This window comes from Alkalihalobacterium alkalinitrilicum (assembly GCF_002019605.1).
Taxonomy (GTDB): domain Bacteria; phylum Bacillota; class Bacilli; order Bacillales; family Bacillaceae_F; genus Alkalihalobacterium; species Alkalihalobacterium alkalinitrilicum.
Map to the genome: position 1 here is coordinate 1316282 of NZ_KV917368.1, position 57671 is coordinate 1373952.

60 protein-coding genes and 5 pseudogenes (1 of these 65 cut by a window edge) are annotated in these 57671 nt (G+C 35.1%); 15 read left to right on the forward strand and 50 right to left on the reverse strand.

The features are described 5' to 3' along the window. The 3 genes in view from brxC to BK574_RS06210 are tightly spaced (at most 18 nt apart) and all read right to left on the reverse strand, a layout consistent with a single transcriptional unit that may run on beyond the window. Positions 1-2192, reverse strand: partial view of a BREX system P-loop protein BrxC gene (gene brxC, locus BK574_RS06200; RefSeq protein ID WP_078427952.1) — the 5' portion only. It extends 1378 nt beyond the left edge of the window; 2192 of the gene's 3570 nt are visible here — the first part of the coding sequence; its start codon is at positions 2190-2192; the stop codon falls past the left edge of the window. Between the two features lie 18 nt (positions 2193-2210). Beyond that, the gene (locus BK574_RS06205; protein WP_078427953.1) at positions 2211-2792 is read right to left on the reverse strand and encodes a DUF1788 domain-containing protein; all 582 of its coding nucleotides are present in this window, start codon (positions 2790-2792) and stop codon (positions 2211-2213) included. After that, on the reverse strand, positions 2792-3394 hold the full coding sequence (locus tag BK574_RS06210) for a DUF1819 family protein (RefSeq protein ID WP_078427954.1): 603 nt from the start codon (positions 3392-3394) through the stop codon (positions 2792-2794). Before BK574_RS06210 ends, BK574_RS06205 begins: the two co-directional genes overlap by 1 nt. 228 nt (positions 3395-3622) lie before the next feature. Here BK574_RS06210 and BK574_RS06215 point away from each other — a divergent pair, with 228 nt between their 5' ends. The 3 genes from BK574_RS06215 to BK574_RS06225 all read left to right on the forward strand — a co-directional run bounded on the left by BK574_RS06215 (position 3623) and on the right by BK574_RS06225 (position 4924). Further along, the gene (locus tag BK574_RS06215) at positions 3623-4039 is read left to right on the forward strand and encodes an MEDS domain-containing protein (RefSeq protein ID WP_078427955.1); all 417 of its coding nucleotides are present in this window, start codon (positions 3623-3625) and stop codon (positions 4037-4039) included. A gap of 19 nt (positions 4040-4058) precedes the next feature. After that, complete coding sequence (locus BK574_RS06220; RefSeq protein ID WP_078427956.1) at positions 4059-4346, forward strand: hypothetical protein; 288 nt, start codon at positions 4059-4061, stop codon at positions 4344-4346. Between the two features lie 104 nt (positions 4347-4450). Further along, positions 4451-4924 carry a sensor histidine kinase gene (locus BK574_RS06225; protein WP_078427957.1) on the forward strand — a complete coding sequence of 158 codons (474 nt, stop codon included), beginning with the start codon at positions 4451-4453 and terminating at the stop codon, positions 4922-4924. Positions 4925-5138: 214 nt separating this feature from the next. On the opposite strand, the gene BK574_RS06230 is transcribed toward BK574_RS06225, so the two are convergent. The 3 genes from BK574_RS06230 to BK574_RS06240 all read right to left on the reverse strand — a co-directional run bounded on the left by BK574_RS06230 (position 5139) and on the right by BK574_RS06240 (position 8027). After that, a complete protein-coding gene (locus BK574_RS06230; RefSeq protein WP_078427958.1) occupies positions 5139-6545 on the reverse strand; it encodes an MATE family efflux transporter in 1407 nt (468 codons plus the stop codon). A 30-nt stretch (positions 6546-6575) separates the two neighbouring features. Next, the gene (locus BK574_RS06235) at positions 6576-7004 is read right to left on the reverse strand and encodes a MarR family winged helix-turn-helix transcriptional regulator (protein ID WP_238457966.1); all 429 of its coding nucleotides are present in this window, start codon (positions 7002-7004) and stop codon (positions 6576-6578) included. A 276-nt stretch (positions 7005-7280) separates the two neighbouring features. Then, positions 7281-8027 carry a Cof-type HAD-IIB family hydrolase gene (locus BK574_RS06240; RefSeq protein ID WP_078427959.1) on the reverse strand — a complete coding sequence of 249 codons (747 nt, stop codon included), beginning with the start codon at positions 8025-8027 and terminating at the stop codon, positions 7281-7283. A gap of 177 nt (positions 8028-8204) precedes the next feature. Between BK574_RS06240 and BK574_RS06245 the strand changes: the two genes are divergently transcribed. Further along, positions 8205-8885, forward strand: coding sequence for a hypothetical protein (locus BK574_RS06245; protein WP_078427960.1), 681 nt, complete (start codon positions 8205-8207; stop codon positions 8883-8885). A gap of 210 nt (positions 8886-9095) precedes the next feature. Next, positions 9096-9974 carry a radical SAM/SPASM domain-containing protein gene (locus tag BK574_RS06250; protein WP_078427961.1) on the forward strand — a complete coding sequence of 293 codons (879 nt, stop codon included), beginning with the start codon at positions 9096-9098 and terminating at the stop codon, positions 9972-9974. A 312-nt stretch (positions 9975-10286) separates the two neighbouring features. Here BK574_RS06250 and BK574_RS06255 read toward each other — a convergent pair whose 3' ends face one another. Beyond that, the gene (locus tag BK574_RS06255; protein WP_078427962.1) at positions 10287-10658 is read right to left on the reverse strand and encodes a PilZ domain-containing protein; all 372 of its coding nucleotides are present in this window, start codon (positions 10656-10658) and stop codon (positions 10287-10289) included. A 340-nt stretch (positions 10659-10998) separates the two neighbouring features. Here BK574_RS06255 and BK574_RS06260 point away from each other — a divergent pair, with 340 nt between their 5' ends. Further along, a complete protein-coding gene (locus BK574_RS06260; RefSeq protein ID WP_158211552.1) occupies positions 10999-12459 on the forward strand; it encodes an ATP-binding protein in 1461 nt (486 codons plus the stop codon). A gap of 119 nt (positions 12460-12578) precedes the next feature. On the opposite strand, the gene BK574_RS06265 is transcribed toward BK574_RS06260, so the two are convergent. The 11 genes and pseudogenes from BK574_RS06265 to BK574_RS06310 form a co-directional block, all read right to left on the reverse strand. Further along, the gene (locus BK574_RS06265; RefSeq protein ID WP_075389179.1) at positions 12579-12809 is read right to left on the reverse strand and encodes a sulfurtransferase TusA family protein; all 231 of its coding nucleotides are present in this window, start codon (positions 12807-12809) and stop codon (positions 12579-12581) included. Between the two features lie 93 nt (positions 12810-12902). Further along, positions 12903-14030 (reverse strand): MBL fold metallo-hydrolase, encoded by a 1128-nt coding sequence (locus BK574_RS06270; RefSeq protein ID WP_078427964.1) that lies wholly within the window; start codon positions 14028-14030, stop codon positions 12903-12905. Between the two features lie 51 nt (positions 14031-14081). Beyond that, positions 14082-14200: pseudogene (locus tag BK574_RS06275) on the reverse strand (DsrE/DsrF/DrsH-like family protein); the annotation flags it as partial. 28 nt (positions 14201-14228) lie between these two features. Continuing rightward, positions 14229-14525 carry a rhodanese-like domain-containing protein gene (locus BK574_RS06280; protein WP_078427965.1) on the reverse strand — a complete coding sequence of 99 codons (297 nt, stop codon included), beginning with the start codon at positions 14523-14525 and terminating at the stop codon, positions 14229-14231. 25 nt (positions 14526-14550) lie between these two features. Continuing rightward, on the reverse strand, positions 14551-14910 hold the full coding sequence (locus BK574_RS06285) for a rhodanese-like domain-containing protein (RefSeq protein ID WP_075389163.1): 360 nt from the start codon (positions 14908-14910) through the stop codon (positions 14551-14553). Positions 14911-14969: 59 nt separating this feature from the next. Continuing rightward, positions 14970-15230 carry a metal-sensitive transcriptional regulator gene (locus BK574_RS06290; protein WP_078427966.1) on the reverse strand — a complete coding sequence of 87 codons (261 nt, stop codon included), beginning with the start codon at positions 15228-15230 and terminating at the stop codon, positions 14970-14972. 125 nt (positions 15231-15355) lie between these two features. Further along, entirely contained in the window at positions 15356-15718 is a 363-nt protein-coding gene (locus BK574_RS06295) for a YidH family protein (protein WP_078427967.1), read from the reverse strand. Positions 15719-15787: 69 nt separating this feature from the next. Beyond that, on the reverse strand, positions 15788-16171 hold the full coding sequence (locus BK574_RS06300) for a DUF302 domain-containing protein (RefSeq protein WP_078427968.1): 384 nt from the start codon (positions 16169-16171) through the stop codon (positions 15788-15790). A gap of 30 nt (positions 16172-16201) precedes the next feature. Next, positions 16202-16771 (reverse strand): class I SAM-dependent methyltransferase, encoded by a 570-nt coding sequence (locus BK574_RS06305; RefSeq protein WP_078427969.1) that lies wholly within the window; start codon positions 16769-16771, stop codon positions 16202-16204. 136 nt (positions 16772-16907) lie between these two features. Then, a complete protein-coding gene (locus tag BK574_RS28765; protein ID WP_274379406.1) occupies positions 16908-17039 on the reverse strand; it encodes a hypothetical protein in 132 nt (43 codons plus the stop codon). A 96-nt stretch (positions 17040-17135) separates the two neighbouring features. Further along, positions 17136-17906: pseudogene (locus BK574_RS06310) on the reverse strand (MBL fold metallo-hydrolase); the annotation flags it as partial. Positions 17907-18300: 394 nt separating this feature from the next. On the opposite strand from BK574_RS06310, the gene BK574_RS06315 reads away from it, so the two are divergent. Beyond that, the gene (locus tag BK574_RS06315; protein WP_078427970.1) at positions 18301-19662 is read left to right on the forward strand and encodes an IS4 family transposase; all 1362 of its coding nucleotides are present in this window, start codon (positions 18301-18303) and stop codon (positions 19660-19662) included. 93 nt (positions 19663-19755) lie between these two features. On the opposite strand, the gene BK574_RS06320 is transcribed toward BK574_RS06315, so the two are convergent. Genes BK574_RS06320 through BK574_RS06330 form a run of 3 tightly spaced genes read right to left on the reverse strand, consistent with a single transcriptional unit; the run spans position 19756 to position 22147 of the window. Continuing rightward, positions 19756-20256 (reverse strand): acyl-CoA dehydrogenase family protein, encoded by a 501-nt coding sequence (locus BK574_RS06320; RefSeq protein WP_078427971.1) that lies wholly within the window; start codon positions 20254-20256, stop codon positions 19756-19758. Between the two features lie 41 nt (positions 20257-20297). Then, positions 20298-20909, reverse strand: coding sequence for an acyl-CoA dehydrogenase family protein (locus tag BK574_RS06325; RefSeq protein WP_078427972.1), 612 nt, complete (start codon positions 20907-20909; stop codon positions 20298-20300). Between the two features lie 38 nt (positions 20910-20947). After that, positions 20948-22147, reverse strand: a complete 1200-nt coding sequence (locus BK574_RS06330) for an acyl-CoA dehydrogenase family protein (protein ID WP_078427973.1) — start codon at positions 22145-22147, stop codon at positions 20948-20950. Between the two features lie 258 nt (positions 22148-22405). On the opposite strand from BK574_RS06330, the gene BK574_RS06335 reads away from it, so the two are divergent. Next, positions 22406-23116: a DUF421 domain-containing protein gene (locus tag BK574_RS06335; protein WP_075389148.1), complete on the forward strand. Its 711-nt coding sequence runs from the start codon at positions 22406-22408 to the stop codon at positions 23114-23116. Positions 23117-23427: 311 nt separating this feature from the next. Here BK574_RS06335 and BK574_RS06340 read toward each other — a convergent pair whose 3' ends face one another. After that, on the reverse strand, positions 23428-24324 hold the full coding sequence (locus BK574_RS06340; RefSeq protein WP_078427974.1) for a hypothetical protein: 897 nt from the start codon (positions 24322-24324) through the stop codon (positions 23428-23430). A gap of 146 nt (positions 24325-24470) precedes the next feature. Further along, positions 24471-24668 (reverse strand): cysteine-rich CWC family protein, encoded by a 198-nt coding sequence (locus BK574_RS06345; protein WP_078427975.1) that lies wholly within the window; start codon positions 24666-24668, stop codon positions 24471-24473. Between the two features lie 142 nt (positions 24669-24810). Here BK574_RS06345 and BK574_RS28770 point away from each other — a divergent pair, with 142 nt between their 5' ends. Continuing rightward, positions 24811-24942 (forward strand): hypothetical protein, encoded by a 132-nt coding sequence (locus tag BK574_RS28770; protein ID WP_274379407.1) that lies wholly within the window; start codon positions 24811-24813, stop codon positions 24940-24942. 35 nt (positions 24943-24977) lie between these two features. Beyond that, positions 24978-25154, forward strand: a complete 177-nt coding sequence (locus tag BK574_RS06350) for a YfhD family protein (RefSeq protein ID WP_078427976.1) — start codon at positions 24978-24980, stop codon at positions 25152-25154. A 143-nt stretch (positions 25155-25297) separates the two neighbouring features. Here the strand turns inward: BK574_RS06350 and BK574_RS06355 are convergent, their stop codons facing one another. The 10 genes from BK574_RS06355 to BK574_RS06395 form a co-directional block, all read right to left on the reverse strand. Beyond that, positions 25298-26245: an MBL fold metallo-hydrolase gene (locus BK574_RS06355; RefSeq protein ID WP_078427977.1), complete on the reverse strand. Its 948-nt coding sequence runs from the start codon at positions 26243-26245 to the stop codon at positions 25298-25300. An 870-nt stretch (positions 26246-27115) separates the two neighbouring features. Further along, positions 27116-29299, reverse strand: coding sequence for a hypothetical protein (locus BK574_RS06360; RefSeq protein WP_078427978.1), 2184 nt, complete (start codon positions 29297-29299; stop codon positions 27116-27118). A gap of 265 nt (positions 29300-29564) precedes the next feature. Then, the gene (locus BK574_RS06365; RefSeq protein ID WP_078427979.1) at positions 29565-30683 is read right to left on the reverse strand and encodes an NAD(P)/FAD-dependent oxidoreductase; all 1119 of its coding nucleotides are present in this window, start codon (positions 30681-30683) and stop codon (positions 29565-29567) included. Positions 30684-31012: 329 nt separating this feature from the next. Continuing rightward, on the reverse strand, positions 31013-31165 hold the full coding sequence (locus BK574_RS27830; protein WP_169917337.1) for a hypothetical protein: 153 nt from the start codon (positions 31163-31165) through the stop codon (positions 31013-31015). Positions 31166-31323: 158 nt separating this feature from the next. Beyond that, a complete protein-coding gene (locus BK574_RS06370) occupies positions 31324-31599 on the reverse strand; it encodes a hypothetical protein (protein WP_078427980.1) in 276 nt (91 codons plus the stop codon). A gap of 158 nt (positions 31600-31757) precedes the next feature. Further along, on the reverse strand, positions 31758-32177 hold the full coding sequence (locus tag BK574_RS06375; RefSeq protein WP_078427981.1) for a universal stress protein: 420 nt from the start codon (positions 32175-32177) through the stop codon (positions 31758-31760). 245 nt (positions 32178-32422) lie between these two features. Further along, positions 32423-33382 carry a 6-phosphofructokinase gene (gene pfkA / locus BK574_RS06380; RefSeq protein ID WP_078427982.1) on the reverse strand — a complete coding sequence of 320 codons (960 nt, stop codon included), beginning with the start codon at positions 33380-33382 and terminating at the stop codon, positions 32423-32425. 404 nt (positions 33383-33786) lie between these two features. Further along, positions 33787-33996, reverse strand: coding sequence for a hypothetical protein (locus BK574_RS06385; RefSeq protein WP_075388669.1), 210 nt, complete (start codon positions 33994-33996; stop codon positions 33787-33789). Positions 33997-34351: 355 nt separating this feature from the next. After that, positions 34352-35467 (reverse strand): IS4 family transposase, encoded by a 1116-nt coding sequence (locus tag BK574_RS06390; RefSeq protein ID WP_078427739.1) that lies wholly within the window; start codon positions 35465-35467, stop codon positions 34352-34354. Positions 35468-35722: 255 nt separating this feature from the next. Further along, the gene (locus BK574_RS06395; RefSeq protein WP_075388668.1) at positions 35723-36142 is read right to left on the reverse strand and encodes a universal stress protein; all 420 of its coding nucleotides are present in this window, start codon (positions 36140-36142) and stop codon (positions 35723-35725) included. Positions 36143-36411: 269 nt separating this feature from the next. Between BK574_RS06395 and BK574_RS06400 the strand changes: the two genes are divergently transcribed. After that, entirely contained in the window at positions 36412-36702 is a 291-nt protein-coding gene (locus BK574_RS06400; protein ID WP_078427983.1) for an SAV0927 family protein, read from the forward strand. A 415-nt stretch (positions 36703-37117) separates the two neighbouring features. Here BK574_RS06400 and BK574_RS27365 read toward each other — a convergent pair whose 3' ends face one another. The 9 genes and pseudogenes from BK574_RS27365 to BK574_RS06440 all read right to left on the reverse strand — a co-directional run bounded on the left by BK574_RS27365 (position 37118) and on the right by BK574_RS06440 (position 46759). Further along, the gene (locus tag BK574_RS27365; RefSeq protein ID WP_158211553.1) at positions 37118-37267 is read right to left on the reverse strand and encodes a hypothetical protein; all 150 of its coding nucleotides are present in this window, start codon (positions 37265-37267) and stop codon (positions 37118-37120) included. A 260-nt stretch (positions 37268-37527) separates the two neighbouring features. Beyond that, positions 37528-38970 carry a carbon starvation CstA family protein gene (locus BK574_RS06405; protein WP_078427984.1) on the reverse strand — a complete coding sequence of 481 codons (1443 nt, stop codon included), beginning with the start codon at positions 38968-38970 and terminating at the stop codon, positions 37528-37530. Positions 38971-39109: 139 nt separating this feature from the next. Next, complete coding sequence (locus BK574_RS06410; protein WP_078427985.1) at positions 39110-39838, reverse strand: LytR/AlgR family response regulator transcription factor; 729 nt, start codon at positions 39836-39838, stop codon at positions 39110-39112. Positions 39839-39845: 7 nt separating this feature from the next. Continuing rightward, complete coding sequence (locus BK574_RS06415) at positions 39846-41591, reverse strand: LytS/YhcK type 5TM receptor domain-containing protein (RefSeq protein WP_078427986.1); 1746 nt, start codon at positions 41589-41591, stop codon at positions 39846-39848. A gap of 543 nt (positions 41592-42134) precedes the next feature. Beyond that, a pseudogene (locus tag BK574_RS06420) lies at positions 42135-42725 on the reverse strand (group II intron maturase-specific domain-containing protein); the annotation flags it as partial. Positions 42726-42782: 57 nt separating this feature from the next. Next, positions 42783-44045 carry a group II intron reverse transcriptase/maturase gene (gene ltrA, locus BK574_RS06425; protein WP_078427988.1) on the reverse strand — a complete coding sequence of 421 codons (1263 nt, stop codon included), beginning with the start codon at positions 44043-44045 and terminating at the stop codon, positions 42783-42785. A 543-nt stretch (positions 44046-44588) separates the two neighbouring features. Continuing rightward, positions 44589-45257 (reverse strand): annotated as a pseudogene (gene ltrA / locus BK574_RS06430) (group II intron reverse transcriptase/maturase); the annotation flags it as partial. Between the two features lie 600 nt (positions 45258-45857). Then, positions 45858-46235: a spore coat protein gene (locus tag BK574_RS06435; RefSeq protein ID WP_075388664.1), complete on the reverse strand. Its 378-nt coding sequence runs from the start codon at positions 46233-46235 to the stop codon at positions 45858-45860. Positions 46236-46366: 131 nt separating this feature from the next. Further along, entirely contained in the window at positions 46367-46759 is a 393-nt protein-coding gene (locus BK574_RS06440; RefSeq protein ID WP_078427990.1) for a thiol-disulfide oxidoreductase DCC family protein, read from the reverse strand. A gap of 230 nt (positions 46760-46989) precedes the next feature. On the opposite strand from BK574_RS06440, the gene BK574_RS28775 reads away from it, so the two are divergent. Continuing rightward, the gene (locus BK574_RS28775; protein ID WP_274379408.1) at positions 46990-47118 is read left to right on the forward strand and encodes a hypothetical protein; all 129 of its coding nucleotides are present in this window, start codon (positions 46990-46992) and stop codon (positions 47116-47118) included. Positions 47119-47265: 147 nt separating this feature from the next. On the opposite strand, the gene BK574_RS06450 is transcribed toward BK574_RS28775, so the two are convergent. The 3 genes from BK574_RS06450 to BK574_RS06460 form a co-directional block, all read right to left on the reverse strand. After that, positions 47266-48114 carry an MBL fold metallo-hydrolase gene (locus tag BK574_RS06450; protein WP_420796989.1) on the reverse strand — a complete coding sequence of 283 codons (849 nt, stop codon included), beginning with the start codon at positions 48112-48114 and terminating at the stop codon, positions 47266-47268. A 605-nt stretch (positions 48115-48719) separates the two neighbouring features. Continuing rightward, positions 48720-50129 (reverse strand): IS110 family RNA-guided transposase, encoded by a 1410-nt coding sequence (locus tag BK574_RS06455; protein ID WP_078427547.1) that lies wholly within the window; start codon positions 50127-50129, stop codon positions 48720-48722. Between the two features lie 152 nt (positions 50130-50281). After that, the gene (locus BK574_RS06460; RefSeq protein WP_158211554.1) at positions 50282-51010 is read right to left on the reverse strand and encodes an alpha/beta fold hydrolase; all 729 of its coding nucleotides are present in this window, start codon (positions 51008-51010) and stop codon (positions 50282-50284) included. Between the two features lie 436 nt (positions 51011-51446). Here BK574_RS06460 and BK574_RS06465 point away from each other — a divergent pair, with 436 nt between their 5' ends. From BK574_RS06465 to BK574_RS06475, 3 genes are all read left to right on the forward strand, one after another. Next, positions 51447-51884, forward strand: coding sequence for a MarR family winged helix-turn-helix transcriptional regulator (locus BK574_RS06465; protein ID WP_078427994.1), 438 nt, complete (start codon positions 51447-51449; stop codon positions 51882-51884). A 103-nt stretch (positions 51885-51987) separates the two neighbouring features. Continuing rightward, the gene (locus BK574_RS06470; RefSeq protein ID WP_078427995.1) at positions 51988-52614 is read left to right on the forward strand and encodes an FMN-dependent NADH-azoreductase; all 627 of its coding nucleotides are present in this window, start codon (positions 51988-51990) and stop codon (positions 52612-52614) included. Between the two features lie 85 nt (positions 52615-52699). Then, positions 52700-53266 (forward strand): FAD-dependent oxidoreductase, encoded by a 567-nt coding sequence (locus tag BK574_RS06475; protein ID WP_078427996.1) that lies wholly within the window; start codon positions 52700-52702, stop codon positions 53264-53266. Positions 53267-53570: 304 nt separating this feature from the next. Here the strand turns inward: BK574_RS06475 and BK574_RS06480 are convergent. The 5 genes and pseudogenes from BK574_RS06480 to BK574_RS06500 all read right to left on the reverse strand — a co-directional run bounded on the left by BK574_RS06480 (position 53571) and on the right by BK574_RS06500 (position 57606). Next, positions 53571-54724 (reverse strand): IS3 family transposase gene (locus BK574_RS06480; RefSeq protein ID WP_274379410.1). Its coding sequence is split into 2 segments (ribosomal slippage): positions 53571-54469 and positions 54469-54724, totalling 1155 coding nucleotides; the frame shifts between segments, so codons are not numbered across the junction. A gap of 349 nt (positions 54725-55073) precedes the next feature. Next, a complete protein-coding gene (locus tag BK574_RS06485) occupies positions 55074-55772 on the reverse strand; it encodes a sporulation protein (RefSeq protein ID WP_075388658.1) in 699 nt (232 codons plus the stop codon). 180 nt (positions 55773-55952) lie between these two features. Beyond that, positions 55953-56408, reverse strand: a complete 456-nt coding sequence (locus BK574_RS06490; RefSeq protein WP_078427997.1) for a hypothetical protein — start codon at positions 56406-56408, stop codon at positions 55953-55955. Positions 56409-56518: 110 nt separating this feature from the next. Then, a pseudogene (locus BK574_RS29175) lies at positions 56519-57126 on the reverse strand (polysaccharide deacetylase family protein). A gap of 27 nt (positions 57127-57153) precedes the next feature. Beyond that, positions 57154-57606 carry a hypothetical protein gene (locus tag BK574_RS06500; protein WP_075388655.1) on the reverse strand — a complete coding sequence of 151 codons (453 nt, stop codon included), beginning with the start codon at positions 57604-57606 and terminating at the stop codon, positions 57154-57156. Positions 57607-57671: the final 65 nt, after the last annotated feature.

The window sequence follows — 57671 nt, forward strand, 5'->3', positions numbered from 1 at the left end:
AGAGATTCAATAAGGCTTTTGAAAGCTTCATTTAATCTTTCTTCTGGATGTTTAGATTTTACTTTTAAAGCTTGATTGTTTACATAAATATCAGCTTCTATTAATGCGTCTATTAAGAGTGTTTTTACTCGTTTCTTGCGTTCAGTCGATTCTCTTCTTTTTCTTAACTTAATTTCATCAATGGTTGAAGTTGTTGAGGTACCTCCAGCTTTTCTAAGGTATGCATCGATTTTTTTTGCTTGTTCCATTTCTTCAATAATAGCTGTATCAGATGGTAGCTTTATAATTAAATTATTCTCTCGAAGTGACATCGATTTTAGTTCTGCCTCATTACTATCGTTCAGACCTTCAAAGTATGGAGTGATAACTTTTACGCCGAATTGATGTCCTTGTTGTCGTAAAGCGAGTTCATCAATGTATGTGTTAAATGGAAAATGATATCGAGTTGAATATCGGAATTTCTTTTCATTATAAATATCTTCAAAAATCAAAATACCAATTTCTCGGATGGTTTCAGATGAATCGATATGAATACTATTAATTTCTCGATTCACATCTTGTTCATCATTTGTTAGAAAAATATATTCTTCGCCGTTTTTTAAAATTAATGTTTCACGGATAAGTCTCTGCAATGAACTTTGAATAATTTTCGTTTGCTCTACTTTGTCTTCATCAATTTCATGAACGAGTAATGTAGCTAAATTTTCGATATTTGCTGGCATTTCCTTTACGTACTTAACTAAAAATAATAATTTTAAAACTTCGATATCTTTTTCATTTAATCGACTATTTTGCTTAGCTTGAATAATAACAGATCGAACACTAGCATCTAGAAATGCTTCAATCGTTTCATAAAAAGCAGAAAACGGCACAAATGTACCTATTTCTTTGGAAGCATAGGCAATCGCCGATTCCTGAAAAGCACTTAATAGAGAACGTTCTCCTTCTGATAAACTTTTTCCAGCAGCCCCGTGAACTCGGACACCTGTGAAGACTTTTTGTAGCAACTGAAATTGGTAAGGAACGAATGGGTATACATCGATAAAATCTTCTTCATCCGCAAACGATTTCATCTCAGGCGTATCTTTGAACGTGATCAAATTATTAATTATTGACCGTTTATTTGGATATAACAGTTGTAAAGTTTCTTTTGCTGTATCGTTTTTTTCTAAAATACGTTTACGAATTACTTCATCAACATTGGCGCTTGATAAACTTAATCTTGTGTTAAATCGACCTTGAATTTTAGAAAAATCATCACCTTTTACTTTTGTAATTGAATCGATTTCTTGTTGACTCGTGACCATAACCCAACATTTTCCACCACAATAAATACCTAATTGTTCGACAACAGTTTGTAAATTCAGCATCAGATGCGTATCGTCTCCGATGTATTGTCCCATTTCATCAACGAGAAATAATACATGGTGGTTTTCATCTTTACTATCGATATATTCGTTAATTCTTTGAGCGAATTTTTCAATACTTAAGCTATAATTGTCCTCTGCTTTGTTGTACCAATTCCTTGCAGCTTTTTCACTCATTTTTGATGTTTCAGCTAGTGCTTCAACGATTGAATCTTCTTCATAATAAAAATCCTCACGTGAATCTTCCCAAGTAGAACCTGAAACCTTTTGAAAAGCTTCTTTAAATGAATTATAAACTCCCTCTTTAGCTAATTGTCGTTCTAAATCAGCTACCCAAGGGATTGAACCACAAAAGCCTTGCATTTCGTTAAAAGCTTTGTTAAATACTCGTAAGATTGAGTCTTTATGTAATTTAGAGTCAGAATCAGACTTTGCATCTATATTAAAAAGAATAACATCGGTCGTAACGTTAGCCGCTTTTTTCATATTTTCTAAAATTGTTCGATCGTTAATTTTATCTTCAAAAAAACCAACAGCTCTTTTACCTTTTACTTCTTTATTTGCAAGAATGTAAGATAAAATTTTAAGGAAATGCGACTTACCTGAACCAAAGAAACCTGAAATCCACACTCCCATTTTATCAGTATGTGCGAGAACGCCTTTTTGATAAGATTCAAAAAAGTCATGAAAATGTTCGGTTAGTTCATTTGTGACTACGTATTCATCCAACTCTTGATAAATATTTGTTTCATCATCTTGACCAACTTTAATTACACCTTTTATATCACGATCAATTGGCTTTTGAAACATTTCTTTTATATTCATGGGAATCCCCCTGTATCCTTAGTTTTCTATTAATTGAAACGCACGATAATAGTTATCATCTTTAATTTCGTTAAACAAAACTAGCTCTAAACCGTCATAAGAACCTGGAAAAAACATGACAACAGGAACGTGATCAATGACACCATGTAAATTATTGAGAATTGAATGTGAACGAATGACCGGATAGGCTTTGCCGATTCCCGTTAGAAATACAATATCATGTTCTTGCACTCGATCAGAAATGTACTGAACGACCATGTCATTATTTAATGTAAGCCGTAGCGCTTTTTTTGTAGCATTTATAACAAATTCACTTCCTTTTTTTGCTTCTAATGCAAAGTTTTTTTGCAAATATCCTTTTTCTGATAAAATTTCTAATATAACTTCATAAAGGTCAAACTCTCGGATGTGTATACCAGTGTTATTATTATTGATCCGTTTTTTTATAAACGTAATATGCTCCCTAACTAGAAGTTCATATTTAGGGTTGTAGTCAAAAATATGAAATCCAATTTCATTTCCTAATCCTTTGTTTTGTAAAAAAGTAGGATCAGTGATTTTCGGAATAATCATGTCAAGTCGTTCGTGAATTGTCGGCATTACTTTACCCCCATCGCTTGTAAATAAATCGTATCCCCTTTATTTTCGATATGACTTTTGATTTCTGGGTCAAGGATCGGAAGGAGGATTTCACGATCTCCTTTTTTATTTTTCAACAAACCTGCTTCAAATAGTATTCGAATATATACTTGTTGTAGTTTATAAAATGTATAATCTTTCCATTTCGCAATCACTTCACTTTGTTTCGCTTTCGTTTCAAAAAAGAGGTTAAAGTCTTTATCCATTAACACCATATCTCCAAACAGTACTTTGTCTTTAAACACTTCGTTCATAAATTCAAAAAATAAGCGGTCAGTTTTTATAACCGTATACAAGGCAATAACTTTACTTGACTCGAGATCTGAATCGATCATCGCCTCCATTAAATAAGGATCTAATAAATGAATTCTTTGAATTACTGTTGCGGCAATTTCCTTTTTTCGGCTCTCTGAGTTTACTTGAAATAAATTTTCTTTTGTTGCTCGTTCTTTTAGCTCAACTTCGCTAATCCCACTTATATAAAGTGATACAGCCTTTTTTAAATATAAATACATATAATCTCTAGATTTAATTGTTGTACTATATTTTAATCCATTTACCATATATAACCAATCCTTCGGGCCAAAATTTTGTGTAGTTTCATTCTACACTTAAACATAAATATGGTAAACGTCAAAGGCGAATTTTGTCGGTAAAACTTACAACATAGAATGAGTATAGCGATATTGATAGGACAAATTATGTCCATCTCATATTACTATTATTAAATAACTGAAAAATAATTCTGAATAGTATATAATTACCTTGATTAGTTAATAAAGGAGGACGCTATGACAGTTTCCGCAAAAACGATAGCATTAACAGAAAAAGTTAAGGTGAATGAGGGTTCACACATTTTGTATTTTTATCAGTCTGAGGAACGCTATTTAGAGAATCTTTCTTCATTTATAATCACGGCGACCATACTAAATCAACATGCTATTGTCATTGAAACACCGGCCCGTTACAAAGCAGTTAAACAAAAATTATTAGAGCATATAACTGAAAGTGAGATAGAAAATTTCGTTCATTATGTTAATAACTATGAATTTTATCGGCAATATGAAGATTTTAGGTTTAATCGTGTACTTGAAAACTTTAAACATACAGTTCAGCCTTTTGTAGACGGTGATCTGTGTGTTCGTGTTTGGGGTCTTGTTGATTGGCAAGATCAACCGAATATAATGGAAAAATTACATAACATATGAATGTGAATGTGATCTTACAGTGAGTGAAATTGGTTTTGTTACCGTCTGTTGTTATAACGGAAATAAAGTTCCCGCGTATATCTTTACAGAAATGATGAGAAGTCACCCTTATTTGATGACAGATAAGGAACTTGTAAAGTCAGTTCTTTATAACCAAACCGAAGAAACGGTGTTCCCTTCTTTAGCTACGCAACGAAAAATAGAATCAGATCTGGATTTCTATAAACAAAAACTAGAATTTATTCATGTAGTAGCCCATGAAGTGCGTAATCCATTAACGTCATCAAATCTTTTGCCACCATATTAAAATCAGAATCTACGGAACCCGACGTTCAAGCAAGGTTAAGTTTAATAGAAGACTATTCTACAGCGATTGATCATGAAATTCACCATATTATCCAAACTGAACAAATGTTAACTATAGATACGTTTTGGAAGAAAAAACTAATTAAAGTGGTGCCTTTACTAGAAGAAGTATATACAGTGATGACTGTTAAAGCTAGAACACAAAATATCATTCTGAAATCAGATATACGTGTTCCTAGTAACACAATAATTAATGGAAACAAAATGGGATTCAAGTTAATTATTTCGAATTTATTGAGCAACGCGATCAAATATAGCACTGAAAATAAACCTGTGTTTCTAAATAGTTATATACAAGGAAAAAAGCTTATTATTGATATTATTGACCAAGGTATTGGGATGTCACCTGAAGAGGTGGAAAAGCTCTTTCAAAAATATCAGAAATTAAATGATGAAATAGCACGACAAGGTATTGGGCTGTTTAGGGTTTATAAGCTTGTAAAGCATTTTGACGGAGAAATTCACGTAGAAAGTGAATTAGGCGTAGGAACGACTGTTAGAGTTATTTTCCCATTGTAGGAATATGGTCAAATTAGATAAATTTCCTATTAATTTTGTGATTGCAAAATTAATAAAGTGAAACTTCCATCAGTGAGGTTTTTTCTCTTCCACTTATCTGCTTTGATTCCTCGAAGTTTTGAAGTGGGGGGTATTACTGCCAGTTTTCGCGTGATAAATTGAAAGCGCATAAATTCCGTATAGGAGTTCAATGCGCTTTTATCGTGATTCGTATTTACATACTCGAGTGAGTTGGTTCTTTATAATCAATAGACTTACTTTTACTTTCATCAGTCTCACCTTTTAGGAACGTTTTTCGATGACGATACAACAAATAGAATGCTAATACAAAAGAAAAGAAATCGGCAATTGGAAAGGCTAACCAAACCCCTGTCGTCCCAAAAAAGTGCGGTAAAATTAATACGAGCGGAATTAAGAAAATAAACTGACGTGATAATGATAAAATTAACGCAAGTTTAGCTTTCCCTAATGCTTGATATAAACCGCTACTAATAATTTGAATTCCTATCAAAAAGACGGCAGCAAACATGACTCTCATTGAGTCTGCCCCTGCTTCAATAACAGCAGCATCTGATGTGAAAATAGACATTAAAAATGCTGGGAACATCATAACGATAAGAAAAACACCGAACGAGATCACAGTAACAATTTTCAGGCTTAGCAATACGGTTTGGCGAAGTCGTGCGAAATTGTTAGCCCCGTAATTATAACCAACAATCGGTTGCATCCCTTGCATCACTCCAGCCATTGGCATAAACGACATCATAATAATTCGCTGAATAATTCCGAATACACCAACATAAAACTCCCCACCATAGCGGATGAGCATCACGTTTATAGCAATCATCATGACACTACCAGCTGCTTGTTGAACAAACGCGGGAAGTCCGACTAATATTATCTCTTTTACTAGTTTTAATTTTAATTTAAAATCAGCAATCTTTAATGATAATGTGCTGTTACCTGAAATAAAATATTGAATGACCATTGCACTAGCAATAGCTTGTGAAATGACTGTGGCATATGCAGCCCCTTTAACACCCATATTTAAACCAAAAATAAAAACCGCGTCAAGGATGATGTTAAGTACAGATGGTATAATCATAGCCATCATCGCAAACCGAGCATTTCCCTCTGATCGAATGATACTATTGGTTGCAAACGAAAACGTAAAAAAGAGCGTTGCTAATAAGATGGGAAACATATAATCGATTGCATATGGTAAAATATCAGGCGTTGCACCAAATAGAATTAACACAGGTTCTAAAAAAGTAAAAGCTCCAATTACCCCGACCACACTTAATAGAATGATGATGGTAAGGACATTACCAAACACTTGGTTCGCTTCTTTTTCATTTTTCTCCCCTAGTCTTCGTGAAATAACAGAAGCTCCACCAATACCCATTGCTGCTGATATGGCCATCATAATCATCATTAAGGGGAATGAAATCGTAACTCCAGCAACCGCTGAAATCCCAACCCCGTACGAAATAAAAATTGTATCTATGACATTGTATAGAGCCATTACGACCATTCCAATGATCGCTGGAATAGATAAACTTCTTAATAACTTTGGTATCGGTTCTGTTCCAAGGCGTTCACTTTGAAATTTTTGCTTCATGTTGTTGTACCTTCTTTCTATTAAACTCTATTATTGCTTTAAATTATCGGCTATTTTCTTTAACCATAGAATAAGGATTTGCTGTTCTTCTTTTGAGAGGCCTATTAAGAGTTTTTCTTCCACTTGACCAATACCGTTCCATAATTCTTTTTCTAGCAACCTACCTTTTTCAGTTAATAGGATGGTTTTGCTCCGTCGATCGTTTTGATTATCTTCTTTTTCAATGAGTCCTTTTTTTAACATCGAGTCTATTATGCCATTCATCGTTGGCGCTTTAATGAAGAGACTTTTTTGAAGTTCTGCTTGGAGTTGCTCTCCCTTAGCATGTAATAAATGGATTACTTTAGCTTGGGCGACTGTTAATCCAAATTCACTTAATTTTTCATTATATAAATTTTGCATTAGGTGACCAACAATTCCAATATGATAACCGACTCTTTCCTCCAAATTGTGTTCCACTTCATTAGCCCCCTAACTAATACTATTACGCTATTTTATAAGATAATTAAGGGTTTCACAATACATATCGATTGATTTCCAGAAAAATAGTTAGTATCCTAACTTTTCGATTTGTAAAATAGTTACGTTAATACTGCTTTATTTGACGTAAATTTGAATAAAAAAGTTTCTTTTTTAAAATGGGGTTTAAATCAACAAAACAGCCTTACCACTGACAAAAGGTAAGGCTGTCTACTTTTTATAAAATTCATATTAATTTGATTTTCGGTCACTACTTTACAGTGCCCATTTTCGAATAGCGACAGCTACACCGTGTTCTACATTTGAGGTTGTAACCCAATCAGCAGCATTTTTTACAGATGGTTGAGCATTTCCCATGGCCACACCTATTCCAGCTTCTTTAATCATTGCCAAGTCATTAAGACTATCGCCCATCGAAAGTACATGGTCCATTGTTATACCTAACCGTTTACATACTTTTTCAATCGCTCTTGCTTTGTTTACCCCTGCAGCATTAATTTCAATGTTCGTTAAGCTAGAATTACTTACTTCAAGTTCTTTAATTTGTAGTAATTCATCTAAAATTACCTTTCTGATATTATCATCTTTTACATCAAAGCCAAACTTCATCCATTCGTGTTCCGTAAATTCTTCAGGAAACTTTTCTTTCCAAACGTTACCTACTGATGCTGCCCAACAAAACGTATTATGTTGTTGCTTTAATTGCCACATATGCTTAATGTGTTCCACATCCAATATTTGTCTATCGATAAGCTTTCCGTTCTCATCCCATATTTCACTTCCATTTACTGTTATGAGATATGAGCTGAGGGATAGAGACTTAACTAACTCTTCACACGCCATGATTGTCCTTCCTGTACTTATAACAACGTGAATACCTTGAGCTTCAGCTTGTTTTATTGCTTTGCGATTTTCCATTGAAATTTCATGTTGATGATTTAACAACGTGCCATCCAAATCAATAGCTATTAATTTTATGTTTTTTTTCTTTACAATTTCCATATTCACTATCCTCTCCCATGGACTAAGAATTACTTTTATTCTAACAGATTTTTTGGAATAATTTACTTTGATCGTCTTATAGGGGCATTTTAGAATCTTGGGTAAGATAATAAAAAGACGGCAGTTTACTCATTCAAAAGTTATGATTTGCTGTGTTTTCATTTAGGAGGATTAATGATGAGAAGGATATTGCCAGGCTCAATATTATCTTATAGTCAGTATGGTCATGTGAAAATTCCTAAAGAGGTGAAATGCAAATGTCCAGAATGTAGTAAAACCGCACGTTTTTCACTGAAGGCGGATTACCAAGCAAACCGTACGGGATTTTTCTCAAAAGGGAATTGCACTGAATGTAAGTCATTATCTTCTTTCGTAATTATGCTTACAGACTATATTGAAAAATCGAATCAAGAAGTTGAAATATTTATATATGATTCAAAAACACCGTTTACTCAAATTGAAAACCATTCGAACATACCAGAAGACCTTATCCGTGCTTATCGTTCAGCGTTGAATGTTCACCAGTCTAAAGATCCATCCGCTACCGCTGTTCTATCAAAACGGGTCCTTGAAAGTGTTGTAAAAAGCTTTCTAGGTGAGAAGGTTAAAGGACAATCACTTCCTGAACAATTAGAGCATCTTCCAAAACACCTTGATTTAAATAAACCGATTACATCGTTATCTAGCCTCATTCATCCTGAAAGTCATTTTCATCAAATTTTGGAATTAGAACGAGAACTTGATGATGACATGGCTAAATTATTAATTGAATTATTAGAAGGCCTAATTGAATATTTATATATCCTCCCATCAAAAATCGAAACTACACACGATCGAATTCAACAACAACTTCATTAAACATCCTTCCTACCCATATAATTAAAAATCTACATATAGAAGCTGACTTTAAGAGTCAGCTTCTTACCTATCTAAATAGTATGAAATTCCATTACTAAACAATACGCGTCTTTTGCGTTGTTTTGCTATAATAAGAAAGTCCTTATAACTATTTTGAGGAAAATTGAATTCTACAATGACTAACTAGTTATAGAAAAGAGGAATACCCGATTGAAAAAGTTTAAAAAATTTTATTTGGAAATTACCAGTGTTTGTAATCTTGCTTGCAGCTTCTGTCCTCCTACTGAAAGACAAAAGCAATTTATTTCAGTAGAAGATTTTTCAAAACGCTTGGATCAAATTAAGCCTCATACAGATTATATATATTTGCATGTCAAAGGTGAACCGTTACTACATCCTAAAATAGATCAATTATTAGACATTAGTTACGAAAAAGGATTTAAAGTCAATATTACTACAAACGGGACGTTACTTCGTAAAGCTAAGAATAAAATTATCAATAAACCAGCATTACGACAAATGAACTTTTCACTTCACAGTTTTGATGGCCATGAAGGATCTACTGATAAAGAAGGATATGTAGGAAGTATTTTACAGTTCATTAAGGAAGCTACAAGTCAATCTGAGTTAATCGTCTCCCTCAGGCTTTGGAACTTAACCGAGGACAACTTGACTAATGTTCAAAAAAAACGAAATCGGGAAGTCCTTGAAATTATTGAAAATGAATTTAATCTCGATTATAAAATTGAGGAAAAAGTCGTACCAGGGACTGGTGTGAAAATTGCAGAACGTATTTACTTGAACCAAGACATTGAATTTAAATGGTCAAGTTTACATGAAGAAGAAGATGAAGGAAAAGGGTTTTGTCACGGTCTAAGAAACCAAGCAGGAATATTAGCAAATGGCACTGTCATTCCATGTTGTCTTGATGGAGAAGGTATTATTAGTTTAGGTAATATTAACGAAACGCCCTTCTCAGAAATAATCGAAGGTAAACGAGCCAACAATTTATATAATGGGTTTTCACGCCGAGAAGCGGTTGAAGAATTATGTAGGAAATGTGGGTATCGAAAACGATTTGGTGCTTAATTTTAAGAAAAACGGGCGGAATTGAAAAACCACCCGTTTTTCATTTGGTTAACATAAAGTGAAACTTCCATTAGTGAGGTTTTCCTTTTCCCCCACTAATGGTTAATTGAGGCCCACACTATGTGGGTCACACAGACGTTGCCACAGGACATGGCAACGTCTGTGTTCATTTAATTTTTTAATGATACGTTTTACAAAAAAAGTAAGGTATTTAATTAAGAGAACACCAAAAAAAAGCAAAGAAAAATTAAGGGAGAATGTCTTCCCTCGTTCTTCCTTGCTTATTTATGGAGCACATGCTCATAAAGTCTATTATTTTAGTTGTTCTTTAGCATACTTTTTTAATTCATCAATGATTGCCTGTTCCATCCCTGTAGTTAGAAACTGGATACCATACAGATTTCCATGAAATTCATTTTTTTTCCAAACGACTTCTCCAACCAATATGAAAGTATCTGAGGTTAAGGTGAACGTTATTTCTAATTGATCACCTATTTTTATGTCAGTTGAATTTGCTCCATCACCTAGTTGTAACCCTTTTGGACTTATATTTATAACTTTTCCTGCAGTTCGATCATGTTTGGTCATGCTTTCGTTTGCAGATTTTGTTAGTTTAAATTCACAATCTAAAGAAATTCCAAAATCATACCTAAATGCTTCATTTCTTTTAAACCTTTTCCCCATTTTGAATCCCCTTTTTATAGTATCATCGTAAAGTCCTTAACTTATTAAAATATTCCCCATCTCTATTTCCCTAAACTTATTTTCTCTAGTTTTTTTTAGAATATTTATATGTTACATATTATCAGAACAATTATACCTTCGTTTTAATCATGGTAAAAAAAGAAAATTAAACAAATTTGTTAACTTTCATGTGTGATTTGATCATATGAAATAGAATGTTTTCTATCATCTCAATACTATTAATGATAAAATAGAATAAAATAATCAACGCGAAATAAAGGGGAAAATTACTTTGTTGAACTGGTTCAGCAAGTCAAAGAAGAATATACTCTTATATTTGATGATTACATTGATACCAGCCATCATTATAAGCCATGCACTTGCATTACATAAAATAGAAGATTACGAAAACAAATATCTAAACCTAGCCCAAAACTATGCTCATCTTCATGCTAGCCATATTGAAAGGTTTATTAGGGAAACAGTGAGTAGACTTGATATGTTAGCAACTTTAATTGATGTTAATTCTGGTGATTTGAGTACTGTGGAAGAAATTTTGACGAGGACTCATGAGAAAGATGTTAGGTTTTCAGGTTTTTATTGGTCTAATCCACAAGGTGACTTATTAATTGGAACGAATGAACTAACTCAACCTATAAATATTTTAGATCGTGAATATTTTCAAAATGCAATCAATACTGGGCAATACACAATTTCTCCAGCTCATATTGGCCGGGTTACAAACCGGTTTATTATTACTATTGCTACTCCCGTCATAAGTGGTAGTGAAGTGAACGGTGTTTTATTAGGTAGTTTGAGAATTGATAAAATCGAAGAGTCACTATTAGGACAGCTAAATAATGAGAAGGTTTTTGTCACAGATGATATCGGGCAAGCCGTCATACATTCCTCGACTCCATATGATGAGCCCATAAGCTTTGAAATTCAAATGGAGAGCGTACCTTGGACGGTTCAGGCTCAGGTTGAACCTGTCGAAAAGATTTCTTACGTCCAGATTTTATTACAATACTTTGGTTTGTTACTAATCTTTACCCATATTTTATTTTTGTTAGTTCAATATTTCTTACTAAAAAAACAAGTCAAACTAGAAAAGAAACAAAATGAAATGCAAAAACTAGAATTAGTTGAAAATTTAGCTGCAAGTACAGCTCATGAAATAAGAAATCCTTTAACAGGGATTAAAGGTCTTATTCAACTATTAAGTGAGAAATATAAAGATGAAAAAGACCAACTTTATTTTACGATCATTCAATCCGAAGTCAATCGTATTAATTCAATCGTAAGTGAATTATTACTCCTTGGTAAACCAACTGCTCAAACGTTAAATACGTATTATGTAAATGACATCATTAAAGAAATAGAGCCCATAATTAGCTCAGAAGCCAATTATAAAAGTGTACACCTATCAATCATTTATTCCAATGAACCTCTGCCGATTTCTTGTGTCAAAGATCATGTAAAACAAGTGATTTTAAACTTAGTAAAAAATGCATTGGAAGCAATTGGTGATGGTAGAGGTAAAGTTATCATTTCTTTAGAAAAGCATCAAAATCAGTCGATTATCAAAGTCATCGATAATGGATCGGGTATGCCTGAAGAAGTATTAAATCAAGTTTTCAATCCTTTTTTTACAATGAAAGATGATGGATCAGGCTTAGGTCTAGTAGTTTGTAAACGAATTATTGAAACTTATGGTGGACAAATTAATATTCGTAGTACAATGGATAAGGGTACTGTGGTCGAACTCAGAATACCACTCACATCGGAAGATAACGATTGAAAATAACCATTAAAAAAATAACCCTTCACTACAGTCGAGCTACTGTGTGGCGGGTTTTATATTTTAGTTTTTTGAATTAAAAGTAAAAGAGAACCATTTAGGGTTCTCTTTTACAGCTATTATTCTCCTTTTTTTATCCAGAACGTTAACACACCAGCTTCTTCTGCATCACTCAATAACTCATGCCCGCCTGTTTTGGCCCAAGCCGCTAAATCATTTTTGGCCCCTTTATCCGTTGCATGTATTTCTAATACTTGCCCCGAATTTAATTCATCCATTGCTTTTTTCGTACGAACGATTGGCATCGGGCACGCAAGTCCTTTTGCATCTAATACTTTATCTGCTTTCATTGTCATAATATCCACTCCTAGTTAGATGTTTTTAAGCTTAGTGAATCAGCTATAAAGTTCTCACTTTTTCAATTCTTTTCATTTAATTTGAAGTTAACGCACTGCACAACGGTTTGGACCAATTTCCATTTCACGTTGTTTTTCAACGTCTGGATTCATTTTTCCCATATTCGTTTCACGGATTTCTTGATACGCATTGGGTTGAGGAGGTAAATTTTCGGTCACCATTTTTCTAAACTCTTTTTCATCTTCTATATTTAAGCCGTGGTTATTTGCAAATAATGTTCCGAGTTTCTCAGCAACACTTCCGTCATCATTTAATTCGTCGATAATCATGAAGTGTGCTGGCAATACAACTAATTCCTCAGATAGTTCACGATAACGGGTGTAAAGCGATTCTCTTAAGTCAGCAACCCAATCTTCAGCTTTTCCAGCTAAATCTGGTCTCCCAATCGAGTCAATAAAAAGAATATCACCTGATAATAGGAATTTCTCATCAACAACAAACGATGTTGACCCAATTGTATGACCTGGTGAATATAGGGCATGAATATTAATCGTTGTATTTCCAATTTTCACATTGGTATCTTCCTCTAATTTTGCGTATTCGAATGTTACTTCCGTTGCATCTTTTGGTGGTAACCAGTACGTTCCTCCAGTTTGTTCTGCGATTCTACGTCCACCAGAAATATGATCTGCATGAAGATGTGTATCAAATACATGTGTAATCTTCGCGCCAATTTCAGAGGCAAAATCCGTATAAACTCCAGTCATACGAGTTGCATCAATAATCGCTGCCTCCCCATTGGAAACGACCATGTAAGATAAACAACCTTTTCCAACACGAACAAATTGATAAAGTTCGCCACCCATTCTTAAATCCCCAACTTTTACAGGCTCTAAATGCTCACTCCATGCTTTCATACCACCTTGTAAATAAGAGACTTCTAAACCTTGTTCCGCAAGCATTTCTGCAACCATAATGGAAGAACCTTCTTTAGCACAGACGACTAAGATGTCCTTATTGGTTGGAATTTTATCGAGAGTTCCTTCAATACCATCTAGTAAATCAAAATATGGGACATTTAAATAATCGAACTTTTCCCCTTCAATCTTCCAATCTGTAAAGTCCGTTTCATTTCGCACATCTAATATAAATAATTCTTCTTTATTGAAAACTTTCTTTGTTACATCTTTTGCTAACATTGCTTTTACAGTCACCTCACATACCGCCACTAGTATATTTTAATTAAAAAAAATATAGATTTCTATTTAGAACGTTAACGAAACATTTGCAACTTTGGCAAATTTAAAAATGTAATCGCACCACCCACATCGATACCATTAACAAATTGATCTTTTTCTAATCCCATAACATCCATTGTCTGTTGCTAAGACTCCCACTGACTGTAAATTACTTTATGCGACTTCACCCAACCAAGCATTCATTCCACTGATAAGGTTGGTGACATTATAGCCGTAATTATCAAGGAAATTAACTGCTGTTGCGCTTCTAGCACCTGACCGACATACGATAATATAGTCCTTTGTCTTATCTAATTCATGCATTCGAAATTCCAACAATCCCAAAGGTATATTTATTGATCCAAGTATTTTGCCTGCTGCGACTTCCGCTACTTCACGGACATCTATGATGATTACTTCATTCTCACTTTTTAATAATTCAAGGACTTCGTTTGCTGTCATTTCTTTCATAGTTGCTAACCTCCAATTTTATTATTTAATTCCAAGCACTCATGCCACCTTTTACATTGGCTATTTTTTTAAATCCTAATTTTTTTAACAGTTTTGTCGCTTTATTACTTCTCATCCCACTTTGGCAAATTACTACGATCTCTTTCTCCTTGGATAGTTGACTTACTTTGTTTGAAAGGTCTTGGAGTGGGATGTTTTTAAATTTTTTAATATGGTTGGATTTGTACTCTCCAGTTGTTCTCACATCAATAAATTGAACTTCTTTCTTTATGAGTTCCTGCTTTAACTCAACTGTTGTCATTTGTCTAACACCTTTTGTTGGCAATATCTTTTGTAATAGAAATAAGAATAGAAGTGCTGGGATAATGAAATTTAAGTATTCCATAGTTAAAATTCCTCCGCTTTATACCCAGTTAGGTATTTGAATGTTCAAAAATTTTTTTGTTATCTGCTTTTGACTAACATATTAACAGCTTCTTGTATTAGAGCTTCTGTATCTTCACCTTTATTGATCTGCTCTCGTACACATTGTTCTAGGTTTGCACTAACAACGACAGCTAAAGTTCGATCTAATGCATTACGCGCTGCTGATAGTTGTATAACTAGTTCTTTACAATCTTTTTGTTCTTCCATCATTCTTACTATTGCTCTAATTTGGCCTTCCACTCTTTTTAATCTATTTTTCATTTGAACATTATAATTCATGGCGGTACCCCTCCCGTACTAATGGATTGTAATAATGATATGTGTTCTTTCAGTCTGTTTTTATATAAAAATGTGACGTGTTGATATTTAATACAATATACCTATACAGGTATATTGTCAACCCTTTATAAACCAAAATAATATATGGTAAACAATAATAAAATACAGCATATAACAACCGTGATAAAAATGATAATCTTATATGAAGATTGAAAGGTTTGTGTATTTATATTTTTTCTATTTCTAAAATAAATAAATGTAGCAAATAAAATCGTTATAAGGCCTAGGATTAACGAAAAAAGACTAATAAACATGGCCAAAGTATTATCTAAGTAGTCAACAAGAGGAGTATTGAAATGTAAAGTAGTTGCTAAAAATCCGATCCCAATCATTGCAATAGCAGTCCTAATCCATGCAAGATATGTTCTTTCGTTTGCCAAATGTTGTTGAATGTATTTCGAATCTTCCGTTTCTTCTTTTTTATTCATTTATAGCACCTCCCATGTATTCAGAAAACCTCTTGTAAAGTAGAAACTTCAACAAGAGGTAAGTACCGGTTAAATACTTTTATTAATAGAAGCAATGAGGCGTTTTTCAATATCATTTGCGATTGCATTTAACTCTTCGTCATCTACTGACTGAATTAATGCTGTCGGTTTTGGCATACCAATTTTTGTTTTGCCCTCGTCGCTATAAACGACGATTTTACAAGGTAAGAAATAACCGACTAAAATATTCTTATCTAATACACGTTTAGCTTCATGTGGATTACATACTTCTAATACTGTAAAAGGTTGCGAAAATTCTAAGCCCGTTTGATTTAATTTTTGCTGTACATCAAATTCCCAAAGAACACCAAACTTATCTTTTTTTAAATTTGCTTCTAGTGTTTTAATTATTTCTTCAGTCGATTGATCTGTTTCCACAGTATAATGAAACATCATGATACCCCCCTAGTATTATGCGTCTTACTAAATTGGTTTTGCGATCATTCCATAAATAACTGGAGCGAGTTCTACAATTTCTACTTTAAAGTCATTTTTTTCTAAAATTTTTTTCATGGCATTTGAAGAAATTCTTTCATTTAACGGTGGTCCCATTTTAGAATCGACAGCTTCCCATTCGATAATTAGAAGTTGACCATCTGTTTTTAGTATTCGTTTCACTGCAGCTAATACTAGTTTGAGGTCTGAAACCTCATGGAGAACGAGAGAAATAAGTGCATGATTGACGGAGTGATCTTCAATTTTGATATCTTGCAAATCACTTGTAACATAAACGATTTCGTCAAGATTTGCTTTCTTAGCACGTTCCTCCAGTAAAGTTAACATTTGTGGCTCAATATCAACTGCATATACTTTTGTTTTTGTTTTTTCAGCTATCGGAATCGTAAAAAAACCATTTCCTGCGCCTAAATCGGCTACGATGTCCCCTTGTTTTATACCGAATCGTTCAATCGTTTTTTCAGGTGTGATCAGTTCATATCGTTTCGGATTAATAAGTTTATCAGCTTTCCTTGGATCAAAACGTACACCAGCCATATTTTTGCCCTCCTCATATACCTATATGGGTATAATACTTGATCATACAAAAGTTGTCAAACAGTTAATAATCCCTTTTTATAACGTTACTCTTTCTAATTCTCCTGATTCAACATGAAATATACAGCCAATGATGTCAACACCCTTGGTTGATAAAGTGAAACTTCCACATCGCCATAACTTGAGGAATTAACATAATCGCAACAATTAACCATGTCCGATCGTTTATACTTTGGTAGCATTCTAAATTATTTTTTAAAATACTCATGGGTTATCTCCTTTTGCTACTAATACTATGTAAAAAGGGTGCTCTTAACAGCACCCTTTACTATTAAGGTTTAACCAGATAAAATGAATTTACTTCTTAACGAACGGCACAACGATTTGGTCCTATTTCCATCTCTCTTTGTTTTTCTGCATCTGGTGTTATTTTACCCATATTTGTTTCGCGAATTTCTTGATATGCATTTGGTTGTGGTGGAAGATTTTCTGTAACCATTTTTCTAAATTCATCCTCTGCCTGAACATTTAAGCCATGATTTTTTTGATAAAGAGTACCAAGTGAATCTGAGATGCTTCCATCATCATTCATTTCGTTGATTCCCATATAATGAGCAGGTAATACAATTAAATGATCTGCTAACCCCTTATACCTTTTATAAAGGGTTTCTCGTAAATCTCCAACCCAGTCCTCTGCTTTACCAGCCAAATCTGGTCGACCAATGGAATCAATAAATAAAATATCCCCAGTTAAAAGGTACATATCATCAACAATCAATGAGGTACTTCCGATTGTATGACCTGGTGAATATACGGCTTTTATCATAGTATTACCAACTGTTATTTCATTTCCGTCTTCTAAAGGTGTGTAATTGAATTCGACTTCTTCTGCATCTTTAGGTGGTAAATGATACGTTGCTCCATATTTTTCGGATAATGTTCTTGCACCTGAAATATGGTCAGCGTGCAGATGGGTATCAATAACATGCTGTAACTTTAAGTTATGTTCATTCATGAATTGTTCAAAAGGCTCCACAATACGAACGGTATCAATAATTGCAGCTTCACCGTTTGACTCAATGATATAAGATAAACACCCTTTACCAATGCGAATGAATTGATAAATAGCACCACCTGTAATAATGCATGAAGTGAGCATTTAGAACCGATAAAAATATCTATTCTTCTTAAGCGTGCTGCAGCTGTTGCTCCTCCAGCGACTCCACCGACAATAACTATTTATTTACTCATCATATTAGCCTTCATTGGTCCCTTAATTACCACTTAAGGTATATACCCTATAATGTATATTACACTATGATTTCTTTATAGAATGTGACAAAAATCACACATTTTATTTACTCAACTTTCGCACCAATAAAAGTTCATTAAGCTCAACCAACAGTAGTTGCTGACGTCATTGAAATACTTTCATTGACACGAAAAATTTGCATAAAAAAACACCCATCCGTTTGGTATAGTTGATTTGTCGAGAATCAAACATTCCATACAGAAGAGGTGTCCTCTATATGATAGCGAATAATGACCAAACTAAGCAACTACCAAATGAATTAAAATCTACCTTTAAAGAACTAAAAGTGTTAAAACATCTTAGAAAAGCTGGAATTACCAAGTCTTTTGGCTTTACCTGTGCTTATTTATTTCAGCTCATTTTCTGTTTGATCTTTGAAAACAAAAACTGGTTTCGAACACTCGAAAGTAGGAAATCTACGGATATTCCAGCTAAAGACGCGGTCTATCGTTTCTTAAACCATTCCACTTATTCATGGAGAAGGTTTCTACTCTTATTAAGCACACACTCGATTGAAAAAGTAAGTAACCTTACGAATCATGAGCGTATCAAAGTGCTGATTGTTGACGATTCTTCTTATGATAAAAATCGAAGTAAATCAGTTGAACTTCTTGCGCGTTGTTTTGACCACGCTTCTCAAAAAATGCGCTTTTACAAAGGCTTTCGTATGCTTACATTGGGTTGGTCTGACGGTACAACGTTTATGCCTGTAGACTTTTCCTTATTGAGCTCTAAAAACAGTGTCATCAATGGAATATCAGATAAAATTGATAAACGCAGTTCTGGTTATAAGCGACGTGTCGAAGCATTACAATCTTCACCTGAACAAATTCCATCGATGGTTCAGCGTGCCATGAACTCGGGAATTGAAGCCTCTTATGTGCTGATGAATACTTGGTTTACACATCAGCCGCTTATTAAAGAGATCAAGGATCAAGGTCTTGATGTCATTGGCATGGTGAAAAACTTAAAGCAACGTTATCTTATCCAAGGAAAGAAGTTCGGTCTAAAAGAACTGTATCACTTAGCCACTCCTATCCAGGGTAAGAAGGGAATTCTTCGTTCGATTCATACCACACAAGCGAATGGGATTCCTGTCAAAATTGTCTTTGTCCGCAATCGTAATAAAAAGAGCAAATGGTTGGCAATTTTAAGTACAGATTGTTGTTTAAGTGAACAAGAAATCATTCGTATCTATGGAATTCGCTGGGACATTGAAGTCTTTTTTAAAACAACAAAGTCATTATTAAAGCTACAAAAGGAGTTTCAAGGTCGTTCTTATGACTCCTTGATTTGTCATACCACGATTGTGTTTACTAGATACATTGTACTCTCTTGGCAGAACCGTTGTAGCACAGACCAAAGAACATTAGGCGGTCTATTCTATGAATTATGTGATGAAATCAGTGATCTTGATTGGGCTGTTGCACTTGGGCAGCTAATCGAGCTTCTTCAAGATATTCTAAAAGAAAGTAACAAAAAGATTCAAAAATTAATTCAATGTCAACTACAACACTGGATTGCAGGCTTACCTAACTACATCAAGGTCTACCTGCCTATTTCAGTGTGCGAAAGTTGAGTTATTTATTAATGTCGACTAGAAAAAAAGTAGTGCACATCAATGTTATCGTGTGCACTACTAGATAAAATTCTTTTATTTGTTATTCATATATTAAAGCATCTTTTCTATATACCTTTCTGCCAAATCATTATTGATGACTTCTGAATTCAAGAATTCCAAACGGGCAAATCGTAATTCTTTATATAAACGTTCGAAAGGCAAATCCTTTGTATAACCTGCTCCCCCATGGAGTTGTAAAACATCATCTATTATTTTAAAAGCGACATCTGTCGCATACCTTTTTGCCATTTTAGCAAAATATGGGCCATTCTCATGATTATTCGTTACATGTTTCGCTGACTCTTTTACTAATAAGCTTCCTGCTTCTATTTCAGTAATAGATGTTGCTATCATCGTACGCACTGCAGGGAATCGTGTTAATGGTTGTCCCCTAGTTATTCTCATTTGGCCATAGTCGATTGCTTGATTTAATGCGAATTTAGCAATACCTAAACAACGACTAGCCAATAATACCTGAGATTCTGTTATCCAAGACTGAAGAAGACGATCACCCTCACCGACTTCGCCAATGATACGATCTTGCTCTAACATTAAATGATTAAATGTTATATCTGTTAGTGTTCTAACATCTTTCAGTTTGTTTTTTTCTTTTTTAGTAATATCTTCGTTATTGATAATAAATAAGGTTGGTTTTTTTTTCCATTCTTAATAACATGTACTAAAACGATACCAAAATAAGCTTGTTCTATGTTAGCTACATACTTTTTTTCCCCATTGAGCAACCAGCCATTATTCGATCGTGTAGCATGTGCTTCTAGTTGCTCGAGATCACTTCCTTCATGTTTTTCCCACATTGCAACATAACATCCTCGCCCTGATTCGATAGATGGTACAACATATTTGTCTATTTGTTCTTGTGTACAATGATCTAAAAAACTAGGAAGGTCACTGCCGAAGGCGCCGCAACCAGGGTCGAAAAGTCCGCGATGATGTTGAGAGGCTACAATATTTAAAAGGACCTGATCATAGATGGATAATTCTGATCCGCCCCATTCATTTTTCCCGTTTAAGAACCATAGACCCATCTCTTTTGTTTTTTTCTGTAATTGCATAACCACCTCTTCTGGCAGTTTCTCCAAGCTAGGCATGACCTTTTGTTCTTCAGGTATTACATATTTATGAAGAAAAGAAGCAATATTTTTTTGTAATAATTGTGAATCTTCTTCAACTAACATTTTTTTCATTTCTAGTCCCCCTCAAAATGTACATCTGGTCATTCCTTTTAAGAAAGAATCAGTGAATGGTCTTTTTTATAATCTTTAATAGCCTGTTTCGCAATAACCATTTGGTGGATTTCATCAGGTCCGTCATAAATTCTTGCTGCACGTGCTTCACGATACAATGCTTCTAGAGGTGTATCTTTGGTTAAACCGTACAAGCCAAGCACTTGAATCGCCCGATCTACAACGTGATTTACCATATGCGCTCCATATAATTTAATGAGCGACACTTCTTGTCTAGCTTCATCACCTTGATCCATTTTCCAAGCAGCTTGTAAAGTTAAAAGTCGAGCAGCTTGAATTTCTGTTACAGAATCAGCAATGAAATTTTGAATGGTTTGATCTTCACTCAATGATTTCCCGTTTTTCTCAGTCTTCGTAACATAATCAATTAATATCTCTAGACTGCGTTCGGCCACACCCAACCAGCGCATCGCATGAGTAATTCTACCAGGACCAAGACGTAATTGAGCTAATTTAAAGCCATCACCACGATTACCTAACATGTTTTCTTTTGGGATTCTACAATTTGTAAAAAGAACTTCACAGTGTCCACCAACCATATGTTCACCCATAACATCAACTTCCCTAACAATTTCACAACCAGGTGTATCAGCATCAACAAGGAATAAACTCATTCTTTTATGAGGGGGGGCTTCAGAATCTGTTACAACCATTACGATAGAAAATGCTGCACCCACAGCCCCTGTTGAAAACCATTTATATGCATTAATCACCCATTCTTCTCCATCTAAATGAGCTATCCCTCGAAGCATACGCGGGTCTGAACCTGAAACTTCTGGCTCCGTCATAGCAAAGTAAGATCGAATTTCTCCATTTACAAGTGGTTTAAAATATTTTACTTTCTGTTCTGGTGTCGCGGCATGCCATAATATTTCTGAATTCCCTGAGTCTGGTGCCATTGATCCAAAAATGTACGGTGCAATGGGGCTTCTACCAATGACTTCAGAAAGTAGACCCAAGGATACAAAACCCATACCAGTTCCACCTGCTTCTTTCGGAAGATGAGCTGCCCACATTCCTAAACTTTTTACTTTTTCTTGTAATGGTTTTAATAAGTCATCAGGTAATCCCCGGTGAGATATCATATACTTTTCATTTACATAAACATATTCATCCATAAACTCTGTTGCTTTTTTTAGTAAGTCTTTTTGCTCTTTCGATGGATTAAAATGATACAATTTGATTCACTCCCTCAAAATTAATGAATAACAACAAAGAAACAGCCTTCTTTTTTTCCATAAGTCCCCCTATCTTAATTTAACTAAAATTTTATAAAAATTCTGTGATTTTAATCATAATTCAATAAGTTGATACAATTGCATGTAGTTTCGCTCACGATTCGGAAAAAACAGTTGCTTTTAGAATATTTCATTTTTCATAGTAGAAAATAATGCTGTATAAGTTGAGAAAAAACAACAATTTTCAGGAGTTTTAGTATGGCGGAGCATATTGAAGTAATCATTCGGTCGATTATGGCATTTACCATTTTATTAATAGGTGCGCGTTTATTAGGTAAACAACTCATTTCACAGATGAATACAATGGATTTTATTGCAGCAATTTCGTTAGGTTCAATCACTGCGAATTTAGCTTTTAATACAACGATTGCCATTCATCATTTTCTGCTTGCCTTTTTCATATTTATTTTTGTTAGCCTCGTAACAGCTTTTATCTCTATGAAAAATAGAAAGGCGAGAAAGTTTTTTGCTGGGGATCCAACCATTCTCATACAGAACGGCAGAGTATTAGAGGCAAATATGCGAAAGATGCGTTATACATTTGATTATTTAAATCAACAGCTTCGAGAACGGGATGTTTTTAATATTGAAGAGGTATTGTTTGCAATTATTGAACCGAACGGGACGTTAACGGTGTTAAAAAAGCCACAATATCGTACGGTTACAAAACAGGACTTAAACTTACCTGCACCTCCTGAAACGAAATTACCAATTGAATTAATTATGGATGGAGAGATTTTGGAAAAGAATTTACAAGAAAACGATCTTAGTCATTGTTGGTTAGCGAGCGAGGTAAAGAAGCGGAATTATTCCCTTAATGATGTGGCTTATGCGGTGCTCTCACCAAATGGAAATGTCTACATTGATACATATCGGGATCACATAGTATCTCCTATTGATAAAGAATAAAGTGAAACTACCATAAGTGGGGGTTTCCTCTTTCCGACTGATGGTTAGTTGAGGCCCACACGATGTGGATCACACAGACGTTGCCACAGGACGTGGCGCATTTAATCTGTGTTCATTTAGTTGTTACTAGCAGTTTATCCCCCACTAATCCTTCTGGGATCCTCGAAGTCTTGAAGTGGGGGTATTACTGCCAGTTTCTCTGGGCTAAATGAAAACATAAAAAAGACACTGCGCACTGATGTACATTGTCTTTTCTTGTGTAAGTTTAAATCATTCTAAATTAGGTTTAATCATTCTAGAGTTTTACGTAATTAAAAATAAATGACATGAGGATATGTTCTTACTTTCACATCAACATCAAACCGACTTTTTCCGATCGTCATTCTTCCACTGTCCATCTGCGTCAAACTAGCCATATGAACAAAACTTGGCACATGTTCATCTTGATAAAAAGCAACATTTTCTTTAATTAATTGGATGCGGTCCCAATCTGTAAGTTCGACCATTTCTTTTGTTTCGTCTTGCTTTATGTAATCTGTTGCTCTCTGAACTAAAGGTGTTTGTGTAGGTTTTTTCAATTTTTGATAAGGATTAGAAAAGATTGTCGTTTCAAAGATCCGAGCTAGTCTAAATTTATCTAAAATACGATAAACCGCTTGTTCCGCACCGTTACCGAAGTTTCCGGGAGTAATACAAAGATCAGCCTTCAAGTCTTCAATTTGTTTAACCCCTGCTAATAATGTATACATGTCAGAACAAATGACAAATAATATTGTTTTCTTTTCACCATTGATGTCAATTTCGACTTTGTTTAAATAGTCGTAGTCCCCTACATTAATAGCAGGAAATTTCTCGTCATATTGTTTGCGCTCAAATGATTGTGGAGTTATTTTAGCTTGGGGTGTATGTACTTTTCCTTTTTTTGTGAAAATCGTTAAGGTGTTGTAGTTTTTTCCTGCTTCTGCTTCAGGTAAATCTACAGGAATGATATTAAGCGTAGTGATTATATTTATTTTTCGTTCTTTACTTACTTCTTTTAATTTTGAGAAAGCGATTTCAGAAAACTCCACTGTATTTCCTACATATTCAGGTAATACCGCAATTCCACCTACTGGAACGTCCTGCAATTGTTGCAGACAGTCTTCTAAAATGGTTGTTTCTTTACTAAGTGCATAACTTAAGACATACCAAGGATGGCTTGAATTCATTTATTCTCCCCCTAAAACTTTAAATACTATTTGTTTTAATATTCTAACACTTATTTCCTTGGCTGGATAGTTCACATAGTAAGAGTTTTCCATGTAAAAGTGTTATTGGCAGTAAAAAAGAAGAACAACACGGCGTTAACAGGTGATTAAATTCTGATCTGTTGATTATATCTTTCTAAACACTCTTTACAAATACACGCTTTGTTACGTTTTTCATCAGATATTAATTTGAAAATTTCATCAGGGAAAGACTCCATACTACACCAGCATGATGGTTGATTTTGTTCATTTCCACAACGATTATCTTTATTACAAATAGGACATTTCTTAGCATCAATTGTCATCCTTCATTCTCTCCTTTCATATTTCAATTTTTTACTACCAATATTTAATTACCTGAAATGGACACGAAACACTCCTTATCGATAATCAAATCAACCAATATAGCACATATTATAAGAAGAACAACGGAAAGGGGGGAATACAATGAAGAAACAAGGAAAACAATTACGAAAAGATAAACGACAAGAACCGCTACAAAACATCGGCGACACTTCAAATAAAGCAAACAAACAGCCTGTCCCCCAACCTAAAGATTATGAAGACATTGAATATTAAGAAATACAATTAACATTCTAAGGAGACGATGATTAATGGGACGAGCTAGAAAACAAAAAGCACGTGACAAAAATAAAGCGGGCTTACCACAAACACCTAAAAAAGACATTAAAACAGATGATCAAGATTTAGAGCTTGCAAAAGAACTCGATGATCGTTATGAATTAAAAGCAAGGCCAGGCTATTCTCCAACTGAAGTTGAACGTAAATAAAAGGCATTAAAGTATAGGTATTATAAGCTATACAAACAGTGGAAAATAGTTTCCACTGTTTGTATAAAAACTAGTAATTAATATTGCAATTTTAGTAACCACTTAGCTGCTTTACCTCGTTTTGATAACGCTCACAAAATAGATTATTTCACCTGATAATACCATTGTCCTTCCCGAAGTTCTTTCGTACATTCCTTTTGATGGTATAAGTACTCCAAATGAGCAACCGTCTCTCCTAGCGCAAAACGGACATCATGAATGGTAAATTCTTTTTGAAATAGTTTTTTACAAGCTTCGATTACATTAATTCCTTGACCAATAATATCATATGTCTCTTCTATACGTTCTTTATGATGATGAATGATTTCATCAATCCGTTGATTGGCATTATAAAATGGTTTTCCGTGAGATGGTATTACAAAGTTTGCTTCTAATTCCCTTGTTTTCTCTAATGATTGTAAATAAGTAGCTAACGGGTTTTGTAAACTGTAAACATGGTACGAAATATTCGGTGTAATTTTCGGAAGGATATGGTCTGTAGAAAATAAGATACTTTTCTCTCTATTAAAAAAACAGACTAAGCCTCCTGAATGACCTGGTGTAAAGATGACTTCATATTCGTATTTGCCAATGTTTACTTTCATTCCTTCATCAAAATGATGGTTAATTGTAGGGTGTGGGGTTACTTTCCCTATAAATCCTCTAGTATCTTCTGAAAGTTTATTGATCATCTCAGCTGGTAAGCCACATTGGTAATAGAAAGACTGGTACGCGCGTGTTGTATCGGGTTCCCAAGCTATTTTTGCCACTTTGGCATCTTCTCGTGACATCCATACTTTGGCTTCAGTATATTCTTGAAGTTGTCCTGCATATCCGTAATGATCGGGATGATAATGGGTTAGAAAAAGGTTGGAAACTTTTTTCCCTCGAAGTGTATTTAACCACATTTCCTTTGAAGTACTATTATTTAAGCCTGTATCGATAACTGTAACGGTCCCATCCTCACTCTCAGCTACAAAACAATTAACATGGTTCAATCTAAAAGGTAAATCGATCGTTACCATCTTGACCCCTAACTCATTTAAATTCATTTTATTAATACCTCCATCTCTACTGGTTACAGATCCCTTAATTTTTTTCGGAATTTACTTTCATCTTCATGAGATTATAGTGAACCTAACCTTAAATTTACTTTTTGAATTTTCATTCTATTTATTGATTATACACTTTACCGATCGTGTAATCACTCATTTTGCTTTGATTCGGTCTTGTAGATCAATATCGGGTAAGTTTTCTTGAAAATAAAGGACGTGATGTTCTTCAAAATAGTATAGGAATACATCTCTGTAGATGTATTTGTCTGGAAAATGAAATACTCTCCCTGTCAATAGGGAGAGTTACATGAAACTTGAACTTTAACCTCATTAGGAATATCACCTTGTTGTAGTTGTTGATCTAAATGATTTAAGAACTGTTCAATGTTGAAGATCGATACTCCTGACTCATTTCCCAAAAAAATTTGATATCTGCCTATTACGCCCATTGACTTTTACAGTGAGATTAGATTTCTCACCTAGTGTACGAGCCTGCCCTTCAATAGATCTAAAAGGATTTCCGCTTTCTTTTTTGGGCTGTTTTTCCTCGACGGGTTTACGTTCGTCTTCAAATATTAATCGCTCTTTATTCCTTTCTCGTTTGAATAACTTTTTACCTAATAAACTAATTGGTGCTCGAATGATCGTCCTAGTTAACCCTGGAAAGCAGCAATAATTTCCCTAACTGCCTTTAAAAAAAATAAAAATAAGTAATCTTTATACTTTGAATGAATGATGGCATACCGTATAGAAAAGTTAACATATTGCTATCAGATATATAGCGAAATGATATCAGTTGATAAACCTTATAAGATCAACCATCTTTTCCATTTGTTTCTTACTAGTTTAATGAAATCATTTTATAAATTAATAAGGTATTTTGAGAGAAAGTGTATACAAAATTTTACTTTGGTCTTCTTCGGACAGCGAATGTAGATTTTCGATTGTTGGTTTAAATTGTTCGAAATACGAATTCAGTTGTTCCGGGAGACCTTCTTTCATAAATTCATCATATTGCTTACAGGCAATTTGGAGTGCCTTTTTTGCCTCATGTGAATATTTTTTTCCTGCTATTTGCAATACAGACGTTTTTTCAAATAATATACCTAGACCGATGGAACGAAGTGTATAACGATTTACTGAATGATTACAAATTTTATAGGCTTGATCATACTTTTCAATTGCTGCTTTCAAACGATTTGTTTTTCCTAAATAATACGCATGTTTCCATAGGATAATTTCATAAGGATGTTCTTTCACATCTATACTAAACAATGTTTGTTCAATTTTACTTTTTACCCATTGTTCGTACATTCGTTCTGCTAAATCGAATTCGTTACATTCATACGCGCTGACCAAAGCTCTTGAATAATGCATCGCTCCAAAGATTTGGTCTATATACCTTGCTTCGTGAATTTTTTTCATAAGTGTCTGTAGATCATTTGTTGATTTATAGGTAGTTTGAAATGCCTTCCCTAACCATTTAAGTGCTTCAATCGGTTCTTTTGCTTCACACTCAATTTGACAACGATATTGATATTGCCGGTTTAAATCGCTTTGAGTTGAAAACTCTTCAATTGCATCATCTGAATCTTTTCGTGCAAGTACTATTTGCTCTCGATCTTCGCGAATTAAAAAGCTTCTCGCTTGTAGACGGGTCCCTAGAACTTTTCCTTTTAAATTTGACTTCATATCTTCAGAAAAAAGGGATAAATCTTCTAATAAACTGATGGACAGTAACTCAAAAGATGTATCAATAAATTTTTGAACTTTATTCATTCCATCAATGGTTCCTTGAAAATCGTAGGTGTTCATACGATGAACCCCTTCCAATATCATATAACCAATTACATCGTCTATAGTTTCCCATCTACCAGCAAGTTGGTCTAATAACGAACGGCTAATTTCGATTTGCTCAGATCCAAGAATGACATTTCCTCGATGGTTCGCAATCTTTAATAAGTTAATATAAACTTTAAAGAAAAACCGTTTCTCTTTTACCCCAGCTTTAGCAAGAGCTGGAGCTACTTCATGTTTAATTAATTCTAGCATTCTTGTAGCTTTATCAAAATTACGATCGATCGAAATGAGCGTTTCAACATGATTTTCTACGATCGAAAGCTGTGTAGCTTGTGCAAATTCTGGTATCTGGGTTAATTTCGTTGCAATTAACTGAAGATAATAGCTGTAATCCAAATCTTCTTCAATTGTAGTTGCTATCTCAGTACTTACATAAGAAGGCTTTACTGATGTTGCAGTTTTCGCATCCAACCATTCAAATAATGCCTCACCGATAGTTCCTGCCATTAACGAACGTCGGATCGCCGCTTCTGTTGCATGTTCAAATACTGAAAATACGAAAGCAGGCTTATAGAGGTTTCGGAGTAATTCTCTTGTTACATCAGTGAATTTTCTGCCGTCCTGAACAAACCACGAATGACATACAACATCTGCGAGCATTAAACGTGGGTTCGATTTTGCTGAATCTAATTGAAATGACCAGTTCCAGTTACTGCCGTTCATAAGATTTCTTCTCGCCATACTCAAAGCAATTTTTTCTGCTAGGCGCTCTTTATATTCATAGTCTTTAATTAATATCGTTTCTTGTCTATCTTGCATTCCATCTACTTTTACTCGGTTAGCTGCAAGAATGGATAGTTTAATCTCTTCGTGTTCAGCTGCTAGAGTTTGTAGTAATTGAATGATCCCTTCAGCCAGAATATTTAAGTAGGTCATATCACTGTTAACAATATCAATTCTTTCTTCATTTTCAAAAATGATAAGTCGAGCGTCCTCGTCAATACACTTTTGTAAAAGTTCAACTGCCATCTCGCCATATTTGTTTCCATGTAATTCCGTACCATGTATGTATCTTTCTTTTATATTGTATTTCTCTCTTGTTTGCGTAACTAATGCAGAAGCCCATTGATCATTGTTCTTTTTTACTGGAACGAGCATTCCACCTACAATGGAAGGGGCACCAGTTTTCTTTTGTTCATCAATAAAATTTCCGCTTTCATCTAACCATAATTCAAAATTTGCAACAGACATGAAAAGTTCCCCCAAGGTTTGTATATTTGCTAGGTCTATTATATCACTTCAAAAATTAGGATGATGCTTTTTTAAAAGAATATGCTTCTATTCGTTTTAGAAATTAGTTATCTATCTATGATAAACTAGTAAAAAGAAATTGTTTTGTAGATATATTCTCTACTGGTATCAGTTCTGGATAGATAATGTGACAAAGAATATAAGACCAGAAATATTATTCGATTTATATTGAATAATATTTCTGGTCTTTATGGGAAGCATTCAATTAGTTTTGTATTGCTCCAGCTACATCATAGTGACAAATATCGATTTCTGTATCATCTCCTAAGACTAGTTTCGCAAGTTCAGCTCCTAGATAAGGTCCTGCAGTTAATCCCGATGCCCCTAACCCATTAGCAATAAATACCCCTTCAACATTAGGTAATGCCCCGATGACAGGAAGAAATCCTGGGGTGAATGGTCGGAACCCGACTCTCGTTTCAACGAAAGTACTATTCGCCAAACCTGGCGCTACTCCAAGTGCTTTATCGAAAATTTTATGAATTCCACCAGGTGTAACTCGAGTATCAAAGCCCATTTCATCTTCATGGGTAGCCCCCACAATAACTCTCCCGTGATCAAATGCAAGCAAGTACTGATTGTTTGGTGGCATCACGACGGGCCACGCACTCGTTTGGGTATTTGGTAATTCTAAATGGACGATTTGTGCTTTTTGTGGTGTAACTAAGAAGTTGATATCAAGTGGATGAAGTAAATCCTTTGCCCAAGCTCCTGCTGTAACGATCACTTGGTCAGCTTTAAGCTTTTCGTTATCGATAGTAATTCCGATTACGCGATGATTAACGAAATCTAATGATGCATTACCTATGATTACATTTGCACCTTTCTTTTTCGCTGCATTAACTAATGCATCACGTAGTGCTCTTCCATTTACGCGTGCACCTCCGCTAATATGAACGGCACTATATTCTTCAGAAAGTGGTGGAAATAATAATTTTGTTTCAGCTGGAGATAAGCGTTTAATTTCACCGATTTCTGGTGCACCCTCTTTTCGTTGGTGTGCACGTTCCATCATTTGTTCAAGTTTTTGATCATCCGTATGTAAACTGATTGCGCCAACTCTTGTGTAGCCAGTGTTCTTTTCGTCAATCAATTCTAACTCTCGAATTAGAGTTGGATAATATTTCGCTCCTCCTTTGACAAGTTGGTACCAAGCTTTATTTCTCCGTTGCGTTAGCCATGGACAAACGATCCCAGCCGCTGCATCAGTCGCCTGTCCAATGTCTTGACGGTCTACTAATATAACGTTTACACCTGTTTTAGCAAGGTGATAAGCTGTTGATGCCCCGAGAATTCCTGCTCCGATTACAATATATGTATTCATTAAAACACCTTTTCTGTTTCGTAATATGTTCTTTAAAACATTTTACAAAACAATTTAAAATCGAACAAATGATTTTAAAGTAATACGGTGTGAGACAGACACTTTAAACCTTCAATTTTTTATATTACTGTTTCTATTTAAATTAAAGTAAAAAGTTGATGTAAAAAGGTTATAAAGTGAACTTCCATCAGTGGGAGTTTTCCTTTTCCCCACTGATGGTTAATTGAGACCCACACGATGTGGCTCACAAAGAGGTTACTAAAGGACATGGCGCATATAGCCTGTGTTCATTTAGTTGTTGCGGGATAAATTTTCAAACTATATTAGAGTTATTCTGGGAGACGATTTTTAAATGCTTCTTTTGTGACTAAGTAACCATCATCTCCTGATGATTCAATTTTCGGTTGTTTCTGTTCACTATTTTTAGGGAACTCACCTGGGTGACTCTTTTTCTTGTGATTCAAGCTTTTACCACGTGCCATCTCATATCCCTCCTTCGATGTTGTACACATTCAGTTTTTTCAAAAAATGGTGTACTTATGTATGGAGACTATATTAAAGTTTAGATGAAAAGGGTTGGAAGAAAACACTAGAAAGGTGATATATAGGTATGGCTTATACTACATATCACCTTCATTAATTATTGTTGTTGATTTTGTTGTTGTTGTAATTGTTGAAGTTGCTGTGAAGCTTGTTGAAGTTCTTGTTGCACTTGTTGGAATTGTTGCTGTTGAGCAGGTTGAGAACTATTTTGCGCTTGCTGTAGCTGTTGTTGTGCTTGTTGCAATTGCTGTTGAGCTTGTTGAAGATCTTGAGGACTTGCTTGTTGTGTAGCTTGCTGAACGGCTTGCTGTGCTTGTTGGATAGCTTGTTGTGCCTGCTGTGCTGCTTGTTGTGTTTGTTGGTTTTGTTGCACCGTAAAATCCCCCTATATGAGTAAGTGATTTTTGTTACTCGTTTATAATTCCTAAATTCAAATTTAATATACTGATTATAAAAATTCCTCTTTTCGAAAAATGGAATAAAAAGGGGATACAACAATTCAATAAAAATTGTTGTATCCCCTTATATCTGTCATTTTACAATCATTACTGGACTTTTTACACGTTTTGCAACTTTATGACTAACACTTCCAAGGACCATGCTTTGTAGTCGGTTTAATCCTCTACTTCCTAATAGCACACAATCAAAGTCATGTTCATTTGCATAGTTAACAACTGTTGGTCCAGGTTCACCATGAAGCGTTTTAATTTCATATTGGACTTTAGCTAATTCCAACTGTTCGACGATACCTTTAAGTCTTTCTTTTCTTTTATTCGCGATCTCAAATGAACCTCTATTATGAAGGACATCCGCTTTCGATGTTGCCCCATCTACCACATAGACAGTTTCAATAACAGCTTCCTCGTTTCCCTGAACAAGTGCAATTGCTTTTTCAGCTGCTCTCAAAGAGTGTTCTGAGCCATCTGCTGCTACAAGAATTCGTTGAAACATTTCATCACTACTCCCAAAAAAACCAATTTTTATCTTTATATAAATAATAATATAACGAAAAGCTTTATCAAACAAGATATGCTTTTTGCTATCGATTTAAATATAGAAGCTTGAGATAATAATAAATTTTATCCTTAACTGAAAACGGAAAAGGAGGGCACTCGTTCGTCATCTGACCAAGCCATTGCCAATTAAGGAGAAAATTTTAGTTTCATTAGTCCTCTCCTCCAATTTCAATTCATATGTTAAATCGATAAATGATGAGACAGCTGATACATTGTCTCGTCAATCGTATGTTTTCTTTTTAATACTTCACTTATTGAATAATAAACCAATTGATTACTCTCTATTCCAACTGAAAGCCCTTTCTTGCCACTTAATAATAACTCTACTGCAAATGCGCCAAGTCTGCTTGCTAGTACTCGATCAAAAGCTGAAGGTTGCCCACCACGTTGAAGGTGTCCGAGCACTGTAACTCTTGGTTCAAGACTTGTCTTACTCTTTATTTCTTCCCCAATTTTAATCGCACTGCCAACTCCTTCTGCTACTACTATGATACTATGTTTCTTTTCTCGCCTCGTTCCGCGCTCTAACCGTTCGATTACTTCTTCAATTTTATAAGGCACTTCAGGTATCAATATCGTTTCTGCACCAGCAGCTAAACTACTCCAAAGAGCTAAATCACCAGCATGTCTACCCATCACTTCTATTAAAAATGTGCGTTCGTGTGATGTTGCAGTATCTCTTATTTTATCTATGGCTTGAATAATGGTGTTAAGTGCTGTATCAAACCCAATAGTAAAATCGGTACCTGGAATGTCATTATCAATCGTTCCCGGTACACCTATTGTTGCTATTCCGTGTTCAACTAATTTATCTGCTCCACGGTATGAACCATCTCCACCAATTACGACCAAACCATCAATGTCCCGGTCTTGAAGTTGCTTTACAGCTTTTAGTTGTCCCTCAGTTGTTTTAAATTCTTCACTTCTTGCAGAATGTAATATCGTTCCACCACGATGAATAATATCCCCAACTGATCCTAAATGAAATGGTTTCAAATCACCTTCTATTAAACCTGTATATCCTCGATAAACGCCAAATACCTCTATGTCGTGATATAGTGCTTTCCGTACTACGGCTCGTACTGCGGCATTCATGCCTGGTGAGTCACCACCACTCGTTAAAACGGCTATTTTCTTCATAACATTAACTCCTTCCATTATGGATAAAGGATTATGTATATTTTTAATTAAATTATAGTAAAACGCTAGTTCTATTTTCAGTGGTTTTTTTTACCACGATACAAAAAGTAGTATTTTCTCTTTAGAGAATAAAAATGCATTACTCGTCATCGTCATAAAAAGGGTATTTTAAAACAAATATCGAAGATGAGATAATGGTTTTAACGTGTTGTTTTTATCACTTTTATAAAATAAAAGTGTAATTTATAAATTTCATAAGCCAAACTCTTTAACATTCAAAATTCAAATGTAAAATTAAACTAGTTTCATGTGCAGATTCCTTGTAGGAAGGGAATCGAAAAGGCTGACCAATTGATGATCAGCCTTTTTATCTTTCATCAATACTTTTGTCAGGTACATAATTCTTACTCAACAGCTTTCCCCTGTTTTTCCAAGATACGAAGTCTCGCCCGTTCTTTAATTACTGTTATTTCTGTAATACACCTTTTAATTTCTTCTTCTGTTGCATTCTTTACCATACGTTCGGTCAATTCCTCTACTTTCCTCAGTTCTTCCGAATTTAAATAATCTTCATTATTCATCATATCTACCTTTCTATATTTTAATTCTTTCAAAAAATAATACTCATTTTCACTTTAGAACAATGATCTCTCGACTCCTTATCCTTAAGATTAACGTGAAGATAAATTTTGTCTTTTAGTTAGGGATATTTGGTTGGGTTATCAATTGAGGGTTATGAGGTATGTATAATTGTACTATAACACAAAATTGTCACAAATTAAATTGATTATCATTTATTTATAATTATACACTAGTGTTGCATAAAACTGCATTCTATAAGTTAGAATATTCTGTATTTTGTACTTCGTGGCAAATGAGCTAAAAAGACAACACCAAGCGAAAGGTGGTACTGTCCATTTGGTAAAATTATACATTTAGTTCTTAAGTGACGGTCAGCTAGTAAAGTTCTTACGGAATCCCTTTGGGACTAATATAACTGAACCATACATGGACTGGCCGCCATAAAGTTCTCTTCAACCATCGAGTGATCTGTAAAAGTGTTTGCTTACTTTTGATTTCTAGTTGGATAAGTACACTAAGGCAGTACGTAATCAGTCCTAAAAACAGTTGATTGTGAACTGCTTCTTCACTATAACCAAAAAAAGTTTTAATTTTTACGTGCTGTTTTAACCATTTGAAAAAGAGCTCAATTGCCCACCTTGAACGGTATAGATCTCCAATTTCTTCAGCTGTTAAATCGAAGCGATTGGTAATCAAGCGTAGTAATTGTCCTTTTGAATCAACGGTTTCAATAATACGAAACACATTTTCACATCGCTTTTGTGTTGTGCCGATATAGGCCATTTTGTCTGATGTTACTGGGCTACCTTCTGGAATGTTAAACGTTTCAATCTCTCGAATAACTGCGTTTTTCTTTAGTCTGGATAGGAAAAAGATACCATCATCTGTATAACGATCAAATCGTTCATAATCAACATACCCGCGGTCAAACACGTACATGGCGTCTTTATCATCAACGAGTATTTCAAGTTGGTTTCGGTCGTGTTCCGAAGCATCTGTGATAATGGCTTTTTCTGGGTATGCCAATTCCTGATCCACGTAAACTAACCTAAGGTGAAGTTTTACGCCAGCTTTAGTCTTTCGAAATTTGGCCCACTGACAACGAGTAAGATTGAGTGGCATCGTACTAGAGTCAATGATTTTAATCGGTCGGATGGCTTTTCGTTTTTCTGTCTTGAGGTGAATCAGACGTACAAGTTCAAGAAAGATAGTTGATAAAAACTCAGGGTCTATCGCTCTATTCTTACGAGAAAGCTGAGAGACACTGATTGATTTAAATCCAAGTTCTTTCTGTAACTTCTCATCAGCCAGTGCTGTATTAAGATCATGGAGACTTTCCATTTGATTTAAGTGAGCATAAAGAAAAAGCTTAGTAAAAGAGAGTGTTTTTAGCTTCTTTGTGTACTTATCAAGTTGATACTTTTCAACTTGTTCATCAAAAAGTTTTATATTTATGGGCGCAACCCATTTACCAAATGAAGATAATCGTGTATTCTTGTCCATAGCTGATATCCTTTACTTTTGGATTTGGACAGGAACCACCTGTACTTCCATTGTAAAGGATTTTTTTGTATCCAAATCAATCAATAATTGAAGATTTATAGTATTTTAAATATTTCGTTTCTTTTAATGCAACACTAGTGATAATTATATATATTTGAAAAGCCTGTATCGAGTATCCACAGGCTTTTTCAATTTTTATCTCGTAATCATTCTTAAATGGTAGATAGTTCCGAAATGTAAACGTTTTCAATTTTATTATTTAACAATCATTACTGGACACCTTACTCGTTTTGCCACTTTGTGACTTACACTTCCTAATACCATACTTTGAAGAGCATTCAGTCCTCTACTTCCTATGACAAGACAATCAAAATTTTTACCATTCGCATACTCAACGACAGTTGGACCTGGCTCACCTCGGACAATATTTACTTGGTATTTAATTCCTTCAGTTGTGAAAATATTTAAAATTTCTTTTAATTTTTCTCTCCGTGTTTTCTCAATTTGATTTGAGTCCAAATTACGAAGTACATCTGCTTTAGATGTTGACCCGTTAATGACATAGATGACTTCAACAAAACCATTGGCTTTGTTCTTGATTAAATGAACAGCTTTTTCGGCAGCGCGTATGGAATGTTTAGAACCATCAGCAGCTAAAAGTATTTGTTGAAACATCTCATCCCTACTTTCTCACTTTATTTATATTATAGATAGTTTATTGACAGAATGTTCTAATAATATTTTATCATACATTTATTATCCTTTTCAAAATGTTCGTTTTGTTTTATTAAAAAATTTTTAATTCACGAAACTATCATTACAGTCAAATGAATTCTAAGTAAACCTAATTATTTTCCTTCACCCTTTTTTCTCATTATTTTACAATCCTTTTCTTATATTTTCTTCTTTTTAACAAATACTACTTTGTAAAGGAGTGATGTTAATTGTTTGAATCAATCTATACTATGGATGAATTTCCCCTTGTACAACACATCGGTTATGCAACCGAAGAAAGAAGTTATGATTTTACACTTGTTTTTTCAGGTAACTTTTTTGGTAAAACTTTAGTTAGTTGTCTTCAAAGTGGAAATTCCACATTATTGGACTACGAAGATGTCGGTGATCTATCTGTTATAAAACAAGCATTTAAAATCATCGAAGATGCCCCAGCTCAAGATATTTCCACGCTTTTACTTACTAAAATCCCGATTTCAGCAAATTACGAACAGTATTAAAGTTGATTATTTAATTACGAAGCCTTTGTTCTTTTACTATTTATATTAATCATAGCTTATTGAATATAAAACAAACGAATTAAAAAGCAAAAAAACCTACTTGAATGATAAAAAGTAGGTTCTTTTACTTTTAGTTTTATTTAAAATCATAAGGAAAAGCATATCTTCTCCACGTTAAATTAATATTAAATAACTTGAGGGTTATGGTGAAAAGACATCACTTCTCCTCTTAGTATTAGCCCCGCCTTCGCATAATACTATGGTAGCCACAGTTGCTACCCTACCTAAATTCATTATAATTGGAAGCGCTTACATTGTCAATTGTTTTTTAGTTTCTTTTCCTAAAGAACACTTTTTAGTTATATAGTACGCTGTTCATTTTTTTGAAAGCTCTTGAATCTTAGAAATAGGTTTTCTATAGGTCCGACGAATCATCATAATCGTATCGAAAACCATCATTTTGTGTTGTTTTTCCGCCAGATCGTTCTGTTCGATTTGCTTTATTTTGAACCTCGTTATTTTCTTCGTTCCTTCCAGTGTTTTGGTCTTTTTTAGATGAACTCATTTTTGTCCTCCTAACAGATTTTTATCTTACCATCTCTAAACTATGATTTGTAAACTGACGAAGATATATTCCTTTACAAGGTACATTTAACGTAACCAGAATTAATCTATCATAAAAGTTGATTTTTTAAGCGACTTTAATAAGTTATACGGTCTTTGCTATTGTGTAAGAAGAAGAAGCACCTATACGTTTTTTTGTATAAGTGCTTCTTCTAATATATTGAGTAAGTGACGTTGAACATTTTATGATTCGTGTTCGATTTACGCTACTTTCTTCTCTTCATCATCAATTTTAAAGTTCGCTTCTTGTCGGTTTAACTTTACTTTATAACCAAACAATCCAAGAATAACGATGGTTCCAGTTGCTCCTAAGATATAAGAAGTGGTCATGGGTAGACCAAACCCGATCGGTGCATTAAAAATGAAAGTGAGAGCAACCATTGTCATGAATGTCGCAGGGATTGTTGCGACCCAATGTACCTTGTGTTGAATAGCTAGATACATTGCTCCAACGAATAAGGCAATCGCACTAATGGCGGCATTTGTCACCCCAAAGTATCTCCAGAGTAATGTGAAATCCATGTTAGTCAAAACAAACGAAATTACAAATAACGGTAAAGCAATCCATAAACGACTTAATAACTTTAGTTGCGGAAGATTAATGTATTCAGCGATAATCATTCGAGCTGAACGGAACGCTGTATCACCTGATGTAATTGGCAATACGATTACACCTAATACCGCTAAAGTCCCACCAATGGCCCCTAATAATGTAAAGGCTACTTCACTAACAACAAGTCCAGCTCCACCAGTGGCAATGAGTTCATTTAAATCGGTACCATAGAAAAGGCTCATAGCAGCTGCGGCCCAAATCATGGCAATAATACCTTCAACAATCATCATTCCATAAAAAACTTTACGGCCATTTCTTTCATTCTGTAATGTTCTCGAAATAATTGGTGACTGTGTCGCGTGGAAACCAGAAATTGCACCACATGCAATTGTAATCATTAATAATGGAAAAATAGCTACTCCTGCCGGGTGCATGTTTTGTAGTGTTAATTCAGGAATTGGTGCTCCTGTTATAACAAGCATTCCACCTACCCCAATTGCACTAATGACTAAAAGAGCTCCTAAGATTGGATAAATTCGTCCAATAATTTTATCTACAGGTAATAAAGTTGCAATAATATAATAAACAAAAATGGCTCCTGTAATAATACCTAACGCAATAACACCATCCATTAAGCTAAATAAAAGTCCAGCTGGTGCAGTCACGAAAACGGTACCAACTAAAAGTAATAAAAGTACTGCGACTGCATTAACTATGTGCTTCATACTATTTCCTAGAAATTTTCCTGCTAATTGAGGCAAGTGCGCCCCTTTATTCCGAATAGAAATCATTCCTGTTAAATAATCATGAACAGCCCCAGCAAAAATACTACCAACGACGATCCAGATAAAGGCGACTGGACCATAGAGCGCACCCATAATTGGACCGAAAATAGGCCCAACTCCCGCAATGTTTAATAGCTGGATCAACGAGTTGCGATTCGTTCCCATTGGAATGTAGTCAACTCCGTCTCTCATACTATAAGCAGGTGTTTGTCTCGCTTCTTTCACACCGAATATTTTTTCAATCAACTTTCCGTACGTAAAATAACCAATAATTAAAAGTGCGATAGCAAATAAAAATGTGAACAACTGTGAACACCTCTTTCTTTGAATGCGTTTTCATTATGCTATTATTCTAGCATCGCCATCCGAAATTGTGACAAATATATGACTAACATGTCGAAAGAGAGTGTTGAAATGTATATTTCCACGTTTATAACGTTAGTAATTATAGTTCTAATTGTTCCCTTAAAGATTTTACATAATTTCTACTAACAGGGATTTCACCTTTCTTTCCTTCTACTTTTAATTGATAAGCTCCATTAAACCAGGGAATCAGTTCTTCTATCTTATTAAGGTTTACTAAATAACTCTTATGTGTTCTGAAAAATGGGTACCCTTTAAGCTTTTCCTCTAATTCTTTAATGGGCGCCTTTAAGTTATAATTTCGATCTTTTGTACAAATGATCGTTTCTCTTTCTTCTCGATATAAATAAACGATTTCAGATGGAGGTAAATAAACTATACGACCTTCGTCCTCAACCGCAAGTTTTGATACTTGATTTGGCTTTTCGCTAATTTTACTCTTAAAACGTTCCTTTACCCTTTTCATCGTTTCATGTAATTGTTCTTCGTCAAAAGGTTTTAATAAGTAGTCCAATGCCTCTACCCGAAACGCTTTTGCTGCGTAATTTGGATATGCTGTAGCAAAAATAATAAGCGGTACCTTCTTCATATTTTGAATTGTACGTGCTAAATCTAAACCCGACATTTGCCGCATCTCAATATCAATAAATGCAACATCAGGTTCTTTCATCATGATCAGTTCTAACCCTTTTTCACCAGACTCTGCTTCAGCGACGATTTCTACTTCATTGTAGTTTTGTAGTAAAAACTTTAGCTCATCACGACTTAATGGTTCATCATCGATAATTATTGTCCTAATCATTTTTTTCATTTATTAACTACCTCCTTTCTTTGGCTATCGTAAACGATAAACTTGTCCCTTTATCTATTTTACTTTCAATATTAAGCGATGCGTAGTCTCCATACATCATCTGTAATCTACGGTTGACATTATAAAGTCCAATTCCTGTCCCAGTTTCGGACGTTACATTTTCCTGACCTACTTCTAGCAACCGTTCTTCAGTAATCCCAATCCCATTATCCATGACTGTTATTTTAGCACTATCAACTTGTTGTTTCGCCCTTATTAAGATAAAGCTTTCATTTGTCAGTTGTTTCACACCGTGCTTTATGGCATTTTCCACAATGGGTTGAAGAGTCATCGGTGGAACTTTATAAGATAATACTTGTTCGTCTATATCGTAATGAACCGTAAGTTTATCAGCAAATCTAGCCTCTTCAATTGCTAAATATGCTTTAACATGCTTTAATTCATCTTCTAATGACGTCTCTGTGGCAGTTGTACCCGCTAAGTTTTGTCGAAAGTAATGGGAAAGTGAAATTAATAGCTTTCTTGCTTTCATTGGGTCAGTTCGAATCAATGCGACAATCGTATTTAAGGCATTAAATAAAAAGTGTGGGCTTACTTGGGCTTGTAGGGCTTTAATCTCTGCTTGTTTCGCAAGCTCCAAGTGACGGTCTACTTCCGAAAGTTCAAGCTGGTTACTAAGTAAAGTTGAAAGCCCCTTACTTAGTTCTATGATCATTGGAGAAATATCTTTTTCGGATTTAAAATAAAACTTTAAAGTTCCGATTGTATCTTCCTTTATTTTTAACGGTGCAATAACCGCTGCACGCAAAGGGCAGCTTTTACTATTACACTGGATTTCATCTGGTTTTGCAATGACTAATTCCCCGTCTTTTAACACACGTTTGGTTGCTTCTGTTTTTATTTCTTGGTTACTTAAATGGTGATCTACTCCGACCCCAACAAAGGCTAAAACGTTTTCTTTATTCGTGACAGAAACCGCATCAACGTTGATTTCCTTTAATAATATCTCACTCGTCTTTTGTGCAGATCGTTCAGTTAACCCTTTTCGTAAATAATTTAATGTTAAGTCAGCGAGTCTAAGCGCTTTTTGTGCTTGTAGTGAACCCATTTTCTCTTCTTCATGAATGACATTACGAATGATTAGTATAAAAATAGCAACCCCTATGCCATTGGCAATAATCATCGGAATTCCAATACTTTCGACCAAGTTAAATGCTTGATAATACGGTCTTGCCAAAACGAGGATTAGCGACATTTGAACTGCTTCTGCAAGCATGCCGACGATTAATGCTGTTTTAATTGAAACGATGTTATTTTTATCCTTATTTTTTTTGTAAAAATAACCCGCTATAAGCCCCGCAATTATTGTCGATAAACCACAGGCAAACCCAGTGAAGCCCCCTAAGAAATACCGATGAACTCCCGCGATAACCCCTGCTCCTAAGCCGACTGTCCATCCACCTAATAAGCCAGCAACGACGACTCCAATAACTCGCGAATTCGCAATGGCCTCAGCATCTCCAATTTCTAAAACCCAGCGGCTATATGTAGCATGTTCCACATTAACAGTCAATCCTGTATACGTTCCGACAATTCCAAATAAACCGAAAATGATAATGACACTAAGTTTATGAGTAATTGATATTTCTCTTTTTTCAATTAAATGTCGAACAAATTTTAATCTTGTGATGATAAACGCCACTGCTATAATAATACCTAAGCGTTCGATCATTACTAATAAAAGTTCCCACATGATGACATCCCCTAAACTTGCTATAAATTATACGATAATTTTAATATCACATGATTTAAGAGCGTTTTAAGATACTATGAATAATTTGTAAGTATCTATTTTAATTTTACAATCATTTTTGTACATTTTAGATATTTCCCACTTTATAACTTATGCTTCCTAATACCATCTTTTGAAGTGCATTTAAGCCATTACTTCCTATTACGATATCATCAAATCCATGTTTATGGCACAATTGCTTCAGTAATAAGCTTCATATAATCCTTTTGGGTTTGCAAGTCTTCCTTAGCTCAAACTCGAAAATTCCATTATTTATCACGCTATCTTTCCCTTTTAGTTATTTTTCCTTCCTTTTCCTTAATGTTGCCTGTTAAAAAACGGAAGAGATTATTATTTGGCACTATAAGACTTTGTCCAAGAGGTACTATGAAATTACTGAATTAATTCCAATTCACGATTATAACAAAAAATCGAGTAGGAGGGGGTGACTAACCCCCGACCTCTCACACCACCGTACGTACGGTTCCGTATACGGCGGTTCACTTAGGTATGACGTAAGTGGTTATATCTGTCTACTAGACTTTTCAGCTTTTTATTTCGCCAAAACTCTAGGTTAAGCGTCGTGTTTAAAACAGGACTGTTCGAGATGCGCCAATATTTCTTGCGGGAATTACCCCATTCATAAGCTTTCTCCTTGGGAACTCCAAGAGAGATAAGCCTTTTTATTTTAGTTTTAGGCAATTTCCATTGCTTCCATAAACACATCCGAAGTCTTCTTCTCAGTGATTCATCAAGGCGTTTAAAGGGAGTTGGCGTATCCGCCAAGGCAAAATATCCACACCATCCAACGAGGTATTTATTGATCTTCTCAATACGCTCTTCCATTGAGATGGAGTGTGAGCGTGATGTTAGTTCTTTGATTTTGCTTTTCGCTCTCTTTATACTCTCTTTGGCGATACGGATCTTTGGTGACGGGTGAGGAGTAAAACTGAAACCTAGAAACTTTCGTTTCCACGGTCGATCTACTGCGCTTTTCTCATCATTCACTTTCAGCTTGAGTTTCTTTTCAATGAAAGTTGTGAGGGAACTCTTCACTCGTAGACCTGACTTCTGTGTTTTCACGTAGATATTACAGTGAGTAGACCGAGGGAACCTCCCCCTCAGTCTCTCTCAGAACCGTACGTGAACCTCTCAGCTCATACGGCTCCCATTATTCATTGCCGGTAGTAATCCATATTTCCAATGCGCAAATAATTTGCGTTCTCGCCGAGCAATAGCTCCTAACCAATATTCTGCTCTTCTTCGATGTTTTCGCTTCTTGTATTTTCGGCGAACCCATTTTACCAAGCAGCTATTGATGTAACGCAATACACTATACATTTCTGATTTATAGAAATGTCCATAATAATTAATCCATCCTTGGATTTTCTTATTAAACATGTTGGAAATATCCTGCAGAGTTTTATCTGCTTTGAGCTGTAATCGCCAACTTCTCACTTCTTTTCTGATTGCTTTCTTTGCCTTATCAGCAATAGCTGGTAAGAAGTTTGTGAAGAATTTTCCATATTTGTTCTTTGAGTGTCTTGGTCGAAATGTGTATCCGAGAAAATCAAAAGTAATAGTCGGATAGTTCCGTTGTCTATCATCATCTTTACAGTAGACAATTTTCGTTTTCTCCAAGTTCAACTCCAATCCAAATAATTGAAATCTTTCTTCCAGTCTTCGTTGAAGATATTTTGCTTGTTTCAATGAAGTACAATGTGCTATTCCATCATCGGCGTATCTTGCCCAAGGAATACTTGGAAATTCCTTCGCCATAAAATCATCAAATGTATAATGAAGAAATAGATTCGCAAGAACTGGACTGATGACTCCTCCTTGCGGAGTGCCAGAAGTTCGCTCTGCTAACGTCCCGTCCTCCATTTGAAAAGGGGTAGTTAGCCATCTTTGTATATATAAGATGACCCATTCTTGATTTGTATGTCGTTTTACCATTTCAATGAGGTAATCATGTCGGATATTATCAAACAGTCCCTTAATATCGAACTCTAGCACCCAGTCTTTTCGCCAACATCTTTTCCTTGTAGCCTCGATCGCTTGGATTGCCGATTTGTTTGGTCGGTATCCATGAGAATCTTCATAAAACAATTTTTCCACTGTTGGTTCAAAATATAGTTTCGCAACCATCTGTGCCACTCGGTCTTCGACTGTAGGTATTCCAAGTGTTCTTGTTCCACCATTCTTTTTGGGAATAGCTACTGCTTTTACTGGTTTTGGAAAATAGCTTCCTGAAGACATACGATTCCATAGTTTGTACAGATTATTCTTCAAGTCTAGTTCGAAACTTTCAATAGACTGTTCATCAGTCCCGTATGTCCCTTTATTGGCTTTTACTCGTTCAAATGCAGTCAGAACTGCATTCTTTGAAATACTAAACGGTTTTGTTTCTCGCATAGGTTCCTCCTCCTTTCAAAGTTGACCTATCTTTGAAACTGAATAACTCGGGTTCTTTGCTCCGCTTCTATTACAGAAGTTTCATAACTACTACAACCCAATCTGCCCCTATGACTGCATCGGTACTCTTTTCTTGTGGGTCTTCCACTTGAAATACTCCCTTAACATCAGTCCGTAGGTTCCCACGTTCCGTACAAACGCCTGTGTTATGTTCATGCCACCTTTATGCCGCCCACCACTTAGACAGTAAACAGGTTTCCTCTAAGCTCATCCTAAGTTAACGACTACCCCCTAGTTTTGATGGAGTCTCTACGCTTTCGACATTTCCGTAAGTGGTTCACATGACCATTCATCTCCATAACACGCACTTGACAGTTATTGACTGCCTTTTCCTTAACGCTCAATACCATAGCTTTTGACTACAGCACCTTAAGGTAGTTTGAAATCTCCACCTGTATGGCGACTCCGACGGGCCCACCGTCATCATTTGTACAGCATAGTTGCTTTGAGTAGTCTCGCTACTCACGCACACTTTCGTGGCGCACAGTCATCTGCGTACCTGACAAACTTGTGCCCTCTCTTTTCCAGTTCCTTATCAAGTTCATCTAACATGATATTAGATAATAACGGACTTAACGGCCCGCCCTGCGGGACGCCTTCTTCGCTGATACCTTCCACACCGTTTATCATGATTCCTGATTCTAAGTATTTTCTAATTAGCCTTAGAATCGTTTTATCATGGACTCTTTTCTCCAAAAGACCCATAAGCATATCGTGATTCACTCTATCGAAAAATTTTTCTAAGTCCATGTCTATCACCCATCTGTACCCTTCCTCTATATATGCCCTCGCTTCCTTTACAGCGTCATGGGCTCTTCTTCTTGGTCTGAAACCATAACTATGTTTAGAAAAGGTTGGATCATAAATCGGGGTTAAGACTTGGGCAATCGCTTGTTGGATGAGACGATCGGTCACGGTAGGAATGCCTAGTAACCTTATGCCACCATTCGGTTTCGGGATTTCGACCCGCCTGACTGGCATAGGCTCGTAGGTTCCGTCTTTAATTGAATTTCGGATGTCGTCCCAGTTAAGTAGAAGATGTGCTCGTAGGGATTTTACAGGCATTTCATCTACACCGTGCTTACCCTTATTCTTTTCGACCCGCTTTAGAGCCGAAATCAGATTGTCCCGTGACAACAGTTGTTTCATCATTTCGATACATCCTCTCGCGTGAATGTCCGTTCTATTTGTGCCATTGTTTATTCCACCCTCTTAAAGTCCCCCACGGGATTCACCGTTTCCTCCTTTAAGTAAGTCCAATTTGGATTGTCTGTATCATCATAAACAATGAACGCCTAGCGCACATTCTTCCTAAATGTTCGGCCCTTCCTCGACTATCTTAAGCTAGTCGAGTACTATGACCTCTGCTGACTTCTGACTGTTCAGCTATTTATCGCTAAATAGGTTACCGAGTGTGCTCGGCTTATCAGTCAGACCTCCCCAGGTAAGAGTACAATCTTTCCTTCCATCTATCTGCTTCATTTACTCTGTATCACCTTTGGCAGAAAGGACTTTGTCTTGTTTAGCAGACTCACCCAATGATACCTAGCCTTATATGAAGTTCGTGTTCCTCAGACCGGAAGTTTGCCGCTCGCTTCCTTCAGATCCTGCGTCACCACAGGCACCCTTGCGTTAAGCTACTGCTACTTCTGCCTTCACAGTTCGGGACTTTCACCCTATAGATTGCACCCATGCTGGGCGCACTAAAAAAAGCACTAAGACCGAAATCTTAGTGCACTTCAGATAATTTTTTTACGCGATATCTAATGTTCCAATTAAGGCACCTAGAATTTGACCTAATACCTGAATATTTGCAGCGATTTGAGTGTCTGTAGTTGTAACATCAATACCTTGTGAATTATCAATGACAACTTTTTGGATGGTTTGTTGTTTAATTTTTGAAGACTGAAGTAAATCTTGGGTAATTTTTTCTGCCTTACTACTATCGGCAATCGAAATATTAATGATTAACGCAATAACGGCTTGTAAAGAAGCTTGTAGAGACACCGCTGCTTTCGTATCCGTCGTGCTCACTGTAATATCACAAGAATTCATAACATGAATTAACTCTTCAGAACGTTGAATTTCTTTGTTAATGTTGGCAGCTTCTAATTCAATTCGGTCACTCATAAATTTAACTCCTCCTTTACACGTGATAATTTACCATATGTAAAGAGTCCACTTTTGGTATGGACAACTACCCACGACTCATGCTCATTTTTAAACAAGAAGAAAGTTACATAAGATATTGGTCTACTGACCTAATCTAAAAATCTTTTCTGGTCCTCTACTGACGGTACCATACAACTTCCTCTCTGGCCGAACCATCGGTACCGATTTATTGCGATCACATTATATATAAAATCTCGAATCGGTGTTGGAATGACGCAAAATAGCCAGAGAAATTTCCACGCTCCATTTAGATTGCGACAAACATGTAAGGCCGCACTTGATTTTTGATAACACTGGTTATTCTTGATTAAGACAAAGCTATTCATATCCTGAGTTAATCCAAGCTGCTCTAGTAAGCTTTTACCAATTTCGCTTTGAAGTGAAGCAAATTTAAAATAGCCATTACGATCTCTTTTTATAATAAATTGTAAACTTTGATTGCAAAAGTTACACTCACCATCAAATAGAATAATACCGCTCATATTGTCACTCCTTCAACGATTTACATTTTCTTCACTTCAGGTTAAGTGTCCCCCACCCAAGGAAATATTAGTTTCAACGATTTATCACTTCTCTAATGTAAAATTATAGCTGAACATTACGTTTTTTTAATGAAATAGTAACATATATAATTATATAAGTGTTTATTAAATTAAAAGAAGCACTACGTGTTTGGTGTGGAAAACTCCGAGGACGTGTATTAAAAAGATTCTTGAATACAATAGCAATTGCACCAGATTATGTTGTCGAAGTAAGAATGATCGCTAAAGATTTCCTGCATGATAATAGAGGTGTCATAAACAATGCAGCGAAAGCTTTAGAAAAAGCGATTGATAAATAAATCGTTTAGGGAGTATTTAGCGTTTTTCTTTGAAAAATTGATTAGAACACACACATGAATATAAGATATAAAATTGTTACTTGAGTAAAATTAAAAGTTCCCGCTAAGGTAGGTTTACTTCAGCGGGATTTTAAACATTCAACGGTTTTAATGTTTATAAATTTGGTTTACATACTTTCCGTAGTCAGGAACAGCGATACGGCCAAAATCATTAGCAAGCATACTTAAATTATTTGCCAACGCTTCTCCGACCATTGGTAATCCATGTCCAGTCACTGCAACCGACGGTCTTAAAGATTCTAATTTTTTTACTGATTCCCAAGAAGCTTTCCAATCGGGTGTAAAGTATCTTGGCGGACCACTTATTTGTTGTTCTTGGGTTATAACTGAATATAGAGATTCCTGCTTAACCGTTACAAAGGCATCACCTACAATTAAGGTTCGGTCTGCATCTCGAAACAACGATACATGGCCAGGAGTATGACCAGGGGTATGGATCCAACGAAATCCTTCCATTTTAGGAATGCTTCCATCATCTGGTAGAGGATGAATATGCACTCCTAGGTTTATCGGTTCATTTGGAAACAGGGATGATAACTTTGCGACAATTCCCCCTTCTACCGAAGGATCAGGTTCGGGGTAACTCATTTTACCTGTTAGGAAAGGTAACTCTAATTTATGGGCATATACAGGTACTTGCCAATGACTTACTAACTCTAATATTGCTCCTACATGGTCAAAATGTCCGTGCGTTAAAATAATTGCTTTTGGACGACTACTTGAACCAAAACGTTTTTCCGTAATAGAAATAATTTCATTAGCGGAGCCTGGCATCCCCGCGTCAACTAAAATAAAATCATTCCTTTCCCGACTCCCTACTAAGCATATATTTACAATTTGAACATTATAACAATATAAATCGGAGAGTATCTCTACCCCTTCACCACTTGTAAATGAAATAGCAGGAATCGGTTTATAATCACTGCCATATGTCATCGGTTGTTGTTCCATACTTAGCTCCTCATTTCTTCTCCTATAATGGCAATAGTAATAATATTGGAATCCATTAAATAAATTATGTAGCCAATTATGATTTTGAGTCGAAGATTTAGGCTTAACCAATTAGTTAGAAATATTTACACACGTAATGAACACTATTGAAAAAATGGAAATTCAAATGGGGTCAGCGTATAATGGTAAATAAGTCAAGTGGTTATTTTCTCTAAAAAGGACCGACCTTAAGTAAAACTCTATTTTCCCATTATATGGTAATAGAATTCATCTACCTACAGAACTTTATAATAAAACTCCTCTAGAACGTGAAAGGATCTTGCTTTTTCATCCTACAGAGGATACCACCTAGCAAATATAAACTTAGATTTTTTCACGTATTATTCGTACTTGTAGGACAAGATCCATACTGCTGACCCACGAGGTCTTTTGCCTCAGACACCAATAACAATGTGATCTAACGTCCTAGGGGAGTTTTATTTTGACAAAGATAATGTCTTACAAAAATCGCTATAAAGGACCTCAGTTATACCTACGAGAATTTAACATATCCAACGTTAATACATTCAAGTTGAGTATTAATACTTTTTTTAAGCAGATTGAGTAAGTCCTGGTGAGACAAAGTTTTCAAAGAATTTTTCTACATTGGGACTTCGCAGTTTATTTCTTATGACTTCTACTAACACATAGTTTTCTTGATCAGTACGGTATAATGACTGATGTCGAATCATTGAAAAGGCTAGACGTATCATACGGTTTCCTAAAGCAACGTAAGCTTGGCGAGTGTGTTTCCCACGCTCTTTCAGGGCCAAATATCTCTGTCTCATCTCAGGGTTATTGACAGCTAAAGATTTTCCTACCTGGTACACAATGTTTCTGAACGGGCGCCTTCCTTGTTTAGAAATGCCGTAATAACTAGGTTTATGGCCTCCAGATTGTTTGACTATCGGATTTGTACCAGCTAGCTTTATTAGTTGTCCTGCATGGTCAAAATCGGTGATATCCCCCATTTCTGCATAGAATTCAGCACCCGTAACAACTCCTATTCCAGGTACAGCTAAAATAATAGCGCCAGGGGTCTCGATAAACAGGTCTTCAATTTTCTTCTCTAACCGTTTAATTTGATTATCTAATAATTCTAACCGGTCTAATTTTTGAGCAAGAAGATAGATATCAACCTCTACATTCTCCTTAGGCTGAGAAATAGAGCTTTGTGCAAAATCTAGTAAACATTCAATCGTACTATCACGCAGTTTCAAATTTTCACGAATAGATAACTCACGTAACCCTTCTTTACCCAGTTCTAGAATATCGTTAGGGTGTGGGTAATGTCTCATCATATAGCGCGGGGCTTTACCAAACAATTTAGAGAAGGGTTGGACATGTTTTCGCTTTCCATTATCCCAAATACTTTTTCCTTGGAATTCACGAAATACATGGTCTATATGCATCCGAATTAAGTTCTGTGTAGAAGTCCGGTCATCAACTAATTCACGGCGTGCGCGAGTTAATTTTTGTAAAGAACCTATACTGCCTGAACGTAGCTCACTAGATGTTCCTCTCCCGTGGATCAATGACTGTATAATAGCCATGAGATCAATATTATCTGTTTTAGACCAATTTAAGAGAGCTTGCCTTTCTTGGTCCGTTGTCGCTGCATTTATGATTCGGACACGGTATCCTTCTTTATGACATCGACGAACAAGATCTTCGTAATAATGCCCAGTGGTTTCAATTCCTACCACAACCTCTTTCATACCATACTTTTCTCTTTCCTCCCGAATATGCTTTTTAACTATGTCTAACCCTGTTAGAGACGCATCAAACTCAAACGGTTTAACTAATATATCCCCATAGAACGTACAAATCATTGCTTTATGTGTATACTTAGCCGCATCAATTGCCACCATTAATAGGTTTTCAGTCCCAGTTTCTCTTATAAACTTTGCCCACTGACTTCCGTTTTTCCCTTGAATATGGTTCAATAATGTATAAGTCATCGTTTTCATCTCCTTTAGTAAAGGTGTTGTAACTGGAAGTACTGTGGTAGGTCCTTCTATTTTACAATGAAAACGGTGGCCTTTTTTATTTCCTTGAACTATTTTCTATACTAGACACTCATCATTATGATAAGAGTATCTGACTCCATTTTTTACTCCAACCACTTTTGTAATTCCGTAATAAATTCTTGAGGGTTATCCATCATTCCCATATGCGAAGTATTGGTCGTTACTTTTGTAATTTGTGTCGACGTTGCATGAAAAGGACTTTCTGATAAGTCTTTTTTTCCTTCTATAAAAAGCATCGGTATATCTACTCTATCAAGCATTTCTACTTGATTTGGTCGTTCTTTCAACGCATGTAATGCGGCTTTCGCTCCTTCAACTGTCGTTTGCTCTGCATGTCGAAAAGCTTCAATAACATCCTTGGGGTTGCCTTGAAACGCAAAATAAAGTGGGAGTCGTTTCTGAGCAAGTGCAGTTACCCCCTCTCTTTCAACCAAGGCAATATGTTCAACTCGTTGTGCTTTTTCTTTTTCACTATCTGCAACTGGAGAGGAATAAACAAATGCAGCTCTTTTAACATAGTCAGTATATTTCTCTACAGCTGCCATTGTTATATAGCCACCCAATGAGTGACCGATCCAGGTTACCCTTTTTAGTTTTAAAAATGTTAGCAATTCAATAATTCTTTTGGTATAGTCATAAACTGTTTTTTCATTCGATAGTGGTGACTTTCCATGACCCGGGAGATCAATTGATATTACATCATATGTATCGATTAAATCAGGTCTGACTTTATCGTAAACGCGATTTGTACTTAAAAATCCATGTATTAAGAGAAGAGGTTCACCCGTACCTTGACGATGATAATGTAACAAATGAAAAACCACCTTTTGACGTAGATTGTTATAAAGTGAAACTTCCATCAGTGAGTTTTTTATCTTCTCCCTCTGATGGTAAATTGAGACCCACATGATGTGGGTCCCACAGACGTTGCCTCAGGACGTCTTATATTTTTAGCCTGTGTTCATTTAGTTTTTACTGGGAGTTTATTCCCCCACTTATCCTTCATATATTCCTCGAAGTTTTGATGTGAGAATACTACTGCCGTTTGAGGATGGATGAAAATTTTTAAAACTCGATATATAGTTTTTGCAAAAAAGTGGTTATTTATTTTAAGTTAAAGCATACTAACTAACGCAATCTCAACAATTAAATAAATCCATTATATTTGACACTCTACCCTTCTATCTCTATAATTAAAAATTGTAATTAGTATGTATAGCAACTAAATTAATATTGTGAGGGAGACCTTTGAAACTATCTTTACATGACTATATTAGTATTAAGATTCACCAAACAGATTTACATTTAACAAGTTATATTAAAGCTAAGTTAGAAGCTTTTAATATTGCTCCAGAACAAAATTTGATCATGATGCTTCTTTGGGAAAAGGATGGTTTAACACAAAATCAAATCTCCCTCAAGCTTAACAAAGATAAAACAAACATTGCACGTATGGCTTCTAACCTCGAAAAAAAAGGCTTTATTTCGAGAAGGAACTGCAATGATGATCGTCGGTCAGTGAAGTTATTTTTAACGCCTGATGGCAAAGCGCTTGGTGAAAAAGTAATTCCTATCACAGAAGAATTTAATGAAAATGTGATAAAGGATATTACAGATGAAGAATTAGAACTATTAGAAAAAATTCTAATTAAGATGAGCAAGAATGTAGACTGTTTTTACAAGTAAACAGTTACATTCATATTTAAAAGTTGCTATACCAACTTCTTATTTTTACTACTTTAGTTGCTATTGCAACTATTTTAGAACAGACATCTTTGGAGGGGTTATTGTGTCACACGTACTATTTATTAAAGCAAATTCACGTCCTATTGAGCAAGCTGTTAGTGTAAAACTCTATCAAGCCTTCGTAGATAGCTATAGAGAATCTAACCCAGATGCTGTGATTACAGAATTAGATTTATTTAATGAAAACTTACCTTATTACGATACTAGTATGATCAATGGTATGTTCAAACTTGGAAAAGATATCGAATTATCTGCTGAAGAAAAAACAGCAACTGAAATTGTCAACAAATATTTAAACCAGTTCCTAGAGGCAGACAAAATCGTCATCGCTTTTCCATTATGGAATTTCACAGTACCTGCTGTATTACACACTTATTTTGATTATCTATCTCAAGCAGGAAAAACATTTAAATATACTTCTGAAGGTCCAGTTGGCTTAATTTCTGATAAAAAAGTAGTTCTTCTAAACGCACGTGGTGGTGTTTACTCTGAAGGCCCAGCTAAGTCTGTTGAGATGGCTGTCAACTACGTACAAAATATATTTGGATTTTGGGGAATTCAAAATCCAACGACGATCATCGTAGAAGGCCATAATCAATACCCCGATCAAGCTGAGAGTATAATTGCTGACGGTATCAAAAAAGCTATAGAAGTAGCGAAAGGTTTTTAATTTCAATTTAACAGGTATCAACTAGGGATCATAATGTATAGTCCTCTAGTTAATATAATTTTATAAAATAACGGAGGTAATAATTATGTATGAAATAGCGATTATTGGCGCTGGGCCTGCAGGTGCAAGTGCAGCATTATTCACTGCAAAAGCGGGCAAGAAGACAATTGTAATTGATAATGAAAAAAGCATGACGAACCGAGCTTGGGTTGAAAATCACTATGGTGTTAAAGAAATTGAAGGTCCTGCCCTTCTTGAACTCGGGAAAAACCAAGCAAAAGAACAAGGTGCAGAACTTGTAACGAAAACAGTGACCAATATTGCTAAAGTTAGCGACCACTTTACGATCACAACCGATGATAACAACGTAATTGAAACAAAACATGTTTTACTAGCAACAGGTGCCTTAACTGATCTTGCCGATAAAATCGGAGTAAATCTCATCTCTGGGACAGAACCTAGAATTAAATCAATAGTTGACGTTAATTCTGATGGAAAAACGAACATCGATGGTATTTGGGCAGCGGGAACCATTGCAGGTGTAAGTGTTCATACTATTATTACTGCAGGCCATGGAGCTTCTGTAGCTATTAATATTATTAGTGAACTTAACGGGGAACGTTACGTCGATCACGATATATTAAAATCGTAACAATACAAAAGGTGTCCTATTCTAGGGCACCTTTTGTAATTTTTCAATATATAACATAACTTCACAAAGTTACGAAGAACTACTTATCAGATCATAAGTATTGATATACAGGATACTTAAGAAAAACATCACCTGTTGTTTGAGGTTTAGAAATATATTGATTTTGGTAGTTATAAGTCTGAATAGATGAAACTGATACTACGTCAAGAAATTAGACACAGATTTTCTACCGCGCTTTCGCTTGGTGGCTTTCATAAAAAAGTTCAAAGAAAAGCACTTTAACCCTTTTTATGAAAGGTAGATTCTATGCTGCTATTAAATGATACTTTTTCTCGAATTCAATTGGTGTGTGATAATCAAGTGTAGAATGAATTCGTTTTGAATTATAGAAAAACTCAACGTATTCTAAGATGGATTTTCTTGCTTTGGATCTAGTTCTGAACTTTGTTTGATAGACTAACTCTCTCTTAAGAATTCCATGAAAAGATTCGATGCAAGCATTATCGTAACAGTTACCTTTACGACTCATACTGCAGACCATTTTGTACTTGTTTAATAGTTTTTGATATTCACTTGAAGCATACTGAGCACCACGATCTGAATGATGAATCAGTCCTGGTTTGGGTCTTTGGCGTTTATAAGCCATTTTTAAAGCATTGATAACTAACTCTTTCGTCATTGTTTTATCCATTGCCCAACCAACAATCTTACGAGAATATAGATCCATAACGCTCGCCAAATACAACCAGCCCTCGTTGGTTGAAATATAAGTGATATCAGTTACCCAGAATCGGTTAGGCTGATCTACTTGGAACTTACGATTAAGTATATTTTCACTGACTGGATGTTTGTGTTTTGAGTTGGTTGTCGCTTTATATTTTTTAACCGTGCAGGATTTCCAGTTATTTGCGGTCATAATTCTGGATACCGTTCGTTCACTGACTTTCACACCACGCTTCTTTAGCGTTTTAGTAATTTTGACACTGCCATACCTTTGTTTGAATTCAATGTGCGTACGTAAAATCAATTTCTTTAGTTTTTCATGCTTGTTCTGACAGTCACTTTTAGGGAGACTTAACCATTTAAAATAGCCACTCTTAGAAACTCCCAAAACTGTGCACATCTTCTCCACTCGGAACTGGGAGCGTTTCTTATGAATAAATTCATACTTTACCGAGGGCTTTTCGCGAAGTAGTGCATCGCCTTTTTTAAGATTTCATTCTCTTCTTTTAGATCACGCAGTTGCTTTTGTAAGTCTTTTACCTCAGCATCTGGTGTGGCGAAGGTTTGTGCAGCTTTTATTTCTGGTTGGTGGCTATATTTTTTCACCCAGTTATACAAAGTGTTTTCATTAAGATCCATTTCTCTAGCTACTTGAGCAACAGACTTATGGTTTTCTAACACATACTTTACTGTGTCTTTCTTGAATTCTTCATCATAACGTTTACCTTTTGGCATTCGGATGCACCTCACAAATTGTTAGTTAATTTTATTATAACAATTTGTGTCCACTTTTTAGTCTAGCATCAAACCCCTCTTCCATCGTAATAAAATGATTCGTTCGAATTTGTAATCATAACTTTCCTCCAGTATTTTAGGGTTTTAAACTTCTTTTAACAGTTAATTTCGTAAATTCATTTTTCTCTTATATTTTAAAACTTCAAATATGATAGCTGCTAGAATAGAAATAACAAATATGATTGTAAGAAAAATGACAATTTTCCTTTTGAAAATGGTTAAAGTGTGATTTTTAAATCAATTTTTCACTTTCTGCTAAAACCACACCTTTGATGTATAAAGTTTTTCTCTAAAAGTTTTTAAAGATAGTTGACAGCATTTTTAGTTGTTCGGAAACGTTTTGATCTCTCATAATAGTAAACACATGAACTTGTTCACCTTCTCCAAGAACGTTGATATTGATGTTTTTTTCGTTACCTGTGAAGTTAATCTTTTTCCCTTGTTCATTGATTAAAAGAAAGGTTTGTTTATAACGACTTGGATTATTCAGTGTAGGCTGTTTTTGTCTACAAAATCCACTAGTACTTTCGTGCTGAAAGCCATGTTCTGTTAAAAAGTTTAAAATGGAATCTATAAGTGGATCAACAATTGTAAGTTTATCTTTGCTTACGGGACAATTAAAAAAGTTAATTTGTAACTCAGTCTGGATGTAAATTTTTTGTTCGTTAAATGTGACGGGGGTGTTGTGAGGTAGAGTAAACGAAAAAGGAATAACTTTCAGTTCTTGAGGGGAAATAACGAATGGTGAATCCATTTTTATGTGTAATATTTCTTCTTTATACTCACGAAAATCGGTCATATCATCATAATATTTATTAAATTCTAACTCAATTTGGATATTAATCTCTGAGATCATTTGTTCAGCGATTCCACCATAAATATGAATTTCTCCGTTCGTCTCCTTTCCTCGTTCGATTTTATTGTCATAAAGTAAAGTATTGAGTTTAGCTGAACCGATACCAATGCTTGAAAACAACTTCTCAAACATATTCAATTCTCCTCCATAAATTTGCTATTTATATAACTTATGCAGGAGTAACCGAAAATTCTTATGTAATAAATACTATTATTATCGGTTATTTTATATTTTTGATATAGCTAATGTTTAGTATGACTTAATCTCATCCCGTCCTCCTCTGTTAATTTAATTTTAGAAAATAGCTTTCACTCACCTACTCTCTACAACAAGGATGACTTTTCTTATTAAATACCCTGTAGCTAAACCTGGAACAACCGAAAGAATTGGCAACCAGACAGGACCAATTAACACATCAAAAATCATAATTTTTGGGGAATACATTGTGCCGACGGTAACAAAAAAAGCAGCAAAGACGAGTGGAAGAAAAGCAAACGGCTCTTTTCCACCGCCTGCATCTTTATACGCATCCCACATGGCAAAAAAATAGAGACACGGATAAAACAATAACCACTGAAAATCTGTTCTATCGATTGCAGTTTGAATTTCTCCAAGGAAACTTAACATAATGATTTCATTAAAATTGGCTTGTACATTCACAAGAAATTCTAATAAAACAAATAATATCCCTTTAATATAATTTTTATTTAAAATTTGAGCAAACCCAGGAAGAGCTATACTCCAAAAAATCGCCTCTGATTTTTTCATCTTAAGTACACTGCCTTTGTTGTATGTAATTTTTAAGGTCAAGGTATAGTTATTATTCCCATTTGATTACAAAATATGTTAATTATTTTGTGCAAAACTTTAAATTCCCTTTATTTATTTTCATATTGTAATAGATCAGAAACAGTAGTAAATATATATCCTTCTTGTCTTAATGCTTTTATGATTTTTCTAACGGAATTTAGTGACTCTCTTCTACTTTCATACATAACGTGCAGTAAAATGATTGACCCTGGCTCGATGTTTTCAACTACATAATTAACAATTTTATTTGAATCGATTACTATTTCTGGATAGGTTTCTGGCTCTATATTCCAAAGTATTGTTTTCCGATCATGTGTTGACAAATAATAAGGAAGAAGTATTAAGCGTTTTCCGTATGGTGGACGAAAGTGAATTTCACCGTCATAACCAATTTCCCTTATTAATTCATCTGTTCTTTCTATTTCATCTCGAATGAAACTAGGTGACTTCAATACCATTCGATGATGAGAATACGAATGGTTGCCGATTTCTGTCCCTCTGCCACAATTTTTATCGCATCTTCTTTATTCTGTTCAATTTCTTCCCCAGTTAAATAAAATGTTCCACTAACTTCTTCTTCTCTTAATATTTGCAGAATTTCATCTGGCTTTTGAGTAGGACCATCATCAAAGGTTAATGCTACAACTTTTTCGGTCCAATCAAAAGGCTCCTCCACCTTCTGATTGGTGGGGAGCCTGACCGACTACTCTGCTCCTTTAGAGTTTGGTCGTATTGTTCCGATATTAATATCTGCTTTAATATAATTTTCTCTTGGTGTTGGTGCATCAGCAAGGCGTCTTAACATAATAAGTTGTCCAACATGCGTCAAAGCATCAGCCAACGGCCCTTGTAGTAATTGTTCTTTAGTCGCTTTCATTTGTTTGTCATCTGCAATTGCTTGATCTAATTTTTCTACTAAACTATAAAACCTCTCAACTTCTACATCCCACTCCCCTATATTTTTATTTCTTTCATTGTCAACAAACCAAGAGTACGCTAAAGTAAGTACATCAGATGTATGGGATAAAATTTCAACAGGAGTACGCACCCCTTTTCCTGCTTGAAATTCTGGATAGTGTGATGGTGCGTCTTTTATTGCCATCGTTGCTCGGTAAGATAAAGTTGCAAGATAATGTCTAAAAAAATTCGTTTCCATGAAGAATCTCTCCTCTAAATAATATTTAGGAATATTTACTTATACTTTTAAATTTACAGTAAATT

What these genes read in the sequence shown, in the direction of transcription:
- BK574_RS06205 (WP_078427953.1), bottom strand. Translation starts at nt 2,792, where the DNA reads ATGCCGACAATTCACGAACGACTTGACATGATTATTCCGAAAATCACT.
- BK574_RS06210 (WP_078427954.1), bottom strand. Translation starts at nt 3,394, where the DNA reads ATGGTAAATGGATTAAAATATAGTACAACAATTAAATCTAGAGATTAT.
- BK574_RS06215 (WP_078427955.1), top strand. Translation starts at nt 3,623, where the DNA reads ATGACAGTTTCCGCAAAAACGATAGCATTAACAGAAAAAGTTAAGGTG.
- BK574_RS06225 (WP_078427957.1), top strand. Translation starts at nt 4,451, where the DNA reads ATGTTAACTATAGATACGTTTTGGAAGAAAAAACTAATTAAAGTGGTG.
- BK574_RS06230 (WP_078427958.1), bottom strand. Translation starts at nt 6,545, where the DNA reads ATGAAGCAAAAATTTCAAAGTGAACGCCTTGGAACAGAACCGATACCA.
- BK574_RS06240 (WP_078427959.1), bottom strand. Translation starts at nt 8,027, where the DNA reads ATGGAAATTGTAAAGAAAAAAAACATAAAATTAATAGCTATTGATTTG.
- BK574_RS06245 (WP_078427960.1), top strand. Translation starts at nt 8,205, where the DNA reads ATGAGAAGGATATTGCCAGGCTCAATATTATCTTATAGTCAGTATGGT.
- BK574_RS06255 (WP_078427962.1), bottom strand. Translation starts at nt 10,658, where the DNA reads ATGGGGAAAAGGTTTAAAAGAAATGAAGCATTTAGGTATGATTTTGGA.
- BK574_RS06260 (WP_158211552.1), top strand. Translation starts at nt 10,999, where the DNA reads ATGATTACATTGATACCAGCCATCATTATAAGCCATGCACTTGCATTA.
- BK574_RS06265 (WP_075389179.1), bottom strand. Translation starts at nt 12,809, where the DNA reads ATGAAAGCAGATAAAGTATTAGATGCAAAAGGACTTGCGTGCCCGATG.
- BK574_RS06280 (WP_078427965.1), bottom strand. Translation starts at nt 14,525, where the DNA reads ATGAAAGAAATGACAGCAAACGAAGTCCTTGAATTATTAAAAAGTGAG.
- BK574_RS06285 (WP_075389163.1), bottom strand. Translation starts at nt 14,910, where the DNA reads ATGGAATACTTAAATTTCATTATCCCAGCACTTCTATTCTTATTTCTA.
- BK574_RS06290 (WP_078427966.1), bottom strand. Translation starts at nt 15,230, where the DNA reads ATGAATTATAATGTTCAAATGAAAAATAGATTAAAAAGAGTGGAAGGC.
- BK574_RS06295 (WP_078427967.1), bottom strand. Translation starts at nt 15,718, where the DNA reads ATGAATAAAAAAGAAGAAACGGAAGATTCGAAATACATTCAACAACAT.
- BK574_RS06300 (WP_078427968.1), bottom strand. Translation starts at nt 16,171, where the DNA reads ATGTTTCATTATACTGTGGAAACAGATCAATCGACTGAAGAAATAATT.
- BK574_RS06305 (WP_078427969.1), bottom strand. Translation starts at nt 16,771, where the DNA reads ATGGCTGGTGTACGTTTTGATCCAAGGAAAGCTGATAAACTTATTAAT.
- BK574_RS28765 (WP_274379406.1), bottom strand. Translation starts at nt 17,039, where the DNA reads ATGAGTATTTTAAAAAATAATTTAGAATGCTACCAAAGTATAAACGAT.
- BK574_RS06315 (WP_078427970.1), top strand. Translation starts at nt 18,301, where the DNA reads ATGATAGCGAATAATGACCAAACTAAGCAACTACCAAATGAATTAAAA.
- BK574_RS06320 (WP_078427971.1), bottom strand. Translation starts at nt 20,256, where the DNA reads ATGTTAGAGCAAGATCGTATCATTGGCGAAGTCGGTGAGGGTGATCGT.
- BK574_RS06325 (WP_078427972.1), bottom strand. Translation starts at nt 20,909, where the DNA reads ATGAAAAAAATGTTAGTTGAAGAAGATTCACAATTATTACAAAAAAAT.
- BK574_RS06335 (WP_075389148.1), top strand. Translation starts at nt 22,406, where the DNA reads ATGGCGGAGCATATTGAAGTAATCATTCGGTCGATTATGGCATTTACC.
- BK574_RS06340 (WP_078427974.1), bottom strand. Translation starts at nt 24,324, where the DNA reads ATGAATTCAAGCCATCCTTGGTATGTCTTAAGTTATGCACTTAGTAAA.
- BK574_RS06345 (WP_078427975.1), bottom strand. Translation starts at nt 24,668, where the DNA reads ATGACAATTGATGCTAAGAAATGTCCTATTTGTAATAAAGATAATCGT.
- BK574_RS28770 (WP_274379407.1), top strand. Translation starts at nt 24,811, where the DNA reads ATGAAGAAACAAGGAAAACAATTACGAAAAGATAAACGACAAGAACCG.
- BK574_RS06350 (WP_078427976.1), top strand. Translation starts at nt 24,978, where the DNA reads ATGGGACGAGCTAGAAAACAAAAAGCACGTGACAAAAATAAAGCGGGC.
- BK574_RS06355 (WP_078427977.1), bottom strand. Translation starts at nt 26,245, where the DNA reads ATGAATTTAAATGAGTTAGGGGTCAAGATGGTAACGATCGATTTACCT.
- BK574_RS06360 (WP_078427978.1), bottom strand. Translation starts at nt 29,299, where the DNA reads ATGTCTGTTGCAAATTTTGAATTATGGTTAGATGAAAGCGGAAATTTT.
- BK574_RS06365 (WP_078427979.1), bottom strand. Translation starts at nt 30,683, where the DNA reads ATGAATACATATATTGTAATCGGAGCAGGAATTCTCGGGGCATCAACA.
- BK574_RS27830 (WP_169917337.1), bottom strand. Translation starts at nt 31,165, where the DNA reads ATGGCACGTGGTAAAAGCTTGAATCACAAGAAAAAGAGTCACCCAGGT.
- BK574_RS06375 (WP_078427981.1), bottom strand. Translation starts at nt 32,177, where the DNA reads ATGTTTCAACGAATTCTTGTAGCAGCAGATGGCTCAGAACACTCTTTG.
- pfkA (WP_078427982.1), bottom strand. Translation starts at nt 33,382, where the DNA reads ATGAAGAAAATAGCCGTTTTAACGAGTGGTGGTGACTCACCAGGCATG.
- BK574_RS06390 (WP_078427739.1), bottom strand. Translation starts at nt 35,467, where the DNA reads ATGGACAAGAATACACGATTATCTTCATTTGGTAAATGGGTTGCGCCC.
- BK574_RS06395 (WP_075388668.1), bottom strand. Translation starts at nt 36,142, where the DNA reads ATGTTTCAACAAATACTTTTAGCTGCTGATGGTTCTAAACATTCCATA.
- BK574_RS27365 (WP_158211553.1), bottom strand. Translation starts at nt 37,267, where the DNA reads ATGAGTTCATCTAAAAAAGACCAAAACACTGGAAGGAACGAAGAAAAT.
- BK574_RS06410 (WP_078427985.1), bottom strand. Translation starts at nt 39,838, where the DNA reads ATGAAAAAAATGATTAGGACAATAATTATCGATGATGAACCATTAAGT.
- BK574_RS06415 (WP_078427986.1), bottom strand. Translation starts at nt 41,591, where the DNA reads ATGTGGGAACTTTTATTAGTAATGATCGAACGCTTAGGTATTATTATA.
- ltrA (WP_078427988.1), bottom strand. Translation starts at nt 44,045, where the DNA reads ATGCGAGAAACAAAACCGTTTAGTATTTCAAAGAATGCAGTTCTGACT.
- BK574_RS06435 (WP_075388664.1), bottom strand. Translation starts at nt 46,235, where the DNA reads ATGAGTGACCGAATTGAATTAGAAGCTGCCAACATTAACAAAGAAATT.
- BK574_RS06440 (WP_078427990.1), bottom strand. Translation starts at nt 46,759, where the DNA reads ATGAGCGGTATTATTCTATTTGATGGTGAGTGTAACTTTTGCAATCAA.
- BK574_RS06450 (WP_420796989.1), bottom strand. Translation starts at nt 48,114, where the DNA reads ATGACATATGGCAGTGATTATAAACCGATTCCTGCTATTTCATTTACA.
- BK574_RS06455 (WP_078427547.1), bottom strand. Translation starts at nt 50,129, where the DNA reads ATGACTTATACATTATTGAACCATATTCAAGGGAAAAACGGAAGTCAG.
- BK574_RS06475 (WP_078427996.1), top strand. Translation starts at nt 52,700, where the DNA reads ATGTATGAAATAGCGATTATTGGCGCTGGGCCTGCAGGTGCAAGTGCA.
- BK574_RS06485 (WP_075388658.1), bottom strand. Translation starts at nt 55,772, where the DNA reads ATGTTTGAGAAGTTGTTTTCAAGCATTGGTATCGGTTCAGCTAAACTC.
- BK574_RS06490 (WP_078427997.1), bottom strand. Translation starts at nt 56,408, where the DNA reads ATGAAAAAATCAGAGGCGATTTTTTGGAGTATAGCTCTTCCTGGGTTT.
- BK574_RS06500 (WP_075388655.1), bottom strand. Translation starts at nt 57,606, where the DNA reads ATGGAAACGAATTTTTTTAGACATTATCTTGCAACTTTATCTTACCGA.